The sequence below is a fragment of the Clostridium sp. K04 genome (genome assembly GCF_019734375.1).
Lineage (GTDB): Bacteria > Bacillota > Clostridia > Clostridiales > Clostridiaceae > Clostridium > Clostridium saudiense.
Genome location: NZ_JAASHD010000002.1, coordinates 1 through 57,671, shown reverse-complemented (window position 1 = coordinate 57,671; position 57,671 = coordinate 1). Strand labels below are relative to the sequence as shown.

At 27.8% G+C, this 57,671-nt stretch carries 51 protein-coding genes (1 of these 51 running past the window's edge); 11 read left to right on the top strand and 40 right to left on the bottom strand.

The features are described from left to right. On the top strand, window positions 1–262 hold the 3' end of the coding sequence (locus HCG70_RS01380) for an NERD domain-containing protein (protein WP_042395337.1). It extends 662 nt beyond the left edge of the window; the window shows 262 of its 924 coding nt (coding positions 663–924); its start codon lies beyond the left edge, outside the window; it ends in the stop codon at window positions 260–262. An 89-nt stretch (window positions 263–351) separates the two neighbouring features. Here the strand turns inward: HCG70_RS01380 and HCG70_RS01375 are convergent, their stop codons facing one another. From HCG70_RS01375 to HCG70_RS01365, 3 genes are all read right to left on the bottom strand, one after another. Next, on the bottom strand, window positions 352–504 hold the full coding sequence (locus tag HCG70_RS01375) for a hypothetical protein (protein WP_156327405.1): 153 nt from the start codon (window positions 502–504) through the stop codon (window positions 352–354). Window positions 505–523: 19 nt separating this feature from the next. After that, window positions 524–2,302, bottom strand: coding sequence for a M3 family oligoendopeptidase (locus HCG70_RS01370; protein WP_195949021.1), 1,779 nt, complete (start codon window positions 2,300–2,302; stop codon window positions 524–526). A gap of 195 nt (window positions 2,303–2,497) precedes the next feature. Beyond that, complete coding sequence (locus HCG70_RS01365; RefSeq protein ID WP_042395332.1) at window positions 2,498–3,208, bottom strand: hypothetical protein; 711 nt, start codon at window positions 3,206–3,208, stop codon at window positions 2,498–2,500. Window positions 3,209–3,861: 653 nt separating this feature from the next. On the opposite strand from HCG70_RS01365, the gene asnA reads away from it, so the two are divergent. After that, on the top strand, window positions 3,862–4,887 hold the full coding sequence (asnA, locus tag HCG70_RS01360; protein WP_055291444.1) for an aspartate--ammonia ligase: 1,026 nt from the start codon (window positions 3,862–3,864) through the stop codon (window positions 4,885–4,887). Between the two features lie 223 nt (window positions 4,888–5,110). Here the strand turns inward: asnA and mnmA are convergent, their stop codons facing one another. From mnmA to HCG70_RS01255, 21 genes are all read right to left on the bottom strand, one after another. Then, on the bottom strand, window positions 5,111–6,196 hold the full coding sequence (mnmA, locus tag HCG70_RS01355; RefSeq protein WP_396020993.1) for a tRNA 2-thiouridine(34) synthase MnmA: 1,086 nt from the start codon (window positions 6,194–6,196) through the stop codon (window positions 5,111–5,113). A gap of 20 nt (window positions 6,197–6,216) precedes the next feature. Then, on the bottom strand, window positions 6,217–6,660 hold the full coding sequence (nifU, locus tag HCG70_RS01350; RefSeq protein WP_042395324.1) for a Fe-S cluster assembly scaffold protein NifU: 444 nt from the start codon (window positions 6,658–6,660) through the stop codon (window positions 6,217–6,219). Between the two features lie 2 nt (window positions 6,661–6,662). Then, a complete protein-coding gene (nifS, locus tag HCG70_RS01345; protein WP_042395320.1) occupies window positions 6,663–7,847 on the bottom strand; it encodes a cysteine desulfurase NifS in 1,185 nt (394 codons plus the stop codon). Beyond that, window positions 7,847–8,299: an Rrf2 family transcriptional regulator gene (locus HCG70_RS01340; protein ID WP_042395317.1), complete on the bottom strand. Its 453-nt coding sequence runs from the start codon at window positions 8,297–8,299 to the stop codon at window positions 7,847–7,849. Before HCG70_RS01340 ends, nifS begins: the two co-directional genes overlap by 1 nt. Window positions 8,300–8,498: 199 nt before the next feature. After that, the gene (locus HCG70_RS01335; RefSeq protein WP_042395312.1) at window positions 8,499–9,776 is read right to left on the bottom strand and encodes a serine dehydratase subunit alpha family protein; all 1,278 of its coding nucleotides are present in this window, start codon (window positions 9,774–9,776) and stop codon (window positions 8,499–8,501) included. Window positions 9,777–9,805: 29 nt separating this feature from the next. Then, a complete protein-coding gene (locus HCG70_RS01330; protein ID WP_221697393.1) occupies window positions 9,806–11,071 on the bottom strand; it encodes a replication-associated recombination protein A in 1,266 nt (421 codons plus the stop codon). Between the two features lie 170 nt (window positions 11,072–11,241). After that, on the bottom strand, window positions 11,242–12,207 hold the full coding sequence (locus HCG70_RS01325; protein ID WP_052330598.1) for a CAP domain-containing protein: 966 nt from the start codon (window positions 12,205–12,207) through the stop codon (window positions 11,242–11,244). 273 nt (window positions 12,208–12,480) lie between these two features. Beyond that, window positions 12,481–12,972: a hypothetical protein gene (locus HCG70_RS01320; RefSeq protein ID WP_055276241.1), complete on the bottom strand. Its 492-nt coding sequence runs from the start codon at window positions 12,970–12,972 to the stop codon at window positions 12,481–12,483. Between the two features lie 450 nt (window positions 12,973–13,422). Further along, window positions 13,423–14,394: a sulfite reductase subunit C gene (asrC, locus tag HCG70_RS01315; protein WP_042395305.1), complete on the bottom strand. Its 972-nt coding sequence runs from the start codon at window positions 14,392–14,394 to the stop codon at window positions 13,423–13,425. Window positions 14,395–14,407: 13 nt separating this feature from the next. Beyond that, the gene (asrB, locus tag HCG70_RS01310) at window positions 14,408–15,202 is read right to left on the bottom strand and encodes an anaerobic sulfite reductase subunit AsrB (protein WP_042395302.1); all 795 of its coding nucleotides are present in this window, start codon (window positions 15,200–15,202) and stop codon (window positions 14,408–14,410) included. After that, entirely contained in the window at window positions 15,195–16,211 is a 1,017-nt protein-coding gene (gene asrA, locus HCG70_RS01305; protein ID WP_042395299.1) for an anaerobic sulfite reductase subunit AsrA, read from the bottom strand. Before asrA ends, asrB begins: the two co-directional genes overlap by 8 nt. A 120-nt stretch (window positions 16,212–16,331) precedes the next feature. Further along, window positions 16,332–17,018, bottom strand: coding sequence for a Crp/Fnr family transcriptional regulator (locus HCG70_RS01300; protein ID WP_207743350.1), 687 nt, complete (start codon window positions 17,016–17,018; stop codon window positions 16,332–16,334). A gap of 353 nt (window positions 17,019–17,371) precedes the next feature. Beyond that, window positions 17,372–20,020 (bottom strand): bifunctional acetaldehyde-CoA/alcohol dehydrogenase, encoded by a 2,649-nt coding sequence (gene adhE / locus HCG70_RS01295; RefSeq protein WP_042395293.1) that lies wholly within the window; start codon window positions 20,018–20,020, stop codon window positions 17,372–17,374. A gap of 481 nt (window positions 20,021–20,501) precedes the next feature. Further along, entirely contained in the window at window positions 20,502–21,305 is an 804-nt protein-coding gene (locus HCG70_RS01290; RefSeq protein WP_154820595.1) for an ABC transporter ATP-binding protein, read from the bottom strand. After that, on the bottom strand, window positions 21,271–22,191 hold the full coding sequence (locus HCG70_RS01285; RefSeq protein WP_042395287.1) for an ABC transporter permease: 921 nt from the start codon (window positions 22,189–22,191) through the stop codon (window positions 21,271–21,273). The genes HCG70_RS01290 and HCG70_RS01285 overlap by 35 nt, the downstream gene beginning before the upstream one ends. Further along, complete coding sequence (locus HCG70_RS01280) at window positions 22,191–23,231, bottom strand: ABC transporter substrate-binding protein (protein WP_042395282.1); 1,041 nt, start codon at window positions 23,229–23,231, stop codon at window positions 22,191–22,193. Before HCG70_RS01280 ends, HCG70_RS01285 begins: the two co-directional genes overlap by 1 nt. 304 nt (window positions 23,232–23,535) lie before the next feature. After that, window positions 23,536–23,970, bottom strand: a complete 435-nt coding sequence (locus HCG70_RS01275) for a HutP family protein (protein ID WP_242833226.1) — start codon at window positions 23,968–23,970, stop codon at window positions 23,536–23,538. A 225-nt stretch (window positions 23,971–24,195) separates the two neighbouring features. Beyond that, complete coding sequence (locus HCG70_RS01270; RefSeq protein ID WP_042395280.1) at window positions 24,196–24,654, bottom strand: MarR family winged helix-turn-helix transcriptional regulator; 459 nt, start codon at window positions 24,652–24,654, stop codon at window positions 24,196–24,198. A 164-nt stretch (window positions 24,655–24,818) separates the two neighbouring features. Continuing rightward, entirely contained in the window at window positions 24,819–25,943 is a 1,125-nt protein-coding gene (locus HCG70_RS01265) for a Rho termination factor N-terminal domain-containing protein (protein WP_042395276.1), read from the bottom strand. A gap of 230 nt (window positions 25,944–26,173) precedes the next feature. Further along, window positions 26,174–27,760, bottom strand: coding sequence for an amidohydrolase (locus tag HCG70_RS01260; RefSeq protein ID WP_221697392.1), 1,587 nt, complete (start codon window positions 27,758–27,760; stop codon window positions 26,174–26,176). A 169-nt stretch (window positions 27,761–27,929) separates the two neighbouring features. Then, window positions 27,930–28,895, bottom strand: a complete 966-nt coding sequence (locus tag HCG70_RS01255) for a tRNA-dihydrouridine synthase (RefSeq protein WP_042395270.1) — start codon at window positions 28,893–28,895, stop codon at window positions 27,930–27,932. A 197-nt stretch (window positions 28,896–29,092) separates the two neighbouring features. On the opposite strand from HCG70_RS01255, the gene HCG70_RS01250 reads away from it, so the two are divergent. After that, window positions 29,093–30,046, top strand: coding sequence for an alpha/beta hydrolase (locus HCG70_RS01250; protein WP_195951302.1), 954 nt, complete (start codon window positions 29,093–29,095; stop codon window positions 30,044–30,046). Between the two features lie 218 nt (window positions 30,047–30,264). Here HCG70_RS01250 and HCG70_RS01245 read toward each other — a convergent pair whose 3' ends face one another. The 6 genes from HCG70_RS01245 to HCG70_RS01220 all read right to left on the bottom strand — a co-directional run bounded on the left by HCG70_RS01245 (window position 30,265) and on the right by HCG70_RS01220 (window position 36,489). Beyond that, window positions 30,265–31,245: a U32 family peptidase gene (locus tag HCG70_RS01245; RefSeq protein ID WP_221697391.1), complete on the bottom strand. Its 981-nt coding sequence runs from the start codon at window positions 31,243–31,245 to the stop codon at window positions 30,265–30,267. Window positions 31,246–31,264: 19 nt separating this feature from the next. Next, window positions 31,265–32,605, bottom strand: a complete 1,341-nt coding sequence (locus HCG70_RS01240; RefSeq protein ID WP_055276247.1) for a hypothetical protein — start codon at window positions 32,603–32,605, stop codon at window positions 31,265–31,267. Between the two features lie 3 nt (window positions 32,606–32,608). Beyond that, window positions 32,609–33,622, bottom strand: coding sequence for a metallophosphoesterase (locus HCG70_RS01235; protein ID WP_172676158.1), 1,014 nt, complete (start codon window positions 33,620–33,622; stop codon window positions 32,609–32,611). Window positions 33,623–33,732: 110 nt separating this feature from the next. Then, window positions 33,733–34,866: a DUF116 domain-containing protein gene (locus HCG70_RS01230; protein WP_052330596.1), complete on the bottom strand. Its 1,134-nt coding sequence runs from the start codon at window positions 34,864–34,866 to the stop codon at window positions 33,733–33,735. Between the two features lie 197 nt (window positions 34,867–35,063). Further along, window positions 35,064–36,224, bottom strand: coding sequence for an iron-containing alcohol dehydrogenase (locus HCG70_RS01225; RefSeq protein WP_042395261.1), 1,161 nt, complete (start codon window positions 36,222–36,224; stop codon window positions 35,064–35,066). Window positions 36,225–36,240: 16 nt separating this feature from the next. Next, the gene (locus tag HCG70_RS01220; RefSeq protein WP_042395259.1) at window positions 36,241–36,489 is read right to left on the bottom strand and encodes a hypothetical protein; all 249 of its coding nucleotides are present in this window, start codon (window positions 36,487–36,489) and stop codon (window positions 36,241–36,243) included. Between the two features lie 308 nt (window positions 36,490–36,797). Between HCG70_RS01220 and HCG70_RS01215 the strand changes: the two genes are divergently transcribed. From HCG70_RS01215 to HCG70_RS01200, 4 genes are all read left to right on the top strand, one after another. Then, a complete protein-coding gene (locus tag HCG70_RS01215; RefSeq protein WP_042395607.1) occupies window positions 36,798–38,258 on the top strand; it encodes a DUF4317 domain-containing protein in 1,461 nt (486 codons plus the stop codon). A 236-nt stretch (window positions 38,259–38,494) separates the two neighbouring features. After that, entirely contained in the window at window positions 38,495–39,304 is an 810-nt protein-coding gene (locus tag HCG70_RS01210; protein ID WP_156327407.1) for an EcsC family protein, read from the top strand. A gap of 96 nt (window positions 39,305–39,400) precedes the next feature. Beyond that, window positions 39,401–39,913 (top strand): L,D-transpeptidase, encoded by a 513-nt coding sequence (locus HCG70_RS01205; protein ID WP_221697390.1) that lies wholly within the window; start codon window positions 39,401–39,403, stop codon window positions 39,911–39,913. A 185-nt stretch (window positions 39,914–40,098) separates the two neighbouring features. Then, entirely contained in the window at window positions 40,099–40,413 is a 315-nt protein-coding gene (locus tag HCG70_RS01200) for a hypothetical protein (protein WP_042395254.1), read from the top strand. A 158-nt stretch (window positions 40,414–40,571) separates the two neighbouring features. Here the strand turns inward: HCG70_RS01200 and bsh are convergent, their stop codons facing one another. Together bsh and HCG70_RS01190 are read right to left on the bottom strand one after the other, a co-directional pair. Beyond that, the gene (bsh, locus tag HCG70_RS01195) at window positions 40,572–41,561 is read right to left on the bottom strand and encodes a choloylglycine hydrolase (protein ID WP_042395251.1); all 990 of its coding nucleotides are present in this window, start codon (window positions 41,559–41,561) and stop codon (window positions 40,572–40,574) included. Between the two features lie 132 nt (window positions 41,562–41,693). Beyond that, window positions 41,694–43,187, bottom strand: a complete 1,494-nt coding sequence (locus tag HCG70_RS01190; protein WP_221697389.1) for an NAD(P)H-hydrate dehydratase — start codon at window positions 43,185–43,187, stop codon at window positions 41,694–41,696. A gap of 294 nt (window positions 43,188–43,481) precedes the next feature. Here HCG70_RS01190 and HCG70_RS01185 point away from each other — a divergent pair, with 294 nt between their 5' ends. Together HCG70_RS01185 and HCG70_RS01180 are read left to right on the top strand one after the other, a co-directional pair. Further along, complete coding sequence (locus tag HCG70_RS01185; protein WP_221697388.1) at window positions 43,482–44,174, top strand: Crp/Fnr family transcriptional regulator; 693 nt, start codon at window positions 43,482–43,484, stop codon at window positions 44,172–44,174. Further along, entirely contained in the window at window positions 44,164–44,586 is a 423-nt protein-coding gene (locus HCG70_RS01180; protein ID WP_042395241.1) for a cytidine deaminase, read from the top strand. The genes HCG70_RS01185 and HCG70_RS01180 overlap by 11 nt, the downstream gene beginning before the upstream one ends. 108 nt (window positions 44,587–44,694) lie before the next feature. Here the strand turns inward: HCG70_RS01180 and srtB are convergent, their stop codons facing one another. From srtB to HCG70_RS01160, 4 genes are all read right to left on the bottom strand, one after another. After that, window positions 44,695–45,384 carry a class B sortase gene (gene srtB, locus HCG70_RS01175; RefSeq protein ID WP_052330594.1) on the bottom strand — a complete coding sequence of 230 codons (690 nt, stop codon included), beginning with the start codon at window positions 45,382–45,384 and terminating at the stop codon, window positions 44,695–44,697. Window positions 45,385–45,531: 147 nt separating this feature from the next. Further along, entirely contained in the window at window positions 45,532–50,382 is a 4,851-nt protein-coding gene (locus HCG70_RS01170) for a pectate lyase-like adhesive domain-containing protein (RefSeq protein WP_221697387.1), read from the bottom strand. 852 nt (window positions 50,383–51,234) lie between these two features. Beyond that, window positions 51,235–51,684, bottom strand: a complete 450-nt coding sequence (locus tag HCG70_RS01165; RefSeq protein ID WP_042402438.1) for an NUDIX hydrolase — start codon at window positions 51,682–51,684, stop codon at window positions 51,235–51,237. Between the two features lie 65 nt (window positions 51,685–51,749). Next, complete coding sequence (locus HCG70_RS01160; RefSeq protein ID WP_042402435.1) at window positions 51,750–52,013, bottom strand: hypothetical protein; 264 nt, start codon at window positions 52,011–52,013, stop codon at window positions 51,750–51,752. A 165-nt stretch (window positions 52,014–52,178) separates the two neighbouring features. On the opposite strand from HCG70_RS01160, the gene HCG70_RS01155 reads away from it, so the two are divergent. Further along, on the top strand, window positions 52,179–52,877 hold the full coding sequence (locus HCG70_RS01155) for a YoaK family protein (protein ID WP_042402432.1): 699 nt from the start codon (window positions 52,179–52,181) through the stop codon (window positions 52,875–52,877). An 80-nt stretch (window positions 52,878–52,957) separates the two neighbouring features. Here HCG70_RS01155 and HCG70_RS01150 read toward each other — a convergent pair whose 3' ends face one another. Together HCG70_RS01150 and HCG70_RS01145 are read right to left on the bottom strand one after the other, a co-directional pair. After that, window positions 52,958–54,133, bottom strand: a complete 1,176-nt coding sequence (locus HCG70_RS01150) for a macrolide family glycosyltransferase (RefSeq protein WP_055291456.1) — start codon at window positions 54,131–54,133, stop codon at window positions 52,958–52,960. A gap of 29 nt (window positions 54,134–54,162) precedes the next feature. After that, complete coding sequence (locus tag HCG70_RS01145; protein WP_221697386.1) at window positions 54,163–54,588, bottom strand: helix-turn-helix domain-containing protein; 426 nt, start codon at window positions 54,586–54,588, stop codon at window positions 54,163–54,165. 280 nt (window positions 54,589–54,868) lie between these two features. Here HCG70_RS01145 and HCG70_RS01140 point away from each other — a divergent pair, with 280 nt between their 5' ends. Next, the gene (locus HCG70_RS01140; RefSeq protein WP_042402421.1) at window positions 54,869–55,249 is read left to right on the top strand and encodes a hypothetical protein; all 381 of its coding nucleotides are present in this window, start codon (window positions 54,869–54,871) and stop codon (window positions 55,247–55,249) included. Between the two features lie 114 nt (window positions 55,250–55,363). Here HCG70_RS01140 and HCG70_RS01135 read toward each other — a convergent pair whose 3' ends face one another. Together HCG70_RS01135 and HCG70_RS01130 are read right to left on the bottom strand one after the other, a co-directional pair. Then, on the bottom strand, window positions 55,364–56,236 hold the full coding sequence (locus HCG70_RS01135) for a radical SAM protein (RefSeq protein WP_042402417.1): 873 nt from the start codon (window positions 56,234–56,236) through the stop codon (window positions 55,364–55,366). Window positions 56,237–56,391: 155 nt separating this feature from the next. Then, complete coding sequence (locus tag HCG70_RS01130) at window positions 56,392–57,249, bottom strand: AraC family transcriptional regulator (RefSeq protein WP_042402414.1); 858 nt, start codon at window positions 57,247–57,249, stop codon at window positions 56,392–56,394. Between the last annotated feature and the right edge of the window lie 422 nt (window positions 57,250–57,671).

Genomic DNA, 57,671 nt, shown 5'->3' with positions numbered 1-57,671 from the left:
TGATACACCAATAGTAACCGCAGAGGATTTACCTTATTTTATTAAAAATAAAATAAATAAAGATAGTACTTATTCTCCTCTAAAAATTAAGGAAACTGTACTTCAAAATAAATCTTGGAGCTTTGATATATTATTAGATAAACTCCTAAGCTTTCTTAATCATAGTAAATTTATAATTTTATTTATATCATTGTTCATTATTACTTATTATATTTATATAACATTTGTAACTTATATATTTTTTAAATTTGTTTCATTATAAATTAAATTATTTTTTCTAAACTATTGTCCTTTATAAACAAATAAGAGTAATAAACTAATATTATAGTTTATTACTCTTATTCTTATAAATTAGCCTAACATTTCATACTCTTCCATATGTGCTTGCTTTACTATTTTATTATATACTTCTTTAATATCATCAGCATTCTTATCAAATGCTATCCCCTCTACTAGTGCATCTAAAACAACAATAATTTCATCTTTGCTTAAATTTATATCCATTGTAATTCACCTCTTTAACTTAATGTTTTTTACTCATTTTAATAAACTCTTCTATATCCTCTTCAATAGTCTTTAAAGAATTCTTCCAGAACTCTTTATCATGAATATCAATTCCTACTTCTTTAGTTATATCTGCTATTTTATTTTTACCTGTAATTGACAAAAGTTTTTCATATTCACTTACAAAATCTTCACCTTTTTTAAGGTATTCAGCATATAATCCCTTTGCAAATAAAAGTCCAAATGCATATGGGAAGTTATAGTAATTATAATTTGCATCATAATAATGAGGTTTCCAAGCCCACATATATGGATGTAAAAACTTTTCGTCTAATCCATCTCCATAAGCTTCTTTCTGCGCTTCTATCATAAGTCCCTTTATTTGTTCAACTGTTAATGCACTTTCTTTTCTAGCTTCAAATACTGACTTTTCAAATAAAAATCTTGAATAAATATCTACAATAACTTGTGTACAATCACAAATTTCTGTTTCTAATATAGCTAAAGCTTCTTTATGTTTAACATCTTTAATTGCAGCTTTTTTTATTATAGTTTCACAAAATGTTGATGCTGTTTCTGCTATTGGCATAGGATAATCTGAATTTAATATAGATTCATTTTTTAGACACTCACCATGGAATCCGTGTCCAAGTTCATGAGCCATAGTAACAACATCACCAAAACTTCCCCCAAAGTTTAATAAGATTCTGCTTTCACCTAAAGTATGAATTCCTTGACAAAAAGCTCCTCCTACTTTTCCTTCTCTTGGCTCTACATCTATCCAATTATTATCAATAGCCTTTTGTGCGAAATCTGCTAAATCATCACTAAAAGTTCTAAAATTCTTGACTATAAATTTACTAGCTTCATCATAAGTAAAATTCATATTGGCATTATTAATTGGAGCATATAAATCGTAAAATGGTAATCCATTTTTATGCCCTAATATTTCTGCTTTTCTTCTTAAGTACTTTCTAAATACAGGTAAACTTTCTTTCATTGCTTCAATCATTGCATTTAATGACTCTTCATCCATTCTTGAATTTAAAAGTGTTTCTTCTAATGGAGATTCATATCCTCTTAATTCACAAACAGTTAATACTTCACCCTTTATTCCATTAAGAGCAGCAGCCACTCCCTCTTCAACTTTCTTATATGACTTTATTTCTGCTTCATAAGCTTTTTTTCTAACTTTTTCATTTTTATCATAAGCCATATTTAAAACAACTGTTAATGGGTATTCTTTTACTTTACCACCTTCTGTCATTTCAACAGTTAATGATGAAATTAAATTATCTTTTAATTTACTCCATGCATTTGATCCTGTATTTCTCATATTTGCAATTATATTTTCTTCTTTTTCACTTAATAAATATTTACTATCTTCAACTATACTCTTTAATAAAAATGCATGTTCTTTTAATAATGATGATTTCTCAATTATAGAGTCAATATCCTCTATTTCACTTATATACCTTTCAATTTTAGTAGAACCTTTAACTAAATAAGTTAACTTCTTTTCAAAGATATCTGAATTTTTAAGTGCTTCTGTATCTTTTGTATTTACACTAATACTTAGTTCAATAAATTGCCCTAACTTACTAATCAGTTCCTCTAATTTTATATATTTATTTAAATATTCTTCTAACTTTTCTAATACATTTTCATAATCCTTAACTGCTTCTTCAATCCAATTGTTTATTTCATTTATTTCTTCAGTTAGGCTATTCATATCATTTTTAAATTCAACACTCTCAAATGATTCATATAGCTCTTTTAAACTCCAATTTAATCCCACTTTATAACCTCCAAATTTTATTTAAATTATTTATATTAATTATATACTTATGCTGAAAATTTTTCCAACAAAATATTATATTCTCCTCTTTATAATTAAAAATATTTACATTTAGTTACTAAAAATTTTATTTTTTAATAATAAAAAAAGTAAAATGAATTTTAATATTATAATTCATTTTACTTTTTATATTTATTATTTTCTTGTACTTCTTACTTGAAGTTTTTCAATCCAGCCTTTGTTATACCTTAATGAAATATAACCAATAACACTCATTATAAATGCTCCAACTGCATCTACAAATAAATCTACCATTGTATCCGTTAATGCAGCTCTTCCTATTAATTGAGTACCATTTTCCAAGGCGAATTTTTGCATATTAAGCCCTAAAATTCCATCAAAGGTAAATTCATAAAACTCCCAAATAACACCTAATGTTACTGCAAAACAAAATGAAAATAACGCAACAAAAAGAGGACTTAAAACTATTGGTACCTTTTCTGTCTTATTCAATAAAGTAACAATTGAAAATCCTAAAGCTCCAATCATTGCTCCACTAAAAGTATGTAATATATTATCCCAATTTGGAACATTATAATAAAAACTTCTAACTTCACCTAAATATATTGCTGCATATAAGAATATTGTATATAAAATCAACATATAAGATGGGATTGCTATTTTAAATTTATTTTCTAACATCCCTGGTAATAACATTGCTACTATACCTAAAATACATTGAGATAACATCAATGCATAATCACTTTTTAAACGCACAAAAGATTCAGTTGAATCTGCAACTGTTGGTGCATCATTTATCTCAAAAATTAAGAATATAGTAGTCAAAATTAAAGTAATTAACACAAAGTAGCTTAATAACTTTTGCCAATTAATTTTTTTCTTCATTTTTCATCTCCCCATAAAAATTTATATTTAAAATAATTTATTATTTCAACTATTTATTCTATATTATATTATGTAAAAAGTAAAATAATATGTCCCTATTTTCAATAATAGTAATTAATAGCTTACACATATTTTACATTTTATTCATTTTTACTCTTTACATCTTATTAACTTTAGTATATTATAATATTAATTTAAATTTAAAACACATAATCAGCATTGAAGGAAAGAGTAATTTTAATGATATCTTTAAGCGAGTAAGGGATGGTGTAAGCCTTATAAGATTAGTTTTAATGAAAAACATTCCTGAGCTTCTAACCGAACAATTGAGATTGAAAAGGAAACACCTTTTCCTTACGTCAAAGATGTAAGTTCGATTTGCCAAATTAAAATTGAACCTTAAAAGGAAACATCTTTTCCTTACGTCAAAGATGTAAGTTCGATTTGCCAAATTAAAATTTGGAATCTCACTTATCTCACTTAAGTAGACTTAGACGGGGCCTTACCGTTAAAAAAGGACAGTCTTAAATTATTATTAATTTAGCACTGATTAAGAGGCTTGATGCAAATTAGGTGGTACCGCGGAAGTAACCTTTCGTCCTATTTATTTAGGATGGAAGGTTTTTTTATATTATTTTTAGGAGGTTATTAACATGACAAAAGAATTAAAATCAAAGGTATTTATACCACAAAACTACAAATCAAACTTATCATTAATTGAAACTGAAATAGCAATAAAGAAAGTCAAGGATTTTTTTGAAAGCAAACTTGCCGCAACTTTAAACCTAACAAGAGTTTCTGCTCCACTATTCCTTGAAAATGGTTCAGGTTTAAATGATAACTTAAATGGAATAGAAAGACCTGTAAGCTTTGATATGCTTGCTATTAAAGATAGTAACTTAGAAATAGTTCATTCACTTGCCAAATGGAAAAGATTTGCGCTTCACAGATATAAATTTCAACCTGGATCTGGTTTATATACTGATATGAATGCAATTAGACGAGATGAAGAATTAGATAATCTACACTCTATTTATGTAGATCAATGGGATTGGGAAAAGGTAATTACAAAAGAAGAAAGAACTACTGATACTTTAAAAAGCACAGTAAGAAAGATATTTTCTGTTTTTAAAGCTACTGAAGATTTTGTATCTACACAATATCCTTCAATCGAAAAAATTCTACCACAAGATATCACTTTTGTAACGGCACAAGAATTAGAAGATATGTATCCTGAACTTACAGCTAAAGAAAGAGAAAATGCAATTTGCAAAAAACATAAGGCAGTATTTATTCAAGGAATTGGTGATACATTAAAATCTGGTGAAAAGCATGATGGAAGAAGTCCTGACTATGATGACTGGAGCTTAAATGGAGATATTTTATTCTATGATCCATTATTTGATTCAGCAATTGAATTATCTTCTATGGGCATAAGAGTTGATAAAGAAGCCTTAGATTATCAATTAAAGAAAGCTAACTGTGAAGATAGACGTGAACTTCCATTCCACAAAGCATTATTTGAAGATAAACTACCACTTACTATGGGCGGAGGAATTGGACAATCAAGAATTTGTATGTTCTTCTTAAGAAAAGCACATATAGGAGAAGTTCAAGCTTCTATTTGGGATAACTATACTCACGAAAAATGTGAAGAAGCTGGCATAGAGCTACTTTAGTTTAGTTGATAGTTATTAGTTACTAGTTAATAATTAATATAGAAACTCCTTTTGGAGTTTCTATATTATATATTTTTAGAAATTTAGCATAAGCTGAATTCATTCCTTAAATTTTAACTATTAACTCTTAACTAACTTTACTCTTAGCTTTTAATTAAATAAAAGTCATAGCAAATGAACCATTATCATATAATTATAAGTTCAAATGCTACGACCTTTTATTTTATATTATTCCGGCAATAATTCCTCCACCAACAACTTTGTTTCCTTGATAGAAAACAACTGATTGACCTTTTGTTATTGCTCTTTGTTTTTCTTTAAAACTTACTTTAACTTTACCATCTCTTAAAGGTGAAATAACTGCTTCAGCTGGTTTTCCTGAATATCTAACCTTTGCTTCAACTGTTATTGGTTCTTCAAGCTTATCAAATGGAATAAAGTTAACATCCTTAGCAACTAAGTCAGTCTTAAATATATCCTCTTCTGGACCTAATACTACTTCATTAGTTCTAGGATTAATATCTGTTACAAATACAGGTCTTCCAAGAGCTATTCCAAGTCCTTTTCTTTGACCTATAGTATAGTAAACTATCCCTTTATGTTGCCCTAATATATTTCCGTTTTTATCAACAAAGTTTCCTGGTACAACTTCTAGCGGTCTAGCTTCACTTATGTATCTACCATGATTATTATCTGGTATAAAGCAAATTTCTTCACTATCTTTCTTATTATATACTGATAATCCAATTTCTTTAGCAATTTCTCTTATTCTATCCTTAGTATATTCACCACAAGGCATAAGAGTATGTGCTAATTGTTCTTGAGTAAAGTTATATAATGCATATGTTTGGTCTTTTCTATCATCATCTGAACAAATTAAAAGATATCTTCCATTTTCATCTTGCTCGATTTTAGCATAGTGACCTGTTGCAACATAATCCGCACCTATACCTTGAGCTTTTCTTAATAGCTCATCAAATTTTAAATGTTTATTACATGCTATACATGGATTTGGTGTTTTTCCATCTATGTATTCTTGAACAAAATAATCAATAACTTTTTCTTTAAAGCTATCTCTAAAGTTCATTACATAAAAAGGAATACCAATCTTATTTGCAACTCTTCTTGCATCATCTACAGCTGAAAGTGAACAACACCCACCTTCTCTTTCTGTATAATCTTTATCTTCTTGCCATATTTGCATTGTAACACCAATTACATCATAGCCTTGTTCTTTTAAAAGGTAAGCAGCAACGGAGCTATCAACTCCGCCACTCATACCTATAACTACTTTTTTCTTCTTTTCCATCAAATCACACCTTAAGTTTTTTATTCGTGTCCGTGTACTGCATCATGTAATTCATCATGATCTGTTTCTTCGAATTCCCATCCTTCAGTGCTTAAACCAGCATTTTTTCTGTAGTCATTAATTGCTTTGTGTATAGCTTCTTCAGCTAATACTGAACAGTGCATTTTTACTGGTGGAAGTCCATCTAAAGCTTCAGCAACTGCTTTATTTGATAATTCCCAAGCTTCTTCTAAAGTCTTTCCTTTAATCATTTCTGTAGCCATTGAAGATGAAGCTATAGCTGATCCACATCCAAAAGTTTGGAATTTAACATCTTTAATAATGTTATCTTCTACCTTTAAGTAAACTCTCATTATATCTCCGCATTTAGCATTTCCAACTTCTCCAATACCATTTGCGTCTTCAATTTCTCCTACATTTCTTGGATTTCTAAAATGGTCCATAACTTTATCTGTATATATCATAATTATTTTTCTCCCTTCTTAACAAAATCACTCCATAATGGTGACATATTTCTAATTCTTTGAATAATTCCAGGTAATACCTCTAAAACATAATCAACATCTTCTTCTGTTGATCCATCGCCTAATGTTAATCTTAATGATCCATGAGCTAATTCATGTGGTAATCCTATTGCTAAAAGTACATGTGATGGGTCTAATGATCCTGATGTACAAGCACTACCACTTGATGCACATATTCCTTCAAAATCTAAAGATAATAAAATTGATTCACCTTCTATATACGTAAATCTTACATTTACATTACCAGGTAATCTCTTATCACCTCTTGGTCCATTTAAATATGAATATGGAACTCTTTCTAATATTCCATCTATAAGTTTATCTCTAAGCACTGTAAGTCTTTCCATATGAGCTTCAATATCATTTGTAGCTAACTCTATAGCTTTACCTAATCCAACAACTGAAGCTATATTTTCTGTACCTGCTCTTCTAGCTCTTTCTTGACCTCCACCATGGATTAAGTTGTCTATTCTTACACCTTTTCTTATGTATAAAGCACCTATTCCTTTAGGTCCATAAATCTTATGTCCTGCTAAAGATAAAAGGTCTATATTCATTTCTTTTACATCAACTGGAACATTTCCAACTGCTTGAACTGCATCTGTATGGAATAGAACTTTTCTTTCTCTACAAATTGCACCAATTTCTTTTATTGGTTGAATAGTTCCAATTTCATTATTTGCAAACATAATTGATACTAAAATAGTTTTATCAGTTATTGCATTTTTTAATTCTTCTAAATCAATAAATCCTTCTTCATTAACATCTAAATAAGTTACTTCAAAACCATTCTTTTCTAGATATTCACAAGTATGAAGAACTGCATGATGTTCTATCTTAGTAGTTATTATATGATTTCCTTTTTTTCTATGTGCTGATGCAATACCTTTAATTGCCCAGTTATCTGACTCAGATCCACCCCCTGTGAAGTAAACCTCATTCATATCACAATTTAAAGCTTTAGCAACTTGACCTCTAGCTTTATCAATTGCCATCTTAGTTTCTCTTGATATTCCATAAAAAGATGATGGATTACCAAACTTTTCTGTAAAATACGGCATCATTTCTTCTAAAACTTCTGGCTTTACATAAGTAGTAGCCGCATAGTCCATATATACTGTTTTCATTATTGCTCACTCCTCTTTAATGTTAATGCTTCATTCTTTTCTTTAATTTTATTGTAGTCATCTACTATATCTTGTAACGTTATGCCTTCCATAACTTCATCTATACTATTTTTAATTTTTGTCCATAAAAGTCTAGTTGCGCAGCAATCTATATTATCACATGATACCCCTTCAATACAATCAGCAATTTCTATTGGGCCCTCAAGGACGTACATTATATCAGATACTTTTATATCCTTAGGTTCTCTACCTAAAACATATCCACCTTGAGCCCCCCTTATACTATTAATAAGTTTTGCTCTTCTTAGCGGTGAAAATAATTGCTCTAAATAATACTCAGATATTCCTTGCCTTTGCGAAATAGTTTTTATTGATAGGGGAGAACTTCCATAATGGATTGCTAATTCAACCATGGCTTTTACTCCATATCTTCCTTTAGTTGATAGTTTCATTTTCTCACCCCTTATTCAGACTTTTTTGCTCTGCTTTATGTTTATATCATACTAACTTACTCTGTTTTTGTCAACCCTGAAATACACATACTTTCAGAATTAACTTCAAATTTTTTATGTAAACTTTTTTAATGAGTTTTATTCATTACATCATTTATTTTATTTAAATATTTTTAACTTTTTATATTATTAAAATTCATTATACTTCAAGCATTATTTCTAGTATTTCTTTATCAGTTTCTTTCATTCCCTCTTTACCTAATCTACCTACTGCAGTTATTGTTTTTTCAATATTTTCCTTCAATATACCCGTATTAGCACTATAACATTGATCTTCCATAGCAAGATAATGCCCCATCATACTAGCATCAACACTGGTAGCTATTTTAGCTGCACAAGATGCCTTTGCTCCATCACAAACTATTCCTGAAATATTCGCTAATGTATTTGTAACCGTCTTATTTATTTGATCTAATGTACCACCTTCTAAATATGTAATTGCAGCTCCACTAGCACATCCTGCACTTACAGCCCCACAAAAGGCAGAAAGTCTTCCTATACCTGTTTTTTGATGTATAGTCATTAGATTAGAGAATACTAACCCTCTATATAATAACTCTTCAGACAATCCCTTTTCTTTTGCATATATTATTACTGGAATTGAAGTTGCCATACCTTGATTTCCACTTCCTGAGTTAGTCATAACAGGTAATGAACTACCACTCATTCTTGCTTCTGAAGCAGCTGCAGCATAAACTTTTAGCTTAGTAACAATTGAGTTTGGATAGCATTTCATAAGCATTTTACCTATACCTACTCCATATTCTCCTTTTAATCCTTCTTCTGCTATTGATATGTTATACTCTATTTGTTTATCTAACAATTCTTTTATATCTTTAATATCAACAGTATTTGCAAATTCATATATATCATTAACATTTAAAATACTTCTATCAATAAATACACCTAAATATTTACTTGGATCCTCATTACCTTCGAATAATATCTCTCCATTTTTTATTACCTTAGATATATTATTATGTGCATATTTTATTTCAACTATGGCGCTATCATTTTCACTATATACTTCCATTACTATATGTAACTGAATATCTGTATCTAATCTTTCAACAAAGCAATAATCTTCATTCATAAGTTTATTAGCTTCATTTATATGCTCTTCTCCTACTTCACTAATAACTTGCAATTCTTTACTTGAATCACCAGCTAAAACTCCAATTATTGAACTAGCCTTAATTCCTACTAAATCTCCTGTATTAGGAACAGTTACACACATTGCATTTTTTATTATATTACCGCTACATTTTGCCACAACCTTATCTGGCATTTTCCCTAATACTTCTCTAGCCTTTGCAGCTGCATATGCTATGGCAATAGGTTCAGTACATCCCATTGCTGGTACTAGTTCTTCTTTTAAAATTTGTAAATAATCATTATACTTCTCTTGTTTCATCATCTGTTTCCCCATTTTATTATATTATTATTTTACTTTTTAATTTTATCCCAATAATCTTTTGTAGCTCTTTCAAACTTATTATCTCCATACTCATAATAAGTTCTATTTTTCAAGTTATTAGGTAAATATTGTTGTGTTACATAATGATTAGGATAGCTATGTGGATATTTATATTCAATTCCTCTTCCCATTTTACACGCTCCACTATAATGAGCATCCTTTAAATGAGTAGGTATATCCCCTATAGACATATTTTCTAAATCATTTAATGCTGCATCTATTGCTAAATATGCTGAATTAGATTTTGGACTTGTTGCTAAAAGGATAGTTGCCTCTGCAAGTGGAATTCTTGCTTCTGGAAATCCTAATTCCCTAGCAGAATCAACTAGTGACTTTACAATTAAACTTGCCTGTGGATAAGCAAGACCTATATCCTCCGCTGAAATTACTTGTAATCTTCTACAAATAGAAATCAAATCACCAGCCTTAATAAGTCTAGCTAAATAATGAATAGCAGCGTCAGCATCACTACCACGAATTGATTTTTGAAAGGCACTTAGTATATCATAATGTGCATCACCATCATTATCATAAGCAATTACCTTACTTTGAGTTGAATCCTTAACAACATTTAAATCAATTACTACAATTTTATCACTATTAGGCCTAGTTGAATTTAATGCAATTTCTAATCCATTAATAGCCTTTCTTACATCGCCATTACAATAAGATGCTAAATAATTTATAGCTTCATCTTTAACATCTAATTTTATTTCATTATATCCTTTACTTTTAATATCTATAGCTCTATTAAGCGCTTTCTTTATATCATCCTCTTCTACTGGTTTGAACTCAAATATAGTTGATCTTGAAAGTAAAGCCTTAAAAATATAAAAATATGGATTTTCTGTAGTTGATGCAATTAAAGTTATTCTTCCATCTTCAATATATTCTAAAAGTGATTGTTGCTGCTTTTTATTAAAGTTTTGAATCTCGTCTAAATAAAGAACCACACCATTAACGCCTAAAAAAGTATCTAACTCTTTTGTTATTTCCTGAATATCTTTTAATGAAGCATTTGTAGCATTAAGCTTATAAAATCTTTTTCCTGCCTTTTCTGCAATAATATTCGCTACTGTGGTCTTTCCTACTCCTGGTGGCCCATAAAATATCATATTTGAAATTCTACCACTCTTTACTATTCTATCTAAAATTTTATTTTCTCCTAATATATGTTGTTGACCACAAACTTCACTTAATTGTGTAGGCCTAATTAAATCTGCTAATGGTTTCATTTTTTCACCTCAAATATTTCTTCCTCATATTATATAAAATCTACAGCCTTTTTTACAACTCTTTCAATCATTATTAAAGTATAGCATAAAATTCGTTTAAATATAAAAAAAATGAGAGATTGCAATTTTTATTTACAATCTCTCATTTCAATATTTATTTAACTATTTAATTATCTATAAAATTCTTGAGTAGCATATACTTTATTACCTATTTTATATACTCCAACTCCTATACTTGAGAAGTTAGTTGATAATATATTTTCTCTATGACCTGATGAGTTCATCCAGTTTGTCATAAATCTTTCTGCTAAAGCATCTGCGCTTATATTACCGCCAATATAGGCTATATTTTCTCCCCATGCCTTATATGATACGCCGTCTTTTTTCATTTGAGTTGTTATAAGATTTCCATTTAAATCTTCATGACTAAAGTAATTATTATCTCCCATATCTTGCGATTTAATTCTAGCGTATTTTTGCATTACTGTATTATATGTTAATGTTGGAACTCCTGCTTTTGCTCTTTCTTCATTTACTTTATTATATATAGCTGTTTCTACAGCTGCCATAAAGTTTTCATCCGCATTAGTTACATTATTTTCTGTAGAGTTATCCGGTGTTTCGTCAACTACTGGTGTATTTGGAACACTTGGTGTTTCATCTACTGTTGGTGTATCCGGAACACTTGGTGTTTCATCCACTACCGGTGTATCTGGAACACTTGGCGTTTCATCCACTGTTGGTGTATCTGGTGTACTTGGTGTTTCATCAACAGTTGGTGGAACTATTGTATCCTCTGGTGTTTCAGTATTGTTACTTGGTGGAACTATACTATCGTTATTATTATTGTTATTGTTTCCTCCATTATTAGGCTTGTCTACTGTTCCTCCAATAATTATACTTCCACATGAACTATTCGACCACCATATTTTTTTGAATATTACTCCTTGTAATAAGCCACCTGAAATACTACATTTATTATTTTCACTTGAATTTGTTTCTGAAGAACTTACTTTATTAATTGTTATTAAATTTGTTTTTCCTTGAGAACATTCTTTTACAGCTGCAAAAGTTGGTGTAACCGCCCCCCCTAGCACTGTTAATGTAACTATACTGGCAATTAGTTTTTTCTTCATCTGTACCACTCCTTTTTATTTTTTCGAACAACTTAATATTGTCCAATATCTTATTAGTTCAAAGTACTTTTTACTTTCACTAAAGCCGCCAGATACAGTTATATCATATTTTTATCACAGAACTAACAGTAGATTCCTTCGTTACATACCAATAATGACTAATCTAAATTTCACATTCCTTAATAACCATAAAAATACCAATAAAATTTCTGCATATTTTCTGACTTTATAACAATTTGGTAATTTTATACTTACAATAAATTACCACGTATATTATTGATTTTTTCGGAAATTTACATTTTCATTTTCAGCTATTTCTAAACTTTCATACTCCTTAACACTCTTAATTACATAATTTCCTTTTTCCTTTTTAAGAACAACCTCTACTGGAACATTATTTCCCTCTACTGAATCATATCCTTCCTCTACCCCATCACTTTCTAAAGTTGTCCCTTGTGCCTCCATATTTAAAACCATACAAAGCTTATATTCTCCATCTTCCTTTGTTACTCCCTTAACTTCACTTTCATATTTAGTAAATTCAACTTTTCCAATAAGGTAACTGTAAAAAACTTCGTAATTGCATTCATTAAATGTGTCTTCATCAATATAATTACTTACTTCATCATCATATGAATTTTCATATGACAGCACTTTATCTACAATTTCTTTCATTTCATTAATATCTTTAGATGATATATTACTACTACACCCAACTACACTTATAGAAAATAACATTAATATAAATACCACTATTTTTTTCATATCTTCTTTACCACCTTTACAAACTTTATTTATACATTCTTATGTAACCTTCCCCAAAGATATGAATTTTACATTGTGAAAATTAAGTGAAGCTCTAAATTTTAATTTAGTTAGCTGAACTTACTCCTCTGAATGATAATGAGGAGCGAGTTTCCCTTAAAAGCTCTAAATTTTAATTTAGTTAGCTTAACTTACTCCTCTGAATGATAATGAAGAGCGAGTTTCCATTAAAAATAAAATTCTTAAATACTATTGTCATACTTTTTTTAAAAGTAATTTACCCAAGTGATAACCACTTTATAAACTTTATCAAATTATCCGAAATTAATTATATAAATTAAAGATGAAATTCAACTTATTCCTCAAAATATAATATTTAATTTTCCGTTATTACTCCATATAAGTAAATTATCGCATAAAAAAAGAGCACATCAGTGCTCTTTTTAGTCATTATATATTAGGGTATTTGATACCACTCCAATATACATTATTTATCATTATAGCTTTATCTGATAATGTAACTCCATCTAAAGCCCATTTCTTAAACTCTTCAAATCCAGTTCTATCTACAATATATCCAATATGCTCTTTACCACCTGGTGCATTTTTATCAATATATTGTTCAACATATTTATAAGTATTAACTATTATTTTGATTATACTTTCTTCATCAGCCCAAATTAAGAAGTCTTCAGCAAGTCTTGGATTCTTCTTACCTGTTCTACCCATAATGGCAAGTCTATAGTATTTTTCTTTACTTCTAGTCCATGCTCCTGTTGGACAGTTAATTACACATTCACCACATCCGATACATTTGCTATGATCTCTAACTGGCGTATAGTTTTCAGCATGTAATGCTGCTGTTGATTTCTTAGTACAAGCTCTAACACATGCACCACAAGATATACATTTACTTTCATCTAATTGTGGTTCAGTCATCCCAATAATACCGAAGTCATGCATTCTAACCTTCATACAATCGTTAGGACATCCTGTTAAAGCAACCTTAAAGTGTAAGTCATTTGGGAATATTGCTTTTTCTATTTTCTTAGCAAAGTTAGTTGTATTGTAATTAGCAAATGGACATACATTATTTCCTATACATGCACTTACATTTCTTGTACCAGCAGATGTATACCCTTTACCTGGTACTAATTGATTAATTTCTAATCCTTCAATGATTGGTTGAAGTAATTCATTAACCTTATCCATGTTTTTCATATCGATTCCTGGAACTTCAAATCCTTGTCTAGTAGTTAAATGAACTGTTCCATTACCATATGTTTCAGCAATTTCTTGAATTAAACCTAAATATTTAGCATTTAAGTGTCCACCTGGAACTCTTATTCTTGATGCTGTAAGACCTCTATGTTTTGTAACTCTAAAGGCATTCTTTTTTAGCTTTTTAGTATTGATATCCATTAATTACTTCCTCCTAATCAATTAAAGATTTTCCTACTGTATAGTTAAATACTGGTCCATCTAAACAAATATAAGTATCATCTATTTTACAGTGTCCACATTTACCTATTCCACAGCACATTTTTCTTTCTTGAGAAATCCAGATATTTTCTTCCTTTATTCCAAGCTTTAAGAATTCTAAAACAGTAAACTTCATCATCATTGGAGGTCCAACAACAACTACTTGTACATTATCCATATCTTTTATTTCTAATTCAGGAATATATTTAGTAACTAATCCTACTTTACCTTCATAACCTTCTTTAGCAGTATCAACTGTTAAAATAAGATTCATAGTCTTTTCCCATTCTTTCATGTCTTCTTTAAATAAAACATCTTCTGGTGACTTAAATCCTGTAATTAATGTCATGCTTGTACAATCATTTGTATTTTTAGAGAAGTATTCTACTATTCCTCTTACTGGTGAAAGACCTGTTCCTCCAGCAACTACTATTACTTCTTTGTTTTTATAGTTTTCTATATCAAAACCATTTCCATAAGGTCCTCTTAAGAATAACTTATCTCCTACATAGTTTTTAAATATTTCATTAGTAACTTTACCAACTCTTCTTATTGTTAAGTCAACATATCCTTCACCAATTCCACTTACAGATATTGGTGCTTCACCATACTTTGGAAGAGATACTTCAAAGAATTGACCTGGTTTAACATCTCCGTTAAAAGCCATTCTAAAAGTATATTCTATTGGAGTATGTTCAATTACTTCTAAAATTTCTGATCTAAATGGTATGTATTCATTCTTAGTCATTATTCTTCACCTCGTTCATAGCATCTTCTAACTTATTAATGATTGTAGAGAAACTGATGTATTCTGGACATATATCATCACATCTACCACATCCAACACACATATGATATCCCCACTTTTTCTTGTAGTCATATACTTTATGAAGAGTTTTAAATCTCATCTTTTGACCTTTTTCTTTTCTAAAGCTATGTCCACCAGCCATATCTGTATATCCATCCACATGACATGATGCCCATACTCTTCTTCTTTCACCAGCATTTTTATTATCTTTATAAGTTATATCTTGCATAGTGAAGCATGTACATGTTGGACAGACAAAGTTACATCTACCACAAGTTATACATCTTTCATTATATTCATTCCACATTGTAGATTTCATAACTTCTAAACCTAAATTTTCTGGAATATTAACTTTAACTGGATTTTCTGTAACGAAATCAGGAGTAACTTCCTTTTCTTCTTTTTCTACATAATCTAAAATAGCTGCAATTTCCTCATCCTTAACATCTAAGTACACATCTTGTCCATCAACCTTGATATAAGCATTGTATTCATCAGTTTTATTAGATCCCATGCTTACACAGAAACAATTTTCAAAACTGTTTTCACAACCAATTAAGATAAACTTTGCATTTTCTCTCATCTTTTTATAGTAGATATCTTCAAAGCCATTTCTTAAGTATATATCATCTATTCTCTTTACAGAATGAATTTCACAACTTCTTAAGAATACTAACGCTGGTCTCTCATCTACTTCTGCTTCTTTACATTCATCATCATTAAAGAAGAATAAAGTTTGTCTTGTAGGTAAAATTGTTTCTTTATATGAATAACTTGATTTTTTATCAAATTCAATTTCTTCTATTGTAGAAACTTCTCCATATCTTACTCTATCAGTATCAGAAAAAGTTCCTGCACCTTCAAAAACTTTTGGAGCATAGATTCTATATGTTTTCTTTAACTCTTTTAAAGCTAAATTCATATTTTCTAAGTTAAGTTTATATCCCATGTAAAACACCTCTTAGCTTATTTTTTCTTTTTCTTGTTAATACATTAACAAGTCGATGTTTAAATTATATTTTTTTTACAAAAAAAAAGATGTGACATTTATCACATCATTTAAATTTTCTTAATTATCTTTGAAGAATCTAACTAATTTTTCTCTATCAGGAACTATAATTCTTTTATTTTTATTTATGATTAAACCTTCATTATTTAAAATTTTTAAAGCTCTTGAAATTGTTTCCCTTGGGGCCCCAAACATATCAGCTAAATATGTAATCGTTATGTTTAAATCAATCAATGTACCCTCTTCTATTTCTATTCCATAATCTCTCGATAATTTCCATAACTTTGCTGCAACTCTCTTTTCAACCTTTATAGGAATTGAATTTTTTCCTTGTCTATATAATCTTCTTACTTTCATTGCTAATGAATTAATTATTATTTTAGAAAGTTCAAAATCCTCTTTCATAATATCTAAAAATTTTATTCTATCAAAACATAAGATTTCTGCTTTTTCAAAAGCTTCACAATTAATAGAAGCTGGTAAATCATCAATTATTACTTCATTAATTACTGTATCTTTACCTAAAATAAAAATAACTTTTTTTTGTGCTGATTCACTTTGTTTATATAATGCAACCTTGCCACTTTTAACTATATAAATACTCTTTATTATTTCCTTATCTCTAAAAAGATGCTCCCCTTTTTTTAATTGCCTTACAAAACAAATTTCATTTAACTTATGTATTGTATTATTATTTATATGAGAGAATAATGAAATTTCATTTAATTTTAAACTATTCTTACTCAAACTTTTATCTCCTCGTATTATTATTGTGAATATTATATCACAACTTTTATAAAAAGCATTTTTAAATTCAATAGAATATTTCTATATATAAATATATATTTATATTAATTTTAATATAAACACTCCTATTATCATATAAATTATGTAATTATATGAATCTTTTAACTTTAAAATTACCATATATAGTATTATAAATTTTATCGCTCAAATTTCTAAGTTAAATCAAATATGTAAATTCTTTTTAGGATAATATTATTTTTTACACTTATTTCATAAATTATTTTAAGATATCTTTTTCTGATTATCTAAAAAAAAGCCCTAGCTTCCGCTAGGACCTTATATATTATTATTGATTATTTAGCTTTCTTTTCTTTTTTAGTTGGAGCTGCTTCAGCTTTAGCTTCATCTTTAGCATTTTCTCCATAGTAGCTAGTGATATACATTTCTTTTAATTCAGACATTAATGGATATCTTGGGTTAGCTCCTGTACATTGGTCATCAAATGCTTGCTCAACCATTTCATCTAATGTTTCGAAGAATTTAACTTCACTTACACCAGCATCTTTAATTGTCTTAGGCATATTTACTTTGTTTTGTAACTCGTCTATAGCCTTTAATAATAATTCAACTTTTTCAGCTTCAGTGTTTCCACCTAATCCTAAGTGATCTGCTATCTTAGCATATCTCCATGCTGCATTTGGATATTTGTATTGAGCAAATGCTGCTTGCTTAGTTGGAGCATCAGTAGCATTGAACTTAATAACTTCTTTCATAACTAAAGAGTTAGCCATACCGTGTGGTAAGTGGTGGAATGCACCTAGCTTATGAGCCATTGAGTGGTTAATTCCTAAGAATGCATTACTGAATGCCATACCTGCCATACAAGATGCATGAGCCATTTTTTCTCTTGCTTTAATGTTAGTTGTACCTTCATTATAAGCATCTGGTAAATACTTGAATACTAATCTGATTGCTTCTAAAGCTAATCCGTTAGTGTATTCAGAAGCCATTATTGAAACATAAGCTTCAATTGAGTGAACTAATACGTCGATACCAGCACAAGCTGTTAATCCCTTAGGAGAAGTCATCATTAACTCAGCGTCAACGATAGCCATATCTGGAGTTAGTTCGTAGTCAGCTAATGGATACTTAATTCCAGTTTCTTCGTCAGTGATAACTGCGAATGGAGTAACTTCTGATCCAGTACCAGCTGAAGTTGCTATTGAAACCATCATAGCTTTTTGACCCATAGTTGGGAATCTGTATATTCTCTTTCTTATATCCATGAATGTCATAGCTAAATCGTGGAAGTTAACTTCTGGATGTTCGTACATAACCCACATAATCTTAGCAGCATCCATAGCTGATCCACCACCAAGTGAAATTATAACGTCTGGTTGGAAGCTAGTCATTTCAGCAGCACCAGCTCTAGCACATCTTAATGTTGGATCTGGTTCAACATCTGAGAATATTTTGTATTGGATTCCTTGTGATTCTAAAACTTCTGTAACTTTGTTAGTGTATCCCATTTCGAATAATACTTTATCTGTTACGATGAATGCTTTCTTTTTACCCATGTCACCTAATTCAGCTAAAGCTACTGGTAAACAACCGTATTTGAAGTAAGTTTTTTCTGGAACTCTAAACCAAAGCATATTTTCTCTCCTTTCAGCAATGCTCTTAACGTTAATTAAGTGCTTAGGACCAACGTTTTCTGAAACTGAGTTTCCTCCCCATGATCCACAACCTAATGTTAATGATGGTGCTAATTTGAAGTTAAATAAGTCTCCGATAGCCCCTTGAGCTGCTGGCATGTTTATTAATGTTCTTGCAGTTTTCATTCTTTCACCGAATGTTAATACTCTATCTCTATTCTTAACTTGATCAGTATATAAAACTGAAGTATGACCCATACCACCTAATTCTATTAATCTATCAGCTTTATCTAAAGCTTCTTCAAATGATTTAGCTTTGTACATAGCTAATACTGGAGATAATTTTTCGTGTGAGAATGGTTCTTCTAATTCAACTGAAGTAACTTCACCAACTAAAACTTTAGCTGTTTCTGGAACGTTAACTCCTGCCATCTTAGCTATCTTATAAGCAGATTGACCAACCATGTCAGCATTTAATCCACCTTTTTCATTTAAGATGATATTTCTAACTTTATCTATTTCTTCACCTTTAAGGATATAAGCTCCTCTTTCAGCTAATTCTCTCTTAACTTCATCATAAACTTGTTCTAAAACAACGATTGATTGTTCTGATGCACAGATAACACCGTTATCAAATGTCTTAGAAAGTAATATTGAGTTTACAGCCATTTTAATGTGAGCTGTTTCATCAATGATTGCTGGAGTATTACCTGCTCCAACCCCTAAAGCTGGTCTTCCTGATGAGTAAGCAGCCTTAACCATTGCTGGACCACCTGTAGCTAGGATTATATCTGATTCTCTCATAACATTTTGTGATAATTCAACTGATGGTTGATCTATCCATCCGATTATTCCTTCTGGAGCTCCTGCTTTAACTGCAGCTTCTAAAACTATTCTAGCAGCTTCAATTGTTGCATTCTTAGCTCTTGGGTGTGGAGAGATTATTATAGCATTTCTAGTCTTTAAAGCTATTAAACACTTGAATATTGCTGTTGATGTTGGATTTGTTGTAGGAACGATAGCAGCTATAACACCAATTGGTTCTGCTACTTTAGTAATTCCACTTGTCTTATCTTCTTCTAAAACTCCACAAGTTTTCATATCCTTATATTGGTTATATATATATTCAGCAGCAAAGTTGTTCTTTACAACTTTATCTTCAACTATTCCCATTCCAGTTTCTTCTACAGCTAATTTAGCTAACTTAATTCTGTTGTGGTTAGCTGCTAAAGCTGCTTGTCTGAAAATTTCGTCTACTTGTTCTTGAGTGTAAGTAGCGAATTTCTTTTGTGCTTCTCTTAATTGTTTAATTCTTGCTGTTAATTCTTGAGCGTTTGTAACTTTCATGTATTACATCCTCCTAAATAATCAATATTTATAATAATTTTAAATTGATATCTTATCTTTTGGGCTTTGTTAAGTTTTTGTTTTGATTGTTAATTCTTTAACTTGTCCACACCCTTATTGTACTCGTTTGTTTATTTTTTGTCAAACTTTTTTTATATATTTTTTTTATTTTATTTTCACTGTATAATTAGCACTACTACAAACCCCTTATTTTTCAACAATGATAACATTTTCAACTATCCAGTAATTTTTTTGACATTTTTCACTCTGTTTTTATAAATATTTTTTTAATATTACTTTAGCAATATTTTTTTGTACTTCCAACATAATCCTTAAGTTTCGTTATATTAATAACAAAGTCTTTATTTAATTGATTTACTTTTTTAATATTTGTATTTGCTAATTGTTTTATTCTATTTATACATATACAAAAAAGGGACTATATACCTTAAATAAGTATATAGTCCCTTCAAATATATTTTTATGCTAAAGAAGTTAATAAACTTCTATCACTTAATTCTTCTATAGCATTAGCTTTACCGAACATCTCCATAAGCTTTTCAGTTGTTAAGTTTTTCTTTTCTTTTCCACTAACATCTACAATCACTTTACCAGCATGCATCATTAGTAATCTGTTACCACACTCTAAAGCATGCTTCATATTATGAGTAACCATCAATGTAGTAATTTCCTTTTCTTTAACTACATTTTTAGTAATCTCCATTATTTTTGCTGATGTCTTTGGATCTAATGCAGCTGTATGCTCATCTAATAATAGTAATTTAGGTTCAGACATAACTGCCATCATTAATGTTAAAGCCTGTCTTTGACCTCCTGATAATAGTGTAACTTTGTTATAAAGCTTATTCTCTAATCCTAAATCAAGCTTAGTTAATAACTCCTTATAATACTCTATTCTCTTTTTATTTATCCCAAAAGAAAGTCCATATTTTTTTCCTTTATTATCAGCTAAAGCTAAATTTTCTAGTATAGTCATATTTGGTGATACTCCAAAGGAAGGATTTTGATAAACCCTACCTATATATTTTGCTCTTTTAAATTCTTCCTTATAAGAAACATCTTTACCATCTAATACTATTAATCCAGAATCAATATTAATATTACCACTTATTAAATTTAACAATGTTGATTTTCCTGCTCCATTTGAACCAATAATAGTAATAAAGTCACCCTTATTTATATCAATACTAAAATTATCAAAAATTTTATTCTCATTTACGGTGTTAGGATTAAATACTTTGCATAACCCTTGAATCTTTAGCATCACCATCACCACCTTTATTACTCATTGATTTTACATCTCTATTTTTACGCTTAAATTTGAATACATTATTATTTGCCGCTAATGCTACAGCAACTAACACTGCTGTTAATATTTTTAAATCATTTGGATTTAGTTTCATCCATAAAGCAATTGCAATTACTAATTTATATATGATTGCTCCAAATATAGATAAGGTTGTAGCTTTTATAAATGATATCTTTCCAAAAATGGATACACCTATTATTACGGCTGCTAATCCCATTACAACAATTCCTGTTCCCATAGTTACATCTGCAAATCCTTGATGTTGAGCTGTTAATGCTCCTGCTAAAGCTACTAATCCATTGCTAATAGCAAGTCCTAAAACCTTAACTAAGTTTTTATTAACCCCTAATGAAGATACTACTTGTTCATTATCTCCTACTGCTGTCAATAAAAATCCAGCTTTTGTCTTCAAGAATAAATCTAAAATAATTTTAACTACAACAACTATAGCCAATATAATAAAAATTGAATTTACGGCTGTGCTTTTAAAAATATAATTTGTATTAAATAAAGGTATATTTGATTTTCCCATTATTCTTAAATTTACTGAATAAAGTCCCATCATAACAAGTATTCCAGACATTAAATTGCTTATTTTAAGCTTAACATGTAAAAATCCTGTTATAGAACCTGCAATTGCACCACCTATTGTAGCTATCAATATCGAAATCCATGGATTTACTCCATTAATCAAAAGAGCTGCCGATATTGAAGCTCCTAAAGGAAATGTACCATCTACTGAAAGGTCTGGGAAATCTAATATCTTATAAGTAATATAAACTCCCATTGCAACTAAGGCAAATAATAAACCTTGCTCTAATGCATTAATTACTACATCCACTAGTTAACCCCTCCAGTTACCTTTGTAGCCTTAGAATTAATATCATCTGGAACTGTAATATTTAATTTTTCAACCACATCAGTATTAATTGTTATACTCATATCACTTAAAGTAGATATTTCTATATCACTAGGAGCCTTACCATTTAAAATTTCGGCTGCTTTATATCCTGCTTCTTTTCCTAATTTAAAATAGTCTATACCAATTGAGCAAAGTCCACCTTTAGATACTCCCGCTTCTTCTCCACATAAAATAGGTATATTCTTATTTATACAAAGATTTCCTACTAAATCATATGCAGAAGCAACTGTATTATCAGTTGGTGCATATAATGCATCTATTGAACCTAATGCTGCACTTAAATTTTGATTTATTTCATTTACTGTAGTAACAGATATTTCTTTAATATCTATATTTCTTTTCTCAGCCTCTTTTTTTAACTCTTGTACTTGTGCTAAAGAATTAGCTTCTGATGAATTATAAATAACACCTAATGTTTTTATGTCTGGAACTAATTCTGTTAATAAATCTAATTGCTCTTCCATTGAAACCATATCTGATGTACCTGTGACATTAGTTCCTGAACTTTCCCAAGAATTTGCTACTCCAGCATCAATTGGATCAGTAACTGCTGTAAATACTATAGGTATATCCTTTGTTGCATTATATGATGCTTGCAAACTTGATGTTGCTATAGCAAATATCATATCTACTTTAGATGTAACAAATTGATCTGAAATAGTTTTTGCAATAGCCATATCCCCTTGCGCATTTTGGTAATCAATCTTTAAATTCTTTCCTTCTTCAAACCCTTTCTCTTTTAAGCCCTCTATGAACCCTTGTCTTGATGCGTCTAATGCATCATGTTGTACTAACTGATTAACTCCAATAGTATATGTCTTTCCATCACTTTCAACATTTTCACTTGATTCAGTTGTACTTCCTTCCTTTTCTTCCGTATTAGCGTTTGAACAAGACATTAATCCTGTCATCACTAAAAGGCCACTTAAAATTAGAGCTAACTTTTTCTTTCCTACCATCTTTCCATCCTCCTAAAACTTAAAATAACCTAACTTGTCCTACTTACCTACTTTCCCACCTCATATAATGATGAAATCCCATATGTATTTATTCTTATTCAATCATTATAGTAATTTTTTATACTTTTGTTACTAAAAGTTAAGTTATTTTATTAATTTGATATTTTTATATTATCATGTTTTGAATATAATGTAAATAATATTATTTAATTCCATTTGTTGTTTTTATTTCTATCCCTTATTGCTTCAATAAAAAAAACTGTATTAAAACTAATTTATTAGCTTTAATACAGTTCTTTATTTTTTATTCAGGTATAGCTCTATGACCAATTCCAATCACCACTTCATCTAAGTGCAACAGACCAACACTTAAAAATATACAAACACTTAAATGTTGTCCTCTTCTAGCTATACCAACCTTACCTCCAACATTTTGACCGCTAGCTCTTTCTTTTACTTGCATTAACGCATCTCTAGTTGCTCCAATTACTCCACCTTCATGTAAATGCTCTTCTCTTATTACTCCACTTCTTTTGGCTGCAACTATAGTTCTTTCTAAAATCTTTGTAGTTGATTCATTTATATTCCCACCAATGTTTACAGCAGTTACTAAAGTTCCTAATCTTTTATATTTTTCTTTTAACTTCTCTTCTTCTTCCCTAGTCGAAATTGCCATCTGTGTAGCAATCTTTGCAACTTCCATACTTGAACTAAAATTCATACCAATACCTTCTCCCATACTCCATACTCTTCAAATAAATAAATATAATACACTACTTGATATCATTAGTAGGCGTAAAATTACCTAACCAAATTAAAATTATGTCTAATTAATGAAACTCTGCCTTCTTTGGTCGGCTGAGTAAGTTCGCCTGACCAAATTAAAATTTGGAGGCTTTTGTGGAAACTCTGCCTTCTTTGGTCGGCTGAGTAAGTTCGCCTGACCAAATTAAAATTTGGAGGCTTACTTATGTAAATTATACTTTGTTTCAAAGAAATTAACCATTCTTTTTAGTGATGAAATAAGTACTACTTCTTCTTCTTGTGGAAGCTCTTCCATTATGCTCTTTATCATATCATCATGGAATTGTTTATGACTTTTAAAAGCTTCTTCTCCTTTACCTGTTAATTTTATTAAAACAACTCTTCTATCTTCTTCTATTCTTCTTCTTTCTACATACTCTTTTTTTATTAATCTATTTATTGCTGTTGTTAATGTTCCAACAGTAATCTCTAAATCTCTAGCAACTTCAGTCATTGTCATTTCCCTATCACATCCAATTGCTTCAATTATGTGCATTTCTGTAACCGATAAATCACTAAACTCTCCAGCCTTAAGAACAGATCCTTCAATCTTTAATATGTCATTAAATAAGTCTACTAACAGGCTATTTAATACATCTTCAGCTTCATTTCGTATCATTTGTTTCACTCTCCCAAAAAAAATTAAAAATATACTATTATTATAAAATAGATTATGCAAATTAAGCCAGTATTATTTGAAATTATTTATCAACTAATATATATAATTATATAGAAAAAGAGAATGCTTTTTAACAGCATTCCCCAAAATCCATTATATATTGTTTATCCACAACACTTTTTATATTTTTTCCCACTGCCACAAATACAAGGGTCATTTCTTCCAATCTTAACAACATTGACAACTCTTGATTGAAGTTTTGCTATTTCATCTTCAGTGTATCCCTTTAATGACCATCTTCTTATGCTCTTAGCAAATAACTCTAATTCATATATAAATATCTTTCTTTCCTCATCAGATTGAATTTCATATGCTTGAAGGAAAATATCTATAGCTTCTTCTTTTGCAACTTCATTCTTTATAGCAACTATAAATCCATCCATTTCCTCTCTTAAGATATTCTTATCTATTACAAATAACTCACCAAGAACTTTTTCTAATTTATTTCCTTGCTTATTTTCTTCAACAAAGTCAATTTTACCAGCTTTAATTAATGACTTTTTATCAAATTTATAATAATCATTTTTAGCATCTTTTTGAAGCTTCATTATATTATCTACATCTTCAACGTCTATATGACAAATCATATCTCCATCTATAACATAATCATATCCTAATTCTTCACCATTTGCTATTAATCCGTTTAAATATGAAACTTCAAAAGTTTTCCCAAAGATATTCTCTAAATTAGATTTTATTAAATCAAAACTACATACTCCATAATAGTAAACCATTCCTGCAATAGCCTTAGTTACTTCTTCATTTAATCTAACTTTTTCCTTAAGCTCTTTATTAATTTGCTTAGAAATAACTTCTTTTAATTCTTCTGGCATTACTACAAAGGCTTCTTCTTCCTTAATACCTGAAAAAGCTAATCCTCTATTTCTTAAGTAATTTATATAAATTAACTCATTACATTCATATTTTTTTAATCCGCTTACATTAAGTAATTCCTCTACGAATTTTAAAGTGCTTTCTTCCATTAATTCTAATGCAATACTAACCTTATTTAAAACAACCTCTTTAATTCTTTCAACAGCTTCTGCTTTTTTTAATGTTGTAATACCTCTTACTGAATATTTTTTAGCTATTTTAACTAATTCATCTTTAGTCATCTTTTCTAAAAATGAATTTAATGTGCAATCTTCATCTAGGCTTTTCCACATTTTTTCGGCATTCTTAAAGTCTGCCTTCGTTATTTCCTCTTGAAGTTTATTTTTATCTTCCATTAAATTAAGTCACCCCGTATTCTATTTTTGCAAAAAAATCACTTATTCTATTATATATTTTTTTTTGTTTTAGTCAAAATTATTTTTTACCAATACCAAACTTATGTACTATATTTTATTTTAAATATAAAAAGTAGCAAATTAATATTTAAAACTACCACGTAATTTTAAAGTTAATTTGCTACTAAATATAAATAAAGATATTTCTAAATTTATTTATGCTAAACACATTATTTATTTCTCTTATATATTGTAACTCCATCTTTTATGGTTTCTAATACTTTTATATCTTTTAAATCCTCAATAGGAATTTCTAATGGATTTTTATCTAAAATTACAAAATCAGCATTTTTACCAACTTTAATACTTCCTTTTTTATCTTCTTCAAAATATTGATATGCTGCATTTATAGTAACTGCCTTTAATGCTTCTATTACACTTATTCTTTCACTTTCTCCTAATAAAACTCCACTTTTTGTTTTTCTGTTAACTGCACAATGTATAGTTTCCATCATATTTGGTTCAATAACTGGTGAATCTTGATGGAATGTAAAAGTAATACCATTTTCTAAGGCAGAAGCAGTTGGACTGATTTTTGATGCTCTTTCAAATCCAAAATTATTAATGTGAACATCTCCCCAGTGATATACATGTGCCACAAAGAATGATGGTATGATACCTAACTTTTTAACATCTTCTAATTGCTCTATTCTAAGCAATTGTGCATGAATCATAACTGGTCTTAAACTTTTTACATCATATCCATCTTCTTGTACCTTTTTAATAGCATCTATAAATTGTTGAGCAGCTGCATCTCCATTACAATGCGCTAGTATTTGTACATTATTTTTTGTTGCTTCTTTTATAGCATTATAAACATCTTCATATTTCATTGTGCCATAACCATAATATGTATCTTCTCCTAAATAAGGTGTAAGCATCCATGCAGTACGTGCTTGTGGTGATCCATCTAAAAATATCTTATATCCGCCCAACTTAAAATTTTTGTTATATTTCATTATTGAATCTTTAAATTTAGAAAATAATTTTTCCGCTGAAGAAACTTCTGAATAACCAACTAAATCTACTTTCAACATATTATTATTTATTAAAGCCTCATATAATGGAATCATTTGAGAAACCATCATTCCCTCTTGAACTGTTGCTATTCCATGAGATAAATATTTTTCTTGTACTTGAATATATGCATTAAATAATTCATTTGCATCTGGCATTGCAGCTTCTTTCATATATTTCATAAATGCTGTTTCTTCCATATATCCAGTCAACTTATTATCCTTTTTACCTATTAATCCACCTTCAGGAGATACAGTATCTACAGTTACACCTAGTAACTCTAACGCCTTAGAATTAAACACTCCTGCATGCCCTGATTTATGTTGAATAAGAATTGGAACTTTAGTACTTACTTTATCTAACTCTTCACAAGTTGGATGAGCTTTTTCTACAAAATTATTATGGTCATATCCCTTACCTATAACCCATTTATTTTCTTGCAAATTATCACTTTTAACAAAATCACTTAACTTTTCTAATACATCATCTATTGAAACTGCTTCTTCTAATGGTACTTGTAAAAGAGCACTTGCTGCACCTGAAAAGTGACTATGCGGATCTAAAAATGCTGGTATTAATGTTTTACCCTCCAAATTTATCTTTTCAACTTCAGAATACTTTTTTATTATATCTTCATAATTTCCTATTTCATTTATTTTTCCATTTTCTATAAAAACTGATTCTACACTTTCATTTCCTTCAAGTGTGATTATCCTCCCATTATAAAATACCTTTTTCATACACTTATACCTCCTATTAAATAATAAGCAAGGGCACTAAAAGAAAACTCTTTTAGCACCCTTGCTCATATCAATAAAACAATTATAACCTTTTATATCAACTTTTACAATATTTAAACTTTTTATTTTATAAACATAAATTTATACTCATAATATTATATTAATATTTTTATTCTTCATTACTAAATAATCCAGCACCTTTTATAATCTCCTGCTCTGCAAATAGGCTATTAACAGCTACTTTATAATCTATTGCCTTTTGTGCTTTTTTTATTTTCTTATAATATTTTTTATTATTAGTAAATATATGAGACATATAACCCCATAGTTCTTTCATTCTATACATTGCATTTTTATCTTCTTTTAAAAGAATTGTATAATTTTCAAAAATCTCATCATGGAATTGCTTTAAAATTTCTTTAGTAATAAATTTATTTTCCTTAATTTCATCGATTAAACCAGGATTAGCTAATATTCCTCTTCCAATCATTATTTTATCTACCTGCGGAAATTCTTTTACTATTTTATTATAATTATCAACGGTAAAAATATCTCCATTATAACAAATTGAATGTTTACTTAACTTTAATGATTCTTTGAAAATTTCTAGGTTTGGTGTATTACCATAAAAATCTTCTCTTGTTCTAGGATGAATTATTAATTCTTCAAGAGGATACTTATTATAAATTTCTATTAACTTATAAAATTCATCTGCTCTTTCTTTTCCTAATCTAGTTTTTATTGATATTTTCATATCATTAATTTTATATATCTCATCTAAAAATCTATCTAATTCTTCTGGATAAGCTAAAAATCCTGACCCTCTTTTTTTAGAAACAACAGTCCCTGCAGGGCAACCTAAGTTTAAATTAATTTCTTCGTATCCTAATTGTTTAAGCTTATTAGCAGTTAATACAAATCCTTCTGCATTATTGGTTAATATTTGTGGAACTATATTTAAACCCTCATTATTTTCTGGTAGCATATCTCTTAACTCTTTAGTTTTAAGACTCAAGCTTTCATTAGGTACAATGAATGGTGTAAAGTATTTATCTATATTGTGAAAGTATTTTTCGTAAGCATTTCTATATATATGCCCTGTTATTCCTTCCATTGGTGCTAAATAATATTTCATGTAATTACTCCTCGTTTGTAAATATTCTAAAACACATTATATCAGCCAAAGCTTTTATAATCCATAGTAGAAAATAAAAGCTAATTTAAATTACTATATTAAATTTATTGTATTGTACATTCTTTTAAACCATGATAGAATAAATTCACTTAATATTTGATTATCAAATTATTTTATTATACAAAGGAGAATTAACAATGAAGAAAAAGAAAATTATTGGAATAGCTATAAGTTCTATTTTAGTTATTCTTATTCTAGGATTAAGCTTTGTAGGAAATTATTTTTATAATTTGGCTTTAAATCCTGATACACCTAAAGATATTGTTTTTGGAACACCAGAAGAGGCAGAAGCAACAAGTGGACAAGTGTTAGATAGTGATATTCAATGGCTACTTACTGAATCTAATTATACCGATGAAACTCTAACTTCTTTTGATAACCTAAATTTACATGCTTATAAGGTTTTAAATCAAAATGACTCAAACAAATGGGTTATTACTGTTCATGGTTATACAAGTGAAGGTATTAATATGAGTTCTTATGCCAAAAATTATTATGACATGGGTTATAATGTTTTAATACCTGATTTAAGATCACATGGCTTAAGTGAAGGTGATTATATCGGTATGGGATGGGATGATAGATTAGATATTATCGATTGGATAAATACAATATTAGAATATAATCCTAATGCTGAAATTGTATTACATGGTGTTTCTATGGGTGCAGCTACTGTATCTATGGTATCTGGTGAAGATTTACCTTCTAATGTAAAAGCAATTGTTGCTGACTGTGGATATACTTCTGTTTGGGATGAATTTGCTTATCAACTAGATGATTTATTTTCTCTACCTGAATTTCCAATACTTAATGTATCATCTTTAGTTGCTAAAGTGAGGGCTGGTTATTTCTTAGGTGAAGCTTCCACTTTAAAGCAAGTTGCAAAATCTAAGACTCCAATTTTATTTATTCATGGTGATGAAGATGATTTTGTTCCTTATTATATGATGGAAGAATTATATAATGCTACAAGCTCTGAAAAGGAAATGTTAACAATAAAAAATGCTGGACATGCTAAAGCTTCAGAGGTTGATCCCGAAACATATTGGACAACAGTCTCTAACTTCACTAGCAAATATATAACACAATAATTTATCTTTAAAGTGTAATAACGAAAAAAGAAATATTATCTTTTCTGGAATTTATGAAATCTCACCTTGAATTTCAATATTTCCTTCAATAATAATATTTCTTTTTTTCTATATACACATAGAGAACTAAATTGCATCTAGAACTATAATACTACTATTTTCAGTAAAAAAAAGCACTTCTTCATATACTCCAAAATAAATACTTTTCCTTCATAATTTTAATAATAACATTCTCCGCTACAACCATTCTTAAATAGCTTATCTTTTATATCTTTCTCAAATTCTTCATAATCGATATTTTCAAGCATACTAATAGCCTTTTTTAAGCCAATAATATCTTTCTCCATATCATCAATATACTTACCTCTTCCAACAACCTTAAGATGAGTAACCCCTGCTTCTTTTAATTTTTTTAATTTACAAATTCCACACCCTGTACTCCCTAAAGTATATCTTTCTTCATTCTCATCTTCAAAATAAAGAATTTCCTTCTCTAATTCGTCATAATAAAGTTCAAGCTTTTTATCAACCTCTGGAAAATTATTAACCAATCTATTTATTTTTACTAAATCATATGGTATTTTGCATAAATGAGCTAGTTCATCACAATGCAAAGAACTGCAAAAAGCTCCACTATAATGACACATTTCATTTAATATAAATGCTTCATATTGTAAATTTTTTACTGTATTATTTTTTATACATGCTTTCATATCTTCTATTGTATTCTTTCTATGAAAAACATACCTAGATATATTAAGTTTATTAAAGAACTCTATAGAAAGACTATTTATTTCAGCAGTTTCACCACTTAAATGTATTTTACATTTTATATTTTTTTCTTTTAAATATAATATAAGTGCAATATCTGCAATTATAAATTCATCAAATCCAATTTCTATTAAATCTTGCATTATATAAGATATTATTTCATATTGTTCTTCTAAATAATATAAATAATTAAATGTAATACTTACTGGAACCTTATAAACATCTACCATGCTTTTTAATATCTTCATATCTTCTAATGAATTTATTTGAATGTTATAATAAAGCACTTCTCTTCTATTTAAAGGAAATAAGCTACCATATTTTTTATTCCACTCATAAGGCACATATCCACAAAATACTTCATCTGCTCCTGCTTTAACTAATCTAATATAATCATCAATACTTCCCATTCCAGCTACTATCTTCATGTTATTTTCCTCTTTTACTTTAAATAAAGTTTAATAAAATTCTATCTATTCCTTCATTTATATATTGTTCTAATTTTTTTGAATCGTGTAATAAAGTATCGTCAAATGAAAATAGTGAATTATATTTTCCAACCATTTTTAAGTGCTTTGGATATGAAAATATATAATCCTTACAATACATTGGACATCCCATTACAAGCTTTTGCCTTCCTCTATTCATCCTTGTACATTTTGCATATAATGTACAATATTGTGATGTATTAGTAACATAAAAAGGCATATGTAAAGTATGATTTCCTTTTGCTATATTAAGTTTGTACCCACAGCTTTCATACTCAAATCTATTTATATTATTATCTTTTAAAAATTCACTAAATATCTTACTATTAAGACTATTATCACCTATTAATGCCTTGTTTTCATTATATCCATTTTTATAAATATATCTAGGATCCTTTTTTCTTTTATTTAACAAAACACCTAAACATAAAGTCAAATAATCTTGTTTATTTTCTACTACCTTTAACATTCCCCAATCATTTATTACTATTTCTATTTTTTTATTATTTTCATTACACCAATTATATATTTCATTTATTATAGATTTTATTTTATCAATATAACACTCTCTAACATATGTAAAGCAAATTGTTACTTCTAAGCCCTCATTATTTGCCTTTTTTATTATATCTATAAGCATTCTTTTACTTGGAAATAAATTATGACAAAACTCATTTCCAACATAAATTCTTGATATATTTTTATACATAAGCTTATGCTTTTCTATAAAATTATCTTTTAAATAATTGCTCATAAATGTTTCTATGTCTTCATTTAAATATTTATTATATAGCTCATAATTATCTACATTAATGGCTAATTCTACTGAATTTAAAATTCTATAATTAAAGCTATCATAATTTAAATTTGCCATCCACTCTTGCTTTTGACTTATATAATCTTCATAGAAATCATAATCTTTTTCTGATGGATATCCTACCATCTCATTAGAAAAATCATTATCATCACTATATGCCTTCAATCTAATATATCGAGTATAATTGTTAAAAGCATTTCTCACATTTTGTAAATAAATTTCATCTTTAATAGAAAAAACATAAGTTACATAAAACTCATGCTTTCCCTTATTTATCAAATTATATTTTTCTATAGTTATTTCTTTATATCTATTTTCATCAAATACATAAAATATAACCTTTAATTCATTTATTTCCTTTACCTCTTGTGCTAATCTTATAGTTAACCTTTCAGGAGATATTTTCATTATTCTTACTTCTTTACTATTCAATAAACAGGTTATTAACCCTGATGGTAATAATTCTACTTCTTCTCTTTCCAAAATTTATTTCCTCACAATATCAATTACTACATATTCACAATGTTTTTCTGTTCTTAATGGATATCCCCAACCTGCTATTCCACAAGATACTATTATATCCATATCATCTTTTTTTTCATATCCATATTCCATTTCATTAATGTTAAACAACTCCATTAATCGTCCTAGTGGCCATATTTGACCATAATGTGTATGTCCAGAAAGCATTAAATCATATCCATTTTCACTATTTTCTTTTAATTCACAAGGCTCATGATCAACTATTATTTTATAATAATCATCACTAACTTCTTTTGATAGCTCTTGTGATGATTTTCTAGTTTCATCTACATAAGATCTATCTTTTCTTCCTATTATACATAGTTCATCATTTATTTCATATATATCATCTGCAAGTATTTTTATTCCTGAATTTATTATTGCTTCCTCTAACTCTTCTTCAGTATAATTAGGATCTACTGTATATGTAGATTTATCATGATTTCCATATACGTAATATACACCATAATTACTTTTAATAGTTGATAATATTTTAAATGCATCTTGCATTTGTTTTAAAGTCGTACTTTCATCTACAATATCTCCACCTAATATTACTACATCTGCATTAGTTTTTGATATTTTATCACAGTATTTTTGCAATGTCTCATTATCCATAGTAGTACCAAAATGAAGGTCTGATATAAAATCCACTCTATAGCCTTCACTCCTAATATTTTTATTTGTATACACAGTATAATCTTTTTCAATTATATTATTAACATTTATATATCCATAAACAATTAAAATTGCTGTTAATGATAATGGTATAATTCCACTTCTATAAATTACTTTAATGAAACTATTATTAGTAAATTCCTTTACAATAAAATAAACTAATTCAACTGCCCATGCAATTATAACAATATGAAATACTACAACTGCCCATGTTCCCCAAACTTTTAATGCTGGTATCATTATAATTAAGGTTAAAACTAAACTTATAATTTTTTGTTGCTTAACTTTTTTGCTCTTCATAAGCAAACCTAAAATTCTTCTAATAAAAAAATACATATATATTCCTAAAGGAATCATAAATATTAATGGTAGTACAATATAGAAAAACACCTTTTACTCCCTCTTTCTATCTAATGCTTCTTACCTAATATTTCTTTTTCTAGATAAAGTTCATTAATTTCTGTCATCTTTTCTTTATCAAGCCAATGCTTACTACACCCCGAATAATCTAATAAAACACATTGTGGAATAAAACCTAATCGTAATGCCTTCCAACCTCCAGACATCAAGTTAGGTATACATGCTATTCCTATAATTCCTATTTTATTTTTATCTTTTACATCTATTTTATTTATTATTGTTTCATGAGGTATTATACATACATCTATATATCTATTTTCCATCAAATTATTTAATTTATTAATATTACAATTTGCACTACATCTTTTGCATCTTAATCCATATTCGCCTTCAACTGCTTTACATTTACTTTTTACCTGTCTCATACATCCTGGAGCAAATATTTTCTTATCTTTACATTGTAAAAACTGCTCGCTATATACTTCATTCATTATTTGTGAAGATACCATATTAAAATAATACTGTACCTTCCCCTTAGTGCAATAAATTAAATCTTCTCTATTTTTATATTTATTTTTTGCTTTTTTCAAAAAAATATCAAGTTGCTTTATATATAATCCAATTGTTCCATCACAAATATTACACATACTTTCAGCAATGCTTAAAGACTGCTTAAAAAACTTTCTCTTATATTCTTCATCCTTAACTTTAAGAAAATCTCCCCATACTTTCATTCGGTAAACTTCTTCCTTAAAATCTCCACTAGCTTCCATCCAATTTATAAGGATATTAATATCATAATTATCATTTTCGCTGACTTCTTTCATTAAAATATTACTTATTAAATATCCTCTTATTTTATCTATATTTCTATTTAAACTTTTGCCTTCTCTTAATTTATTAAATATTTTAAATAAACGTAAAGTTCCCTTATTTATTTTTTTAATATATTTTCTATAGTCCTTTAACATAGCCCCTATCATTAAAAACTCTATAGCATATTCATCTTTTGTTCTTAAATCCTCAATATTATTTTTTACAACATATATCATAAATTCTTCTATTTGTATTTTTCCATAATCAAATAATAAATTTTTTATTCTATTGCTTACTGCTTTGAGTTTTTCATAATATGCATTGGAGTTTACACTTTTTCCTTTTAAATTATAAGTCAAAATATCCATATTACTTCCCCCATTACTCGATTTTTACCTTATAAGAAAAAAATAATCATTTTCTTTCACAAGATAATATATTTTTTTAATTATATTAATTTTAATCTTATTTAAAAGAACAATAAAGCAATTTATGGAAATTTATAATTTTATTAATAAAATAATGCCAGGTAGTTTTCTCTCACTACCTGGCATAACCCAAATTACTATAAACACATTTCTAAAATTTTCTTAACATCCTCTTCATTTAATGGAACATATGCATATTCTAAAGCTCCATGCTTAACGGCACCTTTTGCCATTTCATCAAAATGAGTTTCATCAATATTAACTTCCTTTAAAGTCATTGGAATTCCGCAATCCTTAAAGAATTTTTCTGTTAAATCAATTCCTTCGTTAGCTAATTCAAACTTATTCTTATTAGAATCTAAATGCCATACATTTACTGCATAATCAACAAATTTATCTACAGTTTCATCGCTTAATATATATCTCATCCATCTAGGAGTTACAATTGCAAGTCCTACACCATGCGTAATATCATAAAATGCACTTAACTCATGCTCTATTGGATGACAAGTCCATGCTCCTGGTTTTCCTGATCCACAAAGGCCATTTAAAGCCATTGAACTAGCCCACATTAAATTTGCTCTTGCCTCATAATTTTTAGGATCTTTTAAAGCAATTGGACAATACTTAATACAAGTTTCTAATAACCCCTCTGAAAATTTGTCTTGAACGAAAGCTCCTTTTGTCTTTTTAAAATAACTTTCAAAAATATGTGACATAATATCTGCTGTTCCTGCAGCTGTTTGAATTGCTGGTAATGTATATAAATATTCTGGATCTAAAATAGAAACCTGTGGCTTTAATTTATCACTTCCTGTACCAAGCTTTTCATTTGTATCCATTTTAGTAATAACCGCATTTCCATTCATTTCTGATCCTGTAGCTGCTAACGTTAAAATAGTTACTATAGGTAAAACTTTATTTATCTTTTCAGAATTCGTTACTAAATCCCAAGCATCTCCTTCATAAAAAGCACCTGCAGCTACAACCTTTGAACAATCTATAGTACTTCCTCCTCCAACAGCTAAGATAACATCAATGTTATTTTCTCTACACAGGTCAACCCCTCTTCTAACAGTTTCAATTCTAGGATTTGGTTCAATCTTATCAAGTTCAACTATATTACAATCTTTAAGTAACTCTTTTACTTTATCATATATTCCATTTTTCTTTATACTTCCTCCACCATAAGCAAGTAAAACATTTTTACCAAATCTATTTATTACTTCTGGTAATTTTTCGATTTGACCTTTTCCAAATAGCATTTCAGTATAAGCATTAAATTTAAAATTTTCCATAACTGACTCCTCTCATTTAACTTAAAATTTTATTAAACTCTTTTTTTACCATTCCTATTAATAGTCTAGTTATATTAATTATAACTGCAATATTTCCTAAAATATTTATTATCATCATTAATTCATTTGGAATAAAACTTAAAGCATTATTTCCAGTAAAAATTTCCTTTATAGATCCAACTAAATAAATAATCATTACTAATAAAATTATTAACGAAAATAATAATTTTATTAATTCCCCTACTAACTTTATATTTTCCCTCATACTTCCCCCTTAATCATTTGTTATTTATTAATATTATACCAACTTTTTCTATTATTATAAACTGAATTATAATCTTGCTATGGAGTCTTAACTCCACATTAAGCTAAGAATTCATTGCCTTATGGTGTGTGGCGGTTATTATCTCATACCTAAAAAGGTGAGAATATTACACCGGCTAACCATAAGATAAATATTGCTTAATCCAAATTTTAATTACTTGCAGAGACTTTCAATGAATATTATACTTATATTGGTAACATATTCTTTACTATGTTTTAATAAGAATTAATGTGATGAAAGGAATATCTATGAGAAAAAAAGATATATTAGAATTAAAAAAGCGTTTTAAAAAAGACCATTGTACTTTTACAAAAATGTGTGGTTGCTATGTTAATGGTGAAAAAAATGTACTTTTAAAATTTAGAGAAACATTTTTGAATTTAGAAGAAGATGATTATTTTAAATTTTTAGAAATTGCTAAAAAAGTTCTATCTGGAACTATTGGAAATAATATTTTAGAGCTTAACTTTGAACTTAATGAAGAACATATAAATGAAAAACAACTTTCTTTTATGAAACTAAAAAACAGTGGATTAAAAGATGATGCTTTACTTGATGAATTTTATAATTCAATTATAGAAAATTATGATTATACTGGTAACTTCTTAATTCTTTTATTCCATGATGCTTATGATGTAATTACAAAAACTAAAGATAATGCAAAACTAGATGAATCTGAAGAAGTATATGAATATATTTTATGTGCAATATGTCCCGTTGAACTATCAAAAGCTGGGCTAAGATACTTTGAAGAAGAAAATTCAATAAAATCACGTACAAGAGATTGGGTTGTAGAAGCACCAAGTAATGGTTTCGTATTCCCTGCTTTTATAAATCGTAGTACAGATGTTAATTCTGTAATGTATTATACTAAAAATGCAAAAGATACTCATCCTGAGTTAATGGAAAATGTTTTAGGTTGTCCTTCAAAACAAACTAATACAGAACAAAAAGAAGCCTTTAATGATATTGTTAGAGATGCTCTTGGTCCTGATGAAAAAAAAGCCGATCATTTCTTTATGGAAATCCAAGAAAGCTTAAATAATAAGATTGAAGAACATAATAGTATTTATGAAGATACTGATGAACCTATAGTATTAACTAACGATGTAGTTCAAGAAATCTTGGCATTAAGTGGTGTACCTGATGAAATTACAACTAAAATTGAAAAGTCATATTCAGAAAATTTTGGGGATACACCTCCTATAGCGGATATACTAATAGATAATAAAGCTCTTGCAGCTAAAGCCCAAAAGAAAAAAGAAGAAATGCTAGAAAAACAAGTGAAAATTCTTGAAAATAAACTTGAAAGGGTTACTCAAACTGCTTCAAGTAACTTTGAAAACAATGTAATTCCATCAGAGCTTGAATCTGAAGCGGCCATTGAATCAATTAATTATGAAGGTAATGAAGAAAACCCTAATGATAATATATCTACTGAAAATAATTTAGAAGAAATAACAAATTTTGAATCTAATGAGGATTTTAATGATACTTCCGAAATTAAAGAAGAAGTAAAATCAATAAATAGTGATACTATTTCTGAAAATGATATTGATTCTTCTTTAAATGCTGATATAGTGGTTAAAGTAAATCCTGAAAAAGTTGAACAAATAGAAACAAAAATAATTGATGGTAAAAAATATATCGTTATTCCTATTGATGATAATGAGCAAGCTAATGTTAATGGAATTGAAAAAACTTTATAAACTAGATTCTAAGCTAGGGACGTGTCATTGTTACCTTAAACCTAAATATGTAAAAGTGTTACAACGACTAGATAGTAAATAACTATTAATATAAAAAATCCACAAAATTTATTGTGGATTTTTTTGCTTTTAATTGATATAAATTAATTTTCTTCACTAATATAAATCAAAATATTAATAATTTTTATTAACTTATGCTATACTTTAATGAATAAATATATTTTAAGGATGTTATTATGAAAAAGGATTCAAATAGAAATAATTTAATTCAAAAACAATTAAAAATAATAACTAAAAAAGAAGAAAAGTTACTAAAAGAACCTAATGATAATTATATAAAAAATAAAATATCTCCAATTAAAGATAAAATAGAAGGTATGGTTCCTGATAAATTACAATCAACTTTAGAATTAGCTTTTCAAAAAGGATTCAAGGTAGTATTTGATAAAGGTACTGCTGTTATAGAAAAAACTTATAATAAAGAAAATATTAATATGGAATATGATATTAATACTTATGCTGTTAATAAATATCCAACGAGAAAGAACTTAAGAAAAATAGATAAATCCACAAACAAGAAAACAATTTTCAATAAATCTTTAACTATTGTAGAAGGCTCTGCACTTGGTTTGCTTGGAATAGGCTTACCTGATATACCTATTTATATTGGAGTAATATTAAAATCAATATATGAAATTAGTTTAAGTTATGGATTTGATTATTCAACAGAAAGTGAAAAAGCATTTATTTTAAATATAATTTGTGCTACTGTTACTTCTGGTAAAGAAAGAAGTCATTACTTCGATAAAATTGATTTAATATCAGATGAAATAGATAACAATAAAAATCCTACTTATAATATAGAAGATATGCTAATTGAAACCTCTAATAAAATTTCCGTATATATGTTAACTTCAAAATTTATTCAAGGGCTTCCTATTGTAGGAGTAGTAGGTGGAGTTACTAACTTTCTAACATTACAAGATATTACTACAATAGCTAAACTAAAGTATAAAAAAAGATATTTAAGAAAATTATCTTTCTAAAAATAATAGCAAATAAAAAACTCTCCTCTTTATTCGAACATTATAAGTTAAACATTCATAAACTAAAATGTTTAGTAATTAAAAGAGAGAGATTTTATGGCATTTTATAATGCTCTTAAAAACTTATATAATAAAATAATTTTTTCAAAATATATATTAACTCACAATTATAGACTTCCATCAAATTATAATGATACTTCTACTCAATTTGTAAATAATAGTAACTTATCTAGCAGTACTAAATATCTTATTTGGGTTGATACTAAAAATTTTCAGGTTAATATATTTTCTGGAGCTAAAAATAACTGGATCCTAGTAAAAAATTATATTTGTTCTATTGGAAAACCTTCTACTCCTACACCTTTAGGTACATTTAAAGTTGGTGCTAAAGGCTATTCTTTTGGAGAAAATCATGGATATGTTTGTTATTATTACACGCAATTTAAAGGTAATTATCTCTTCCACTCAATTATATATAACTTAGATAATACTGTTAGAGACGGGCGCCTTGGCTTTAAAATTAGTAATGGCTGTATTAGACTTGCTAAAGTAAATGCTAAATGGATTTATGATAATATTCCGTATGGTACCACAGTTTATATAACTTAAATCTTCTTTTTTATCTATTAAAATAATTTAAAATTTAATTCATATCTATTGTATTTTTGATTAATAATAAAATTAAAGAGAGATTTTGATTTGTAGTAATTAATTGATTTTTTATTTCAATTGACTTTACATTTCAATAACTCTATACTGTTAATAATACTAATAATATTTAAGGAGATTTTTATATGTCAGTTTATTTTATAACTTACCATATGCAAAGCAACTCTCATCACCATGACCATGAACATGGAGAAAACTGTAATTGTGGAGGCGATCCTGATTACGATTTAGTTTGTGAAATTGAAACTTTAGGTAGATGGGCTCACTTTATGCCTACTAGCTACCTTGTACATACTTCTCTAAATGCAGATGAAATTTTAGAAAGACTTTCACCTAAGGTTGGTAGCAAAGATTTATTATTTGTTTCTAAAGTTGAATCTAAAAATATGGCTTCTTTAACTCCACAAGTTAAAGAATGGATTACTAATGTTGAAGGATAAATAAATAAGTAAATCCAAATCAAGTAGATTGGGATTTACTCTTGTATTTTATAAATTATTTTTATCTAACTATACTTATTCATCTATTTAATAAATCCTTTCCTTAGGCTATAGTAGCTTGTTTAGATTTAATTACATAAGTATCGATTAATTATATTTTAATTTTGATAATTTATATCTTGAGTTGTTGGATATGGGAATATTTTCAATTCTTTACCTTCTAATTTTTCTTTCTTCATATCAACTGCACTTATTCTATTATTATCATAAGATTTATAATAATAAATACCTTCTTGTTGGTCCATACAAGAAGAATATAATGTTAAGTCCTCTAATCCATCTTTAGTTATAACACCGCCCTTTACCATTTTTACATAATCAAGCATATGGAAAAATTGAGTAACTGCTTGAATATCATTTTTTACTGAAGTCATATGTGCTCTAATATAAGCAATTCTTACAAATCTTGAAGCTGGAGCAAAGTCACCAGGTATTCCTAAACTTCCTGCACCTATTCCTAAAGGAGTTAACTCTTGATCACTCCATTTAGTATCATTAGGATAATTTGGAGTAAGATATAAATATTCATTTAAATTTGTTAAGTGCCAATCAAATGTTGGATTGTTAGTCATTACTCCAACAGTATTATCATAAAAAGCAAATTTATTTTTAGTTTTTTCAACTACAATAGACTTTCCTGTTTTATCACTTATCATCCAATGTAGTGTTGGACAAGGAGTTTTTTCATTAAGAGGAATATCAACTAATTCTATATTTTCAATATCCTTCTTAACTTCCTCTATAGTATCATGATTAGATAATACCCATTGAATAAAGTCATAGGGACCAATATTAGTTTTTCCTTCAACAGGCTCCTTTTCCCAATAAGCATAGCCTGCAAAATTTAAACCAGCACAAGCTAATCCATTTTCATTCATACCATCAGCTATTGTAGGATGATTATCAATAACTGTTCCCATACCAATTATTGCACGATTATTAGTTATCATATTTCCTGTAACTTTATCTTTAAATTGAAAACTTTTTGGTATTATCATGACTGCTTGATTAAAGGTATAAGCCAAATCCATATTTCTTCCAAAAAAATATTTTCCTTCATCTGATTTTATACTTAATGCTGTACACATATTTACACCTCATTTTTATTTACTATATAAATTGACTATATATGAGCTTATTATGTGTATTATTAAGCACACTATACTAATTAAATCACAATTTTGACTTTTTAAAATCTTATGAATTTCATTACCAATAACTTATTTTACAAGGTATTCAACTACATACGGAATTTTTTCTATAACATGTGAAGCATTAACGCAAAACATCTCTTTTGAAAGTATATCACCACAATATCCATGAATATATGCTGATACTATTGTAGCTTTAAAAGATTCATACCCTTGCCCTATAAAAGAAGCAATAATTCCTGTAAGAGTATCTCCCATTCCACCTGAAGCCATTTTACTATTACCTGTTGAATTTACATAAACTTCATTACCATCAGTAATTATAGTATTATATCCTTTTAGCAATACTATCACCTTATATTCTTTAGCAAAATTAACAGCAATACCTATTCTATTTTCAATTAAACTTTCAACATCAACACCAGTAAGTCTAGACATTTCTCCCATATGAGGTGTTATTATAATCTTTCTTTTACTATTCTTTAATAATTCTAAATTACCTTTAAGTACATTTAATGCATCAGCATCAAGAACTACAGGGCACCCATTTTTAGATAGAATATTTTTTACACACTTTAATGTCAATTCATTATTTCCCATTCCTGGTCCTATTGCTATACTATCACTATTTGATATAACACCTTCAAATGCAATATCCTCATAAGACATTGACATAGCTTCTACTAACTTACTTTTTAAAATATCTAATATAGATTTCTTTGTACAAAGAGTAACAAGCCCTGCCCCACTTCTTACTGCTGCCTCTGTTGAAATATATGCTGCTCCTGTAAAATTTTCAGATCCTGCCATAATAGTAATTCTCCCAAAATCACCTTTATGTGCACACTTATTTCTCTTTTTTATAATATTTTTTACATCACCTATTTCTGTTAAATACTCCTTATGGTGAAATTTATTAACTACATATTCTGGTACACCTATTTTTTCAACTATTATAGTACCTGTATACTTTTCACCTTCATAATCTAAAAAACCTTTTTTGTAAACTTCAAAAGAAATAGTTTTATTTGCTTCGATAGAAGTTCCTAAAATACCAAAGCTATCACATTTCATTCCTGAAGGTATATCTATAGCCATTATATATGAATTACTCTTATTTATACTTTTAATAACTTCCTCATAGATGCCTTCTATTTTCCTAGTTAAACCTACTCCAAAGATTGCATCAATAGCCATATCATTTTCTAATAATGCTTCCCTTAAATTTATCATATCCTCACTGGTAATAATATGCTTTATATCAATTCCTATATTTTTTAAAATATTATAATTTGCAAAGCAATCCTTACTCATAGAATGATTTCCTACTATAAAAACATCTATTTTCATATTCATGCTAAAAAGTTGGCGTGCAACAGCAAGGCCATCTCCCCCATTATTTCCTGTTCCGCAGACTATAGTAAATGATTTAAACTTTTGAAAATCTATATTTTTAATAACCTTCAATGCTGCATTTTCCATAAGAACAATTGAAGGAATGCCCAAATCATTTATACAATAATTATCAATATTTCTTATTAACTCAGAATTTCCTATTTTCAAAATATCATCACCTTTTCAACATTTAATTTATTCTAATTATAACATTATTTAACTATCTACTATGATTTTATTTCATCTATCCCTCTTATTATATTTCACAAAAAAACTCTCCCCTTTTTAAACATTATCTATATTTTAAATATATTTTACATCTTAATAATATTATTAATTTCACAAAGCTCCTTTAAATACTCTTGGACATTTGTCCTTGATTTTTTCTTGTAACTTCTTTAAATTAATTAATATGATATAATTAATTTACTTTATTTAACTTACTTACTAAGGAGAATTAAAATGAACAACTTACCTTATTTTTTAGATACTTGTCCTAGTTATATAAAAAGTAAATTTATAAACATAAAGTTTAATACTTTTGATAAAATTCTTATACAAAATGAAATTGCTGACTCGGTATATATAATAAAAAAAGGAAAAGTCAAAGTTTATTCACTAACACCTACTGGTGTTAAATATCTTGAAAGAACTTATTGTGAAAATGAACTATTTGGAGAACTAGAAATATTTGCTGATAAACCTATATTAAATTATGTAGAAGCAATTGAACCTTGTGAAGCTATTAAAATTTCTAAAGAATCTTTTTTAGAATGGATTAAATATGATAGTGATTTTTCTTTATATGTACACATAAAACTTTCCGAAAAAATGTATCATACTTCTATTAATAGTAAAGCAAATGTGGCCTATAATTTAAAAGATAGAGTATTATCCTTTTTATGGAAATTTTTAAATGATCACAATTTAAATACTGTACATAAGGATATACTAGTAGAAGGTGTTGGTTCAAACATTAGAAGTGTTAATAGAATTATTAAAGAGTTAGCCAATGAAAATATTGTTGAATATAACAAAGGATTTATTAAGGTAAATGACATAAATAATCTTGTTGATATAATTTTCTCACCTAATCCTAATAATAATTTAGTAGGTATTTTTAATAAAAAAACAGGAGGTAACTATGATAGATAGAAAATTATTAATAGAAAAAGCATTTGATGCTCAAAAATATTGTTATACACCATATTCTAATTTTAATGTAGGTGCTGCTTTACTTTGTGGTAATGGTGAAATTTATCAAGGCTGCAATATAGAAAATGCTGCATTTACCCCTACAAACTGTGCTGAAAGAACAGCTTTCTTCAAAGCAATTTCAGAAGGACAAAAGGACTTTACCGCTATTGCTATTGTAGGAAACAAAGCTGGTATTAAACCTGGAGATGGTGATTACTGTGCCCCTTGTGCTGTTTGCAGACAGGTTATGGCTGAGTTTTGTGACTTAAAAAACTTTAAAGTAATTATTGCAAAAAGTACTGAAGACTATTTAGAATATACATTAGACGAACTTTTACCATTAGCATTTACAGGTAAAAATTTAGACTAAACTATTAAAAGCTATTGATTTTCATCAATAGCTTTATTTATATAAATTTTCTCATATATAACTTTATCAATACTTTTAAATCTTTCAAAATAAAATAAGATTAGTAAATTATTGTTCTTTATCTATAAGCTTGCCTGTAACTACCAATCTAGCATCATCAAATTCATATGAACATGTTGATAAAGTTATAATTTTATCATTTTCATTGACACTTATATCTGATTTATATATTGATTTATTTTTTATTCTCTCTAAAAATTCTTTATATTCATCTTTGTCTTCAAAACTAGTTTTAGTATAATTATCATTAATATCTGTTATATATACAGAAAAAACCTTATATTTTAAATATTGACCGTTACTTAACTCTATTTCTATATCATTATTATTGTAGAAAAAGTCTTCTTCTTTATATTTTTTTAAATTTGCAAACATAGTTCCATTTTTCATGTTATGTCCAAATAATACGGTATTTTGATCATCAAATCCATTATTTAAATAATTCATAAATATTGAACCTGATACTATGTACTCATTATTTATATCTTTATATAAATACTCTTCATTATCTTGTCCTTGAAGAATTGGATAATTTATATTTGTATTATCAATTTTTATCCACCCTCTATAATCTATATTTTTTTCAAATAAATTATCACTTTCTTCCTTTTCTTCTCTAATTAAATTATATACTTTATCCGCATCATTATATTCTTTTAATTGATGAATTATTTTATATGCACATATAACTATTATTAAAGTTAAGACTATATTAATTATACTTTTAAATATTTTCATTAAACAATCCCTCATTTTTATCTTATAATTTATAAATTTTTCTCATAATATAACTTATCAAAACTTTAATTTATATTATTAATGTAAATTAAAGAAAATTGTAACCTATATAATAGATTACAATTTTCATTTTGTTAATATATAATATTATTTAATTTCATCTTTATTAGACTCATCTTTATTAGACTCATCCTTATTAGCTTCGTCTTCACCTATTACAGTAACTTCTCTTTCTACTACAGTAATATTTCCATCTCTATCTTCAACAGTATATTTAATTATATATTTACCTGGAGTATTGTTGTCAAAGTTTCCTAAATCAACATTAACTTTCAAATCATCTATAGTATCACGATCATCTGTAATTACAATTCCATCCATTGGGTCAAAAGTATTTCCTACTTCAATTGTAATATTAGTAATTTCATCAACTACAGGAGATTCACCTTTATCATTTACACTTGCCTTTAACTTTTCTAAAGTTTCTTGAATAAGTGTTAATCTACTATTGGTCTCCCATTGATTTAATGAGTTTGTTTTAATTAATTCTTCAGTTTCTGAAATTAAATCTTTTAATTCATTAACAGCCTCTTCTGGATATTGTCCACCTAAAATACCAATTAGATTTTCATTAACTATTTTATCATAGAATGAATTTGCTTTATTTATTTCTTCATTTAAATATTTATAATCAACAGTTGCAGGAGCTAATGGAATTTCTACATCTTTGTATTTTGAATATCCATCATTTACTTTTGATAATGCATAATCTTCTGTTGATTCTGTTAAAGTAAGATTGCCTGAATTATATCCAACTGTAATATCTTTTTCAACATATGTATTTCCAGAAGCTATAAATTCTCCATTCTTATATGCTTGTTGTGCTCTACCACTTATTGTTATTTGATCTCTATCATCGCTTAAGAACTGATTTTTATATATTACGAAGTTTTGAACATCTCCAAAAGCATCATTCCATGTATTTGTTCCTGTAGTTCCATCAGCATTAGTAACTTTAAAACTTAAGTCATCTCCATCTCTAAAGCTTTGGTAATATAATATTCCTGTACCTTGTCCTCCAAAGTTTGTAACTTGGTGGAATAAGTTATTATATATAGTTGTATTATAAAGTATACATTCTTCTTGAGTTAAATCACCATATATATAAGTTAATACTGGTACATCATAGAAATGATTTGAACCTATATATGCATTTTCACCATTTCTTATTTTTAATCCTCCAGCAGCTCCATTTTCCATACCCTTGAAGTAATTTCCATATATATTTAAGTTCTTATATCCCTTAGAATATATTATATGGTCTCTTCTTTGTCCATCTTTATCACCACTTAACGTAAAGTTTGATAATGCAGGAAGATTTATTGTTGATAAATCAATATCGTCTGTTATTTTATAAATTCCTTCTGGGAAATAAATTTCTCTACCATGTGAAGCAGCATATTCTATAAGCTTCTTTAGGTTTTCAGTATCATCTGTAACTCCATCCCCAGCTAATCTAACATAAGTTCCATCAGGATTTTTAACTTCAGTATTTTCTTTAGCATTTATAACTGTTTGAATAATCATATAGTCAGTTGTCTGCTCTTTATACTTTTTATTACGCTCTTCTCCTGTTATTCCAAATAAATTAAGATAATACTCACTTAGAACTTTTTCTTCCATATCATTTTCGTATTTATTATATATACCATTAGGTACAATAAACTCATTTTTTTGGAAATGTCCATCAAGCATCTCTAAGTTAGTAACTCCAACATTTATATTAGACTCTTCTTGTTTTATAGAACCAATTACTTCTACACGCGAATCTATATCTTTATCTCCTCTAAGAGTTCTTGATCTTGTAATCATTATTCCACTGTTGTTGTCTTTAGTAGAACAATCCTTTAAATTAACCGTACTACCATTAACAAATATACCGTATCTAGTTGAATTTTCTATATTTACAGTATCAAGAAGTATATCACGTGAATTATAAATATTAACTCCTATATCTGTAGAATTTCTTACTGTTAAATCTTTTAATACTATATCATTTCCTTTTAGAGTTATACTTGCCAGCTTATTTAAATCAATGACATTACCTTGACCTTCAATAGTTATATTAGAACTAACTTCTAATTCACTAACATCACTTCCTAAAATACTTAAGGCATTTTCATCAATTGTAATATCATTATTAATATGCAATACATTACCGTTGTTGCTTATATTTTTTACAAAATCCTCAGCTGTTTTTATATTAACATCTACTCTTGAGAAATAGTCTACTGTAGCTTTTCCATTACTATCTTTCTCAGTTCCATGTACATATAATCCTTGATTGTCTATTATTGTACTATCTTTTTCGTTCTTCTCTTTTATTGTTTGCATATGAACAGTATCATTAGTATAAACATTTTTAGATAAAATTTCTACAGTTGATTCGCCTCTAACTTGAATACCTCTATATAAGTTATTACTACTAGATATTTCATCAATTTTAACTGTAGATTTATATATATCTACTCCAACTGTACTTCTTTCTTCTTTTGGTAAATCTATACTCTTACCAGTTAACTTAACTTTTTTCAAAGTTGTATTTGTTGCCGTATATACACTTAATCCAGTTGTTTTATAGTTAGTAATTTCAATTTCTTCTAATGTTGTATCTTTTCCACTTACTTTAAAGCTATAAGTATTAGCTAAATCAAATTTATGATTGTTACCATAAATTGTAACACTACTTTTTGATATATCTAAATTTTCAGTAAATGTAATATCTCCAGCTATAGATATGGCTACATTCTTTAACTCAACAGCTTTTTTCAATTGTTCAAATGTCGTTACATTTTCAACCTTACGGATATTATAATATTCTCTAACGTTTCCTGAAGCATCTTTCTTTTCATCTGTTTTATTATATTGATTAGTCTTATCTATTATTTTATTGTTGTTTTTACCATTATTAACTAAGCTTATAAGGTCATCTACATCATTTGTATGTTTATTACCACCTAAAAGCTCAACTTCTGCTCCATCCCTTACTAATATTCCACTTTGTTTATGATTTGAAGTTATTATATTTTGAATTTTCACAGTAGAGTCAAGTGCAATATCTAATCCAACTGAGCTTTTAGCACCATCTCCTATTAACTCTATATCTTCTAAAGTTATATTTTTTGCATTATATACTAATAACCCCTGTGATGTATATCCTTTAATCTTTACTTTACTTATCTTAGAACCAGTTGCTGTTGATTTAATTGTTATCTTTTTCCCCTCAGCTAAAGTAATAGTTCTATTGTTACCATTTATTATTACATTTTGTCCTGATATTTGAAGTTCCTCTTTTAATTCAATATCTTGATTTAAGTTTATAATTCTATTACTTTGTGATACTGCAGTTATTAACTCATCAACCGTGTTTACTTCCTTAGTTTCAAAGAATCCATAATATATTTCTTGTGTGCCTGTACCACCTTGAGTTCCTTGAGAAGTTTGAAGATATTGATTAGTATCATCCTTTATTGCACTTGGTTTTTCTCCAGTAGCTACTACAACTTTAATTATCTCTTTATCATCAGTATGAGTATTTCCACCTACGAACTCTACATCAGATTCATTCTTTAAAGTAATTACGCAGCTATGATTGCTACTTTTTATAGCATTCATTCTTGCTTTAGAATCAGATAATTCTATACCAGTTGAATTTTGACCCTTAACCCCTGTAAGGCTTATATTATTTAAATCAACACTTGACTTACTTCCTAACCTTATTCCAACAGTTTTATGATTTGTACTTGTTACATTTTCTATTTTTATATCAGTAGAGCCATTAAGATCTATTGCCACTAAACTCTTACTTCCATCACCTGTTAAGTTTATATTTTCTAATGTTATATTATTAGTTTTATATAAGAATATAGCTTGTGACCCATAATTATTAATATTGATATCACTTAATTTAGTACCTTCTGCTGCTTGCTTTACTGTTATCTTTTTACCAGTACTTAAATCTAAATTTCTTCCTTCTCCATTAAATGTTATATTTTTACCTGTTATTATTAATTCTTCATCTAATTTAATATCTGATTTTATATTTATAATTGAGTTATCTACTGCTACTGCGGCCTCTAATTCTGTGAAGTTATTTACATTTATAATTTCTCTAAAACTATAAAATGTATTTTTCTTATCTGTTTCTGTTGTTTCAGATGTTTGAATATATTGCTCAGTAACACCTAAAATTTTGTTTTCACCTTCTGTGTTTAAAACAACATCTTTAACTGCAAATTTATCATTTTTATGAACATTTCTTCCTTCAAATGTAACTGTTGATTGCTTTCTTACTCTTATTCCAGCCTCTTTATGATTTTCACTTTTTATATTATTAATTTTTACCGTAGCACCTGCTAAATCTATTCCTACTGTACTTTTATTAGGTGTACCAATAACCTCTACAGTATCTAAAGTTACATCTTTAGCATTATCTACTGCTATTCCTATTTGTTCATAATTTACAACCTTTAGATTATTTAATACAGTACCTGTTGCTGTTGATTTAACTACTACCTTATTTGTAGTATTATTTAAATCAAGTTTATTTCCATTACCATTAATAGTTATATTTTCTTTTATTATATTTAAATTATCAGTTAAAGTTATATCTTTAGTTATATTTACAACTGAATTTGCCACTGTTATAGCATTTTTTAGTTCATCAAAAGTTTCTACATTTACAACCTTAGCCCTATAATTTGTTGTTGTAGTTGTTACTACTCCTGAAGTTGTATTTGAGTCACTCTGTGTTGTACCAATTTCAAGATATTGCTTTTCAACATCATCTATCTTATTAGGATTTTCTCCAGTTTTTGTTATATTTTGAACATCTACTTTATCATTTTTATGAGTATTTGTTCCTTTTAATGTAAGAGTTGAGCCATTTTTCACTCTTATTCCACTATATTTATGGTTTTCACTTTTTATATTTTCCATTTCTACAGTAGATCCATCTAAGTCAATTCCTACATTAGCTTGGTTAATTGAGTATCTTCATTAGCATCTGATATATGCTCTTCTTTTCCTATGGATTCAGTTTCCGGATTAACTTCAGCTATCTCTTCATTTGGTTGGATTACTTCAGAATCTTTATTTATCTCTTCTAATCCACTTTCATGATTTGCTTCAGTTTCATTATCTATAGATTGTGTTATTTCTACAGTTTAATTTTTATCCGATAATTCGCCTTGCCTAATATCACAATAAGCAACATTATTTGAAATCATAGCAGTTATCAGTGTTCCTGTTATCACTTTTTTCATTAGTATCCCTTCCTCCTTAATCTGATATAGTTTTATACTTTCTACATATACTTTTCACCAAATTCTCTTCTTATCACTTCACACCTTTCCCCTATTTTAAGTTAATATAATTTATATTAAGTCCACATAAACATTATAAAATAATACATCTAGTATTATAAAAACTATATATGATATAAATTGTATATAAAAATTCATTTAATTACTTTATAAACACCTCCTGTCTTTTTCTTCATTTTTCTACAATTTTCTCACATAAATTTGCTTATATTGAACTTATTTTTAAAATTTCTCTCGTATTATACAATAAACTCTTTAATTATATAACTTATAGTATAATATATTCTTTAATGTAATTAAAATTTAAATTAAACATTTTTTTATCATATGTTACCTATAAAATTCACTTCATTTCTCTTTTGGATTTTCTATACCTCTACAAGAATTTATCACCTATATTTATGAAAGAATCATAATAAAAAAAGTTATTAGGCTTGTTTTCCTAATAACTTATATTTATAACTATTTATAAATTGTAATATTGTTCTATAAATACCTTATGACTTCTAGGTATATTTTCTGGTAACTCATTATAACCAAAAAAACGTAAATCTTTAGTTTCAAAATTATCTATACTTAATTTACCACTATAACTTTTACATACATATCCTATTGTTATAAAAAATGCCTTATCTCCATGTGGAAATTCAATAAAACAATTTTTTCCCGAAGTTGTTCCTAAAAGCCTTAATTCATTTATATCTAAACCAGTTTCTTCTTTTGCTTCTCTAATTGCAGTTGCTTCAAGTGATTCACCTAGTTCCGTAATTCCGCCTATTAATCCCCACTTATAAGGAAATGTTCCCCTCTTTTGTAATAATATTTGATTATTTTCATTTATTATTAATACATTTACACCTGTTAAGTTTATTGAATCATGACCTACTTTTTTTCTTATGTATTTAACATAATCCATATTTATAACCTCACCATTTTCATTAACCTAAAAAACTTATATTATACTTACAATTAAAATGTATATTATTTACCATTTATAACTTCCCATTCTAAAAGTAATGTTGCTAATGCTAAAATTGATAATATTGCATTAGGAAATGTTCCTAGCCTTTTAAAACTTGAAAAATCTATTAAAAATAATACCCAAACTATTGCTGTAATAATATGCAATGTAATTTTTACATATTTCTTACTTATAAATGTCTTAAAAGGACCTTTTTCTTTAATATTATTTTCTTTTTTTACCATTGGTTTTTTTGTATTGTTTTTACGTTTCTTCTTAGCCATCCTTTGTCCTCATTTCTATATACATTAGTCTTACATCTTATTATATACTATTTTCATTGATAAAAATAATGATATTAGTGTATAAATACTAAAGATATTTTTCTGATATAGGGCATACTATATACGTCATTGATAGAAATACTTAGATCTTAAAGGTGAATTTATATGAAAAATAATAATCATAAAACACACAAAACACCTCCATTTGAAAGGCCATTATTTATAATGATAATAACTTTTGTTGGAGGATATATGAATGGCTACACCTACATCACAAGAAATAATACATTGGCTAATATGCACACTGCCAATATGTCTAAATTTGGAATTAATATTGCACTTGGAGAATGGCTAGAGGCACTACATTATTTTATTCCAATCTTAACTTGTATATTAGGTGCTGCATTTAGCAAATTAATTGAAACTATACTTATAAATTTTAACTTTAAAGGAGACTGGAGAAAGTTTGCCCTTATATTAGAAGCAATTTCATTATTTATAATAGGATTGCTTCCTACTTCTTTTCCAGATATTATAGTTACGAATCTTGTTTCTTTTTTTATGGGATATCAATTATGCTTATTTAGAACATGTCTTGGTGTTCCATTCAATACAACAATATGTACCGGAAATATTAGAAGTGTTGGGTTGTTTTTATTTGATGCATTAGATATAGAAAATAAGGAATCTTTTAAAAAATTAATCACTTTTACAGTTCTTACTTTTTCTTTTGCAATTGGTGCTATTCCCGGAACTTTAATATCTCTTGCTTTAAGTGTTAAAGCTGTGTGGATTTGTAGCTTTATATTATTTTTACAATCGTTTTGGATATATTCTTATGAAAATAAAATAGGAAAAATTTAAATTACCTATTAAGTTGAAATAAAAAGACAGTATGTTATTATATATATTTTTTTACATACTGTCTAAAACTACAACTTAATTTACTTGCTTTCATCTATAATTTTTAATATTACATCAGCTGCTCTCTTTGCTCCACCTGCATTATGAAAACTTTTTGATATATTCTTTGAATTTTCTTTATATTCATTACTGTTAATAACTTTAATAACTGCAGATTTAATATATTCTGGCTTATCTTTTTTTAACATAACTCCTGCCCCCAACTTCTCAACTCTCTCTGCTACCATTTTTTGTTCTGAATGTTGTGGAAATAGCACCATGGGAATTCCATAATATAAACTCTCATTAATACTATTCATTCCACAATGAGTAATAAATATATCTGTTTCTTGAAGCACTTTAATTTGTTCAACAGAATTTTCAATCTTAAAGTTACTAGGTATATTTCCTAAATTTTTAATATTAGTACTATTCCCTATAGACATGATTACATCAAAACTAGTATCTTTAAATGCCTTTATGCAATTTTTATAAAATTTAATATTTTTGTTATTAACTGTCCCAAGCGAAATATATATTCTCTTCCTATTTCTTTCCTTAATCTCAACTATAGTATTAGCTACAGATGGCCCTACAAAATAATACTTATTAGAAAAAGTCTCTACCATAGGTTGAAATTCTTTTGATGTATATACAATAGTATTTGTATCATTATCATTGTTAACAATAGAAATAAAATTCTTTACATCATATCCTTGCTTTCTTAAAAGCTCTATTTTTTTATTAATCCTTCCCATTCCAAAAATCATACGCATTATTTCATTTAAACCTTGCTTCATCATCCTTGCTGTATGCTCATTAAAAGCAAATGTTGTTGTAGAGCATATATATGGAATATTTAATTTTTGTGCAAATAATTTCCCCCAAAAACTTAACGAATCTGATACAATACAATCTGGTTTAAATACATCAAGATCACCACAAACCTTTTTATCTAAAGCTAAAGTAGTGTCTACAATCATTTCTATTAAAGCTGGAAAATCCTTTCCTACTTTCTTCTCATCTTCTGGTCTAAGTTCTGGTAAATATTTATCACAACAAATACATTTTGCACCTGCAGATTCAATTTTGTCTTTAAACTCTTTAAATGAATAATATACTACTTCATTTCCTCTAGCTACTAACTCTCTAATCACTTCTATTGTTGGATTAGTATGTCCATGTGCAGGAATACAGAAAAAAACTATTTTACTCATATCTTTCACCATCCTTTATATGGTTTAACTTATTCATCCTTCATGGCTAATCCCATATTTCCCACGAAATTTATTAAATCACGTTGATGAACAATTCCAAGGCCTCTTTCCTCATCTCCTAGTATCAATAATTTATCACCTGCATTTATATTAAATACAACTCTTGCTTCCTTTGGAATCACAATTTGACCCCTTTCTCCAACTACAACAGATCCAAAGAAGAACTTTCCTTTAGGTGGTACTCCAATTCCTGTTTCTTCTTCTGAGTGATTAACTAAATCATCTAATTTAACGTTATATAAATTTGCAAGCTTTATACAACTCTCTATATCTGGATTAGATTCTCCATTTTCCCATTTTGCTACCGATTGTCTAGAAACATTAATCTTCTCAGCTATTTCCTCTTGCGTATATTGATTCTTTTTTCTTAGACTCTTCAAATTCCTACTAATCATACTTTTCATATCTCCTATATTTATCTTATTAAAATTATTAATTACTTTCTATCAACTAACCTTAACATTCATATATATATTTATATACATTTACTTATTAATTAATAATTTTATTTTTACATATCCTTTCCGTGTTTCTACTGCTATGTTCTATATAGCTAAATTTTTAATTTTATAATTCTCTAAGGTTCCATATAAAAAATATTTTTATTTAACTTAAACAAACTCTCATTTTCTAAATATTATATATTATACAATCTAATGATAGGAGATGAGATACATGTCAAGACATTATTGTAATAAAGAATCATCTTGCTGTAATAACAACTGCTGTAACCCTTGTGAAGGCTACAGCAATGGTGTATTAGGCTTTGGTAACTCCTTTTTTTATATACTAGCAATTTTATTAATATTTGGTGGCGGCGGCTTTGGTCCAGGTAGCTTTTTCGGAGACTATAACAATATATATCGCTGTAGTGGATTTAATACTGGTTGGTGTAATGATAGCGGATCTAACAATAGTATCTTTAATAATAGCAACTTTAGTTCTAATACACTTTCTAACTCCAACTTTTCTAACTCTAACATTGCTGGGCTAATTAGCGGTCTTTCTGGTAATGGTAATTTTGATATTGGTAACCTTACTGATTTTACAAATTAAGCAACCAAATAAAAAGCTATTAGGAACTTTAAACCTAATAGCTTTATCTATTTCTACATTAAAATCTTCTATTGTCTTTAACTTAATAATAATTATAACCATATTAAACTAACACTATATATCAAAACTTACTTGAATTTCGTTATTTTTTTCTTCAAAAGTTTTCATATATTTAAAAACCTCTTCTACTCCACAAATAATATTATTCTTCTCACAAGTTTCTTTAATAATTTTCATTAATATTTCATGATTTTCACTTACTACTTCATAACTATTACCATATTTACTTATATACTTTTCTCTTAATCCTTTAAAATTCTTATCTAAGTTTTTATAATAGTACTCTCTATTTCCATCTCTTAATGTTAATCCAATACCAAATACTATAATTCCTTTAACTTTAGCTTCTACACAATAATTTAATATTCCCCTTATATTTTCTTCAGTATCATTTATATAAGGTAAAATAGGCGTTAACCAAACAACAGTAGGAATATCATTATCCCTCATTACCTTTAACACTTCAAATCGTTCTTTAGTAGTAGAAACATTAGGCTCTATTATTTTACATAACTCTTCATCATAAGTTGTTAATGTCATCTGTACAATACACTTTGATTTATTATTTATACTTTTCAACAAATCCAAATCTCTTAATATTCTGCTAGATTTAGTTTGTATTGCTAATCCAAATCCATATTTTTCAATTATCTCCAAACATTTTCTTGTATTTTGAAGCTTTTCTTCTAATTGAATATATGGGTCACTCATTGCCCCTGTTCCAATAACACACTTTTTCCTTTTTTTCTTAAGTGCCTCCTCTAATAACTGTGGTGCATTAACTTTAACTTCTATATTTTCAAAGACATGATTCATTCCATAACAAAGACTTCGTGCATCACAATATATACATCCATGAGTACATCCCCTATAAATATTCATTCCATTATTACTAGATAGTATTCCTTTTGATATTACCTCATGCATATACCTGTAACTTCCTTCCTTAATTACTTTAATGAAATGTAAATATCAAATTTAGCATTATCATAATCTTCATTTAAATATTCTTTTAAATAAAGCCATATGCTTTCACATACAGCTTATTATTTTTATATCAATGTAATCTATTATTCTTGGAACTACTTTTTCTTTACTGGAATCCAAACTTCACAATAGTAGTTTTCATCAAAATTCCCTTTTTCATACTCACTTGGATCACTATACATTTCTATATTATACCCTGCAGCAATTTCATAGTCTATACAGTTTGGTAACCACTCTGCAAATATTTTTTTATTAACTTCTTGAATTGATGATGGCATTGGTCCATAACAAGGGAAAATAGCCCAAGTAAACTTTGGAATTGTTTTAACTACATATCCTTCCATTCCTTCTTTTTCTTTAGAATAATCCTCTGCAATAAGGTACTCAAATTCATCCCCACCCATTTCTACATCAATATTAACACCATACATTCCACATATCTCTTTTAATTTTCCTTGTGAAATATGCTCATTCCAAAATGCAGGTACCTCCATAAATGCCGAATCATATTTAAATTTCTTAAAAGCTCCTATAACCTTGAACTTATCTTTCTCAACTATTTTGTAATCCATAATATATCCACCTTCCAATGAAAATTTGATTTTAAGGGGAACAAATGATTTTATCATTGCACCTTCCTTACGAACAGCAGATGGTGTAACTCCATGAAACCTTATAAATGCTTTAGTAAAGCTGTCTGGAGAATCATATCCATACTTTATTGCGATATCTATTATTTTTTCATTAGTGGATGAAACCTCACTGCCGGCAAGTGTAAGTTTTCTTCTCCTAATGTACTCACTTAAAGAATAACCACATAACATTGCAAATCCTTTTTGAAAATAAAAAGGAGAAATATTTACCTTATCTGCAATTTCATTTACGGATAAATCCTCCGTAATATTCTCTTCAATATAAGAAATAGCTTCTCTAATGCTTTCAATCCATTCCATAATTTTTACCCTCCCATTGCAATTCGTTAACCTAATCTTACTATCATGAAAAATTCATATCCCGACTTTTTAAGCTTTCTTTTGTCTTGTATTATAACATAAATCAATAATTCCACTAACATTCTTGTTCTTTACAAAGATATTTCCTTCCTATATACCCAATAAACTAATATAGGTTCTATTCCCCCTATCTCATAATCAATTATCTTATTCTCTTCTTCTAAAAGACTATCTTTAAATAAAAAATAAACTTTTTCTTTCTAGCTTCTCAATAAAAAATAATAAAATAGCAGATGAATGTGTGATATGCTCCCTTTATAGTAGACAGTTAAAATAATAAAACTATCATTACTATAGAGGGAGCAATTTTTATGGGAAGAAAAGCTAAGATATCATATGAAATTAAATTTAAATTTATAGAA

Bases quoted from the DNA above. Each gene is read 5' to 3' on its own strand.
- HCG70_RS01375 (WP_156327405.1), bottom strand. From the start codon at position 504: ATGGATATAAATTTAAGCAAAGATGAAATTATTGTTGTTTTAGATGCA.
- HCG70_RS01365 (WP_042395332.1), bottom strand. From the start codon at position 3,208: ATGAAGAAAAAAATTAATTGGCAAAAGTTATTAAGCTACTTTGTGTTA.
- asnA (WP_055291444.1), top strand. From the start codon at position 3,862: ATGACAAAAGAATTAAAATCAAAGGTATTTATACCACAAAACTACAAA.
- mnmA (WP_396020993.1), bottom strand. From the start codon at position 6,196: ATGGAAAAGAAGAAAAAAGTAGTTATAGGTATGAGTGGCGGAGTTGAT.
- nifU (WP_042395324.1), bottom strand. From the start codon at position 6,660: ATGATATATACAGATAAAGTTATGGACCATTTTAGAAATCCAAGAAAT.
- nifS (WP_042395320.1), bottom strand. From the start codon at position 7,847: ATGAAAACAGTATATATGGACTATGCGGCTACTACTTATGTAAAGCCA.
- HCG70_RS01340 (WP_042395317.1), bottom strand. From the start codon at position 8,299: ATGAAACTATCAACTAAAGGAAGATATGGAGTAAAAGCCATGGTTGAA.
- HCG70_RS01335 (WP_042395312.1), bottom strand. From the start codon at position 9,776: ATGATGAAACAAGAGAAGTATAATGATTATTTACAAATTTTAAAAGAA.
- HCG70_RS01330 (WP_221697393.1), bottom strand. From the start codon at position 11,071: ATGAAACCATTAGCAGATTTAATTAGGCCTACACAATTAAGTGAAGTT.
- HCG70_RS01325 (WP_052330598.1), bottom strand. From the start codon at position 12,207: ATGAAGAAAAAACTAATTGCCAGTATAGTTACATTAACAGTGCTAGGG.
- HCG70_RS01320 (WP_055276241.1), bottom strand. From the start codon at position 12,972: ATGAAAAAAATAGTGGTATTTATATTAATGTTATTTTCTATAAGTGTA.
- asrC (WP_042395305.1), bottom strand. From the start codon at position 14,394: ATGGATATCAATACTAAAAAGCTAAAAAAGAATGCCTTTAGAGTTACA.
- asrB (WP_042395302.1), bottom strand. From the start codon at position 15,202: ATGACTAAGAATGAATACATACCATTTAGATCAGAAATTTTAGAAGTA.
- asrA (WP_042395299.1), bottom strand. From the start codon at position 16,211: ATGGGATATAAACTTAACTTAGAAAATATGAATTTAGCTTTAAAAGAG.
- adhE (WP_042395293.1), bottom strand. From the start codon at position 20,020: ATGAAAGTTACAAACGCTCAAGAATTAACAGCAAGAATTAAACAATTA.
- HCG70_RS01290 (WP_154820595.1), bottom strand. From the start codon at position 21,305: ATGCTAAAGATTCAAGGGTTATGCAAAGTATTTAATCCTAACACCGTA.
- HCG70_RS01280 (WP_042395282.1), bottom strand. From the start codon at position 23,231: ATGGTAGGAAAGAAAAAGTTAGCTCTAATTTTAAGTGGCCTTTTAGTG.
- HCG70_RS01275 (WP_242833226.1), bottom strand. From the start codon at position 23,970: ATGGGAGAAGGTATTGGTATGAATTTTAGTTCAAGTATGGAAGTTGCA.
- HCG70_RS01270 (WP_042395280.1), bottom strand. From the start codon at position 24,654: ATGATACGAAATGAAGCTGAAGATGTATTAAATAGCCTGTTAGTAGAC.
- HCG70_RS01265 (WP_042395276.1), bottom strand. From the start codon at position 25,943: ATGGAAGATAAAAATAAACTTCAAGAGGAAATAACGAAGGCAGACTTT.
- HCG70_RS01260 (WP_221697392.1), bottom strand. From the start codon at position 27,760: ATGAAAAAGGTATTTTATAATGGGAGGATAATCACACTTGAAGGAAAT.
- HCG70_RS01255 (WP_042395270.1), bottom strand. From the start codon at position 28,895: ATGAAATATTATTTAGCACCAATGGAAGGAATAACAGGGCATATATAT.
- HCG70_RS01250 (WP_195951302.1), top strand. From the start codon at position 29,093: ATGAAGAAAAAGAAAATTATTGGAATAGCTATAAGTTCTATTTTAGTT.
- HCG70_RS01245 (WP_221697391.1), bottom strand. From the start codon at position 31,245: ATGAAGATAGTAGCTGGAATGGGAAGTATTGATGATTATATTAGATTA.
- HCG70_RS01235 (WP_172676158.1), bottom strand. From the start codon at position 33,622: ATGAAGAGCAAAAAAGTTAAGCAACAAAAAATTATAAGTTTAGTTTTA.
- HCG70_RS01230 (WP_052330596.1), bottom strand. From the start codon at position 34,866: ATGGATATTTTGACTTATAATTTAAAAGGAAAAAGTGTAAACTCCAAT.
- HCG70_RS01225 (WP_042395261.1), bottom strand. From the start codon at position 36,224: ATGGAAAATTTTAAATTTAATGCTTATACTGAAATGCTATTTGGAAAA.
- HCG70_RS01220 (WP_042395259.1), bottom strand. From the start codon at position 36,489: ATGAGGGAAAATATAAAGTTAGTAGGGGAATTAATAAAATTATTATTT.
- HCG70_RS01215 (WP_042395607.1), top strand. From the start codon at position 36,798: ATGAGAAAAAAAGATATATTAGAATTAAAAAAGCGTTTTAAAAAAGAC.
- HCG70_RS01210 (WP_156327407.1), top strand. From the start codon at position 38,495: ATGAAAAAGGATTCAAATAGAAATAATTTAATTCAAAAACAATTAAAA.
- HCG70_RS01205 (WP_221697390.1), top strand. From the start codon at position 39,401: ATGGCATTTTATAATGCTCTTAAAAACTTATATAATAAAATAATTTTT.
- HCG70_RS01200 (WP_042395254.1), top strand. From the start codon at position 40,099: ATGTCAGTTTATTTTATAACTTACCATATGCAAAGCAACTCTCATCAC.
- bsh (WP_042395251.1), bottom strand. From the start codon at position 41,561: ATGTGTACAGCATTAAGTATAAAATCAGATGAAGGAAAATATTTTTTT.
- HCG70_RS01185 (WP_221697388.1), top strand. From the start codon at position 43,482: ATGAACAACTTACCTTATTTTTTAGATACTTGTCCTAGTTATATAAAA.
- HCG70_RS01180 (WP_042395241.1), top strand. From the start codon at position 44,164: ATGATAGATAGAAAATTATTAATAGAAAAAGCATTTGATGCTCAAAAA.
- srtB (WP_052330594.1), bottom strand. From the start codon at position 45,384: ATGAAAATATTTAAAAGTATAATTAATATAGTCTTAACTTTAATAATA.
- HCG70_RS01170 (WP_221697387.1), bottom strand. From the start codon at position 50,382: ATGGAAAATATAAAAAGTGAAAACCATAAATATAGTGGAATAAGAGTG.
- HCG70_RS01165 (WP_042402438.1), bottom strand. From the start codon at position 51,684: ATGGATTATGTTAAATACATAAGAAAAAAAGTAGGTCATGATTCAATA.
- HCG70_RS01160 (WP_042402435.1), bottom strand. From the start codon at position 52,013: ATGGCTAAGAAGAAACGTAAAAACAATACAAAAAAACCAATGGTAAAA.
- HCG70_RS01155 (WP_042402432.1), top strand. From the start codon at position 52,179: ATGAAAAATAATAATCATAAAACACACAAAACACCTCCATTTGAAAGG.
- HCG70_RS01150 (WP_055291456.1), bottom strand. From the start codon at position 54,133: ATGAGTAAAATAGTTTTTTTCTGTATTCCTGCACATGGACATACTAAT.
- HCG70_RS01145 (WP_221697386.1), bottom strand. From the start codon at position 54,588: ATGATTAGTAGGAATTTGAAGAGTCTAAGAAAAAAGAATCAATATACG.
- HCG70_RS01140 (WP_042402421.1), top strand. From the start codon at position 54,869: ATGTCAAGACATTATTGTAATAAAGAATCATCTTGCTGTAATAACAAC.
- HCG70_RS01135 (WP_042402417.1), bottom strand. From the start codon at position 56,236: ATGCATGAGGTAATATCAAAAGGAATACTATCTAGTAATAATGGAATG.
- HCG70_RS01130 (WP_042402414.1), bottom strand. From the start codon at position 57,249: ATGGAATGGATTGAAAGCATTAGAGAAGCTATTTCTTATATTGAAGAG.